Below are 57,671 nucleotides of genomic sequence, written 5' to 3' on the forward strand. Positions count from 1 at the left end.
CGAATCACCTCGACGAGCGGCGTCGTCCCCTTGACGATATTCTCGCGACGCCCTTCGAAGTCGATCCAGCCTTCGTTGAAGCCGTCGAGCATCTGCATGCGCGGCAGCGGGTGGCGCATGCCCTGACTCGTGAACAGCGCTTCCCACGTGTCGCGCAGCACGATCTCCACGCGTACCAGCTTGCCAAGCACCTCCGAGAACGCGGCGGCGATATCGACGGGACGCACGCGCGCCGGACCCTCCAGTTCCACCACGCGCACGCCTTGCCATTTCTCCTGCATGAGTTGCGCGGCGAGTCGCCCGATATCGTCGGTGGCGACCATCGGGATGGCGTGCTCGGCCGGTTGCAGGAACGAGCGCACGACGCCTTCGTCACGCGCCGAGGCCACGTCCCACGCGCAGTTCTCCATGAACCACGCCGGACGCAGGAACGTGACCGGAACCGGCTGCTGCCGCAGCGCCTCTTCCAGCAATGTGCGCTGGGTCAGCAGATTGGTCTGCGTGGCCTGCGCGCCGACGGTCGAGAGACACACGATCCGTCCCGGCCGGGCACGCGCCACGGCAGCGACGATCGTATCGATCACTTCACGCGCTTCCGGAAAACCCGGTTCCGGATCGAACTCCGAAGGCGGCAGCAGGAATACCGCTTCGGCACCCTCGAACGCGCGGGCGAGCGCGTCGGCGTCGGTCATCGTGGCGAGCGCGATCTCGCAACCGCGCGCCGCCCACGCCGCGCCCTTCTGTTCGTCGCGCACCACCGCGCGCACCGCCCTGCCCTGCTGCAACAAGGCGTGTCCGAGCGCGCCGCCGACTTGTCCGGTAATGCCTGTGATGACGTACATGGTGTGACTCCCTGGTTCGTTTGAGATCGATGAGTTGAATGTTAAGGAACGGGGACCCATGAATAAATGGCGTGGCAGTTATGAGATTGATGACGCGGCGGCATTAACCGGCACGCCAGCGCGCCGAACATGCCGGACGCGCTTATCATCGAGCTTCACTCGCCCCGGAGGTCCCATGCCGCCGCTACGCGCAATCCATCTGCTGCAAACGACGGAAGGCTCACGGCTGCACGGCACGGACCGCGAGTCATGGCGGCGCTGGGGCCCTTATCTGAGCGAGCGTCAATGGGGCACGGTGCGCGAGGACTACAGCGAATACGGCACCGCGTGGGACTTTTTCCCGCACGACCATGCGCGCAGCCGCATGTATCGCTGGGGCGAGGACGGCATCGCGGGCTTCGGCAACGACCCGCTCGACTGGTGCATCTCGCTCGCGCTATGGAACGGTCGCGATCCGATCCTCAAGGAACGGCTCTTCGGTCTGACGAACGAACAGGGCAATCACGGCGAAGACGTGAAGGAGCTGTACTTCTACGTGGACGGCACCCCCACGCATTCGTACATGAAGATGCTCTACAAGTATCCGCATGACGCGTTTCCCTATCAGGATCTGATCGACGAAAACCGGCGGCGCGGCGCCGATCAACCCGAGTACGAAGTGCTCGACACCGGCGTGTTCGACGCCGACCGTTACTTCGACGTCTGGGTCGAATATGCGAAGCACACCGCCGACGACATCGTCATGCGCGTGACCATCGAGAACCGCGCGAACGAGGCCGCCACGCTGCACGTGTTGCCCCAGTTCTGGGCGCGCAATCGCTGGGCGTGGTCGACGAGGCACGGGAAGCCGTCGCTGACCCTGCACGGCAACGCGGGCACGGACGAACATGTAGTCGCGCATCATCCGGCGCACGGCACCCTGCACGTGAGCGCCACCGCCGACGTGCCGCTCGAATGGCTCTTCTGCGAGAACGAGACGAACGTTCGGCGCATCTTCGGCATCGAGGGCGAGGGACCGTTCAAGGACGGCATCAACGACTATCTCGTCGATGGCGATACCACCGCCATCCGCCGCGACCACGGCACGCGCGCGGCCGCGCATGCGCGTCTCGAACTCGGCCCGCATCAGCGGGCGGTGATGACCCTGCGCTGGCGGCCCGCCGCGCAGGACGCGCCGCTCGATACGGATGCGCTGGTCGCGCGCCGTCAGGCGGAAGCCGACGAGTTCTACGCGACGCTGCAACACGACATCGACGACGCCGATGCGCGCCTCGTGCAACGTCAGGCGCTGGCTGGCATGTTGTGGACGAAGCAGTATTACCAGTTCGACGTCACGCGCTGGCACGACGGCGATCTCGGCCAGCCCGAGCCGCCGAAGCAGCGCCGGCACGGCCGCAATGCGGACTGGCGCCACATGTGCAACGGCGATGTCGTGTCGATGCCGGACAAGTGGGAATACCCGTGGTACGCGTCGTGGGACCTCGCGTTTCATGCGGTCGCGTTCGCGATGATCGACCCGGACTTCGCGAAGAAGCAGTTGCTGCTGCTCGTGAAGGAACGCTACATGCATCCGAACGGGCAATTGCCTGCGTATGAATGGGCGTTCGGCGACGCCAATCCGCCGGTGCATGCATGGGCCACGTGGCGCGTGTACGAACTCGACCGCGAGATGACCGGCATCGGCGATCACGCCTTTCTCGAAGTGATGTTCCACAAGCTGTTGCTCAACTTCGCGTGGTGGGTGAACCGCAAGGACGCCGATGACCGCAACATATTCCAGGGCGGATTTCTCGGGCTGGACAACATCGGCATCTTCGACCGCTCGCAGCCGCTGCCGACCGGCGGACGCATCGATCAGGCCGACGGCACCGCGTGGATGGCCTCGTATGCGCTCGACCTGATGCAGATCGGCCTCGAACTCGCGTTGAAGAACGACGCGTACGTGGAGATCGCCGTCAAGTTCTTCGAGCATTTCCTGTATATCGCGGAGGCGGTCAGTTGCGGCGACGGCTGCATCACCGGTTTGTGGGACGGAGAAGACGAGTTCTTCTACGACGTGCTGCATCTGCCCGACGGCACGCGCGTGCCGATGCGCATCCGTTCCATCGTCGGCTTGATTCCGTTGTTTGCGGTGCACGTGCTGGAGGAAAGCGTGTATGGCGAACTGCCCGGCCTGCGCGAACGGCTTGCCTGGTTTCTCGATCACCGGCCGAATCTCGCCAGGCTGGTCTCGCGCTGGATGGAACCCGGCAAGGCCAACACGACGCTGCTGTCGCTGCTGCGCGGACATCGGATGAAGGCGCTGCTGCGGCGCACGCTCGATCCCGAGGAATTCCTTTCCGATTACGGCGTGCGCGCGCTAAGCCGCGTGCATTGCGACAAGCCGTATTTGTTCGATCGCGATAACGTGCATCTGTGCGTGCGCTATCTTCCGGCGGAATCGGATTCGCGCGTGTTCGGCGGCAATTCGAACTGGCGCGGTCCGATCTGGATACCGGTCAACTATCTGCTGATCGAATCGCTATACGAGTTTCACCGCTATTACGGCGACGCGTTCCGCATCGAGGACCCGGCGCAACCCGGGCGCACGTGTTCGCTGAGCGAGATCGCCGATAACCTGTCGCGGCGCGTGACCACGCTGTTCCTGAAGAACGCCGAAGGCAAGCGGCCCGTCATGAGCGCCTATCCGCAGCTTCAGGCGGACCCGCGCTCACAGGATCTCGTGCTGTTCCACGAGTACTTCCATGGCGATACGGGCCGTGGCGTCGGCGCATCGCATCAGACGGGCTGGAGCGGGCTGGTGGCGCTGCTGTTGCAGCCGCGTCTGATGAAGCTGGCGCATGCGCGGCCGGAGGCGCCGGTCATGTCGGTGCGTCTGCATGAAGATCCAACGGCTGCGATGGCGCGCTAGTCCTTCAACGTTCCAGATTGCCGAAGCACACATACTTGGCTTCGAGATATTCCTCGATGCCCGATGACGCGCCCTCGCGTCCCATCCCCGATTCCTTGATGCCGCCGAACGGCGCGACCTCGTTGAACACCAGGCTGTCGTTCACGCCGACCACACCGCATTCCAGCGCCTCCATCACGCGGAATGCCCGGCTGATGTCGGCCGTGTAGAAGTAGGCCGCGAGGCCGGTGCGCGTGTCGTTGGCAAGCGTGATGACGTCGTCCTCGTCGCGAAACGGCAGCACGCTTGCCACCGGTCCGAGCACTTCGTCGCCGCACACGCGCATGTCGGGCCTGACGTCCGTGAGCACGGTCGGCCTGAAGAAGCCCGAATCGGGACGCACGCGCACGCCGCCCGCCGCGACCGTCGCGCCCATGCTCACGGCTTCACCGATCAACGCCTCGATGCGCGCAACCGCTTCCTCGCTGATGAGCGGACCGATCTGCACGCCTTCGTCGAGCCCGTCGCCCACCTTCAGCAGCGCGACCTTTGACACGAGCTTCGCCACGAAAGTCTCGTACACGTCCTCATGCACGAAGAAACGGTTCGCGCACATCGCGGCCTGGCCGGTATGACGGAAACGCGCGTCGAGCGCGCCCTTCACGGCGAGATCGATATCGGCGTCACTGAACACGATGAACGGGCAATTGGCGCCCAGTTCCAGCGACATCTTCTTGACCGTCAATGCACACTGCGACATCAACTGCTTGCCCGCTTCGATCGGTCCGGTGAACGACACCTTGCGCACGTCGGGATGCGCGAGCAGCGTGCTGCGGATCGGGTCGGCTGCGCCGGTCAGCACGGAAAGCACGCCGCGCGGCAAGCCGGCGTTCTCGCCGAGCGCGCACAGTGCAAGCGCCGAAAACGGCGTGCGGGGATCGGGATGAAGAATGACGGTGCAGCCCGCCGCAAGCGCCGCGCCGACGCGCCGCGCGACCATCGATGCCGGAAAGGTCCACGACGTGATGGCGCCGCAGATACCCACCGGCTGATGCAGCACGCGGATGCGTTGATTGCGCCGCGGTGCGGGAATGTTGTCGCCATAGATGCGGCGCGCTTCCTCGGCGAACCAGTCGAGATAATTGGCGGCCTGCGTGATCTCGGCGCGCGCCTCGTGCAGCGGTTTGCCCTGCTCGCTGCACAGGATGATGGCGAGGTCGTCGCGATGATGTTCGACCAGACGGCCCCACTCGCGCAGCACCGATGCACGCTCGCGGCTGCTCCAGTTGCGCCAGTCCTGCAAGGCCGCCTGCGCGCATTCGACAGCATGCGCCACCTGTTCCTCCGTCACCTGCGGCACCGAGCCGATGACGGTGCGCGTCGAAGGATTGGTGACCGGCACGCGCGGCAGCGCGGTCTCGTCTACCCATGCGCCGGCGATGTAGGCGGATTGCTCGAACAGACTTGGACACTGTAGTTCCATGGTGTGCTCCCATGCGTTGAGCGCTTCGTGCAAGCGTCACGAGCTTAACGCATTTTCCGGGCGCTTCTGCCCGCATCCGGCGATGGCCGGTATACGGGCGCGTGGAACTCAGTGAGACGCGCCCTCCACCGCACCGATGCCGGTTTCCGAGCGCACGGTCTGCGCGTCGAAGCCTGCCTGGTCGATGCGCGCGCGTGCCGACTTGTCCGTCACCGAGAACAGCCAGATGCCGGCAAAGCCGATGGCCATCGAGAACAGCGCCGGCGACGCATATGGAAACGGCGCGCTGGCGTAGTGAAAGACATCGACCCAGACGGCCTTGGAAAGCACCGTCAGCACGACCGCCGACAACAGCCCCATGAAGCCGCCCAGCGCCGCGCCGCGCGTCGTGCAGCCGCGCCACAGCACCGAGAGGAACAGCACCGGAAAATTGGCCGACGCCGCCACCGCGAATGCCAGCGACACCATGAACGCAATGTTCTGCTTCTCGAACACGATGCCCAGCACGACCGCGACGATGCCGAGCACGATGGTCGTCATGCGCGATACCTTGAGTTCGCTCTTGCTCGACGCCTGGCCCTTCTTGAAGACGGTCGCGTACAGATCGTGCGACACCGCCGACGCGCCCGCGAGCGTCAGCCCGGCCACCACGGCAAGGATGGTCGCGAACGCCACCGCCGAGATGAAGCCGAGAAACACGTTGCCGCCCACGGCGCTCGCCAGATGCACGGCCGCCATGTTGGTGCCGCCGAGGAGCTTGCCGCCTGCGTCCTTGAAGACCGGATTGGTGCTCACCAGCACGATCGCGCCGAAGCCGATGATGAACGTGAGAATGTAGAAATAGCCGATCCACGTCGTCGCCCAGAACACGGACTTGCGCGCTTCCTTGGCGTTGGGCACCGTGAAGAAGCGCATCAGGATGTGCGGCAGGCCCGCCGTGCCGAACATCAGCGCGATGCCGAAGGAGATCGCCGAGACAGGGTCCTTGATGAAGTTGCCCGGACCCATGATCGACGCCTTCATTGCGTGCACGTCCACGGCTTTCGCGAACAGCGCCTCCGGGCTGAAGTGGAACTGCCACAACACCATGAAGGCCATGAACGAAGCGCCCGCGAGCAGCAGGCAGGCCTTGATGATCTGCACCCAGGTGGTCGCCGTCATGCCGCCGAACAGCACGTAGACCATCATCAACGCCCCGACGATCACCACCGCAATCCAGTATTCGAGCCCGAACAGCAGCTTGATGAGCTGTCCCGCGCCGACCATCTGCGCAATCAGATAGAACGCGACGACGACGAGCGTGCCCGATGCGGCGAACGCGCGGATCGGCGTCTGTTTGAAGCGGTAGGCGGCGACGTCGGCGAAGGTGAAACGGCCCAGGTTGCGCAGCCGCTCGGCCATCAGGAAGGTGATGATCGGCCAGCCGACCAGGAAGCCGATCGAATAGATCAGGCCGTCATAGCCATTCGAATAGACCGCCGCCGAAATGCCCAGGAACGACGCCGCCGACATGAAGTCTCCGGCAATCGCAAGGCCATTCTGGAAGCCCGTGATGCCGCCGCCGGCCGTGTAGAACTCGGCGGCCGAGCGGGTTTTCTTCGCGGCCCATCTGGTGATGAAGAGCGTCGCGATCACGAACGCGATGAACATGCAGATCGCGGTCCAGTTGGTCGGCTGCTTCACGGCCTGGCCGAGATCGCCGCCGGCCGCGAACGAAACGGCGGAGGTCGCGAGGAGCAGGCCCGCGAGCATCAACGATGAAAGTCGTGACGGTGTCATGCAGCCTCCCGCTTGATCTGGTCAGTGAGTTCGTCGTAGGTGCGGTTGGCGTGGCGCACATACAGGCCCGTGATGACGACCGTGAAGACGATCACGAACAGGCCGATCGGCATGCCCCAGGTCATCACGCCCGCGCCCAACTTCGCGGACAGCAGCTCCTTGTTGAACGCGATCAGCAGCACGTAGCCGTAGTACACGATCAGCACGAACGCCGTCAGCGTCCAGCCGAGCCTCGAGCGCTTGCGCACCAGTTCGCCGTATGCAGCGCTCGCTTTGATTCTCTCGACAACCTTCAAATCCATCTGTGTCTCCTGTTCGCGCGCACGAACGCCTGCGTCCTGCGCGGCGCGCGGACGGGCGGCGATGCGATCGAGGCTGTTGCAACGGGAAAGCCCTGGTTCAGGGAGGGCAAGGGCCGCGCACGCGCATGCTTTTCAGGCGAGTGCTGCGTGAGTTGCGCTGGAGACTAAGGTAAAAGGATCCGCTTACCCGTTTCTTACGGCATGCGGAATATTCGGCCGGGGTTTACGCGAAGCGTTGCGCTTCGTCATGCCATGAAGGAGGGAGCACGACGCGGACCGTAGCCCGCGCCGTGAAGAATGCGTATCAGGCGGCCAGCGGTTCTGCGCGGCGTTCATAAACCAGCGCAGCGGCGGCCAGATCTTCGAGCGCGGTGCCCACCGCCTTGAACAGCGTGCGCTGCGTGTCGCCGGTGCGGCCCGGCGCTTCGCCGCGACACAGGCGTTCGAGCGTCGGCCAGTGTTCCGGGCCGCTGACGACACCCCGTTCGAGCGGCCCGAGCAGATCGCCGGACTTCTGGAACGCCTCAGCCGTATCGACGAACACGCGCGCGCCGGCGAAGCACGCGTCATCGGCTTCGCGCATGGCCGGCGTGAAGCTGCCGATCAGATCCAGATGCGAACCCGGCGCAAGCCATTCGCCTTGCACGACCGGCTGCGTCGCAAGCGTCGCGCAAGTCACGACATCGGCGCATGCCACGCTCGCGGGCAGGTCCTGCACCACGCGCGCGCCGAAGCCCAGTTCGGAAAGCCGCGCCACCAGACGCTCCGATGCCGCCGGATTCGCATCCCATACATCGACTTCGCTGATCGGCAGCACGCAGCGGTAAGCCTCCGGCACCAGACTGCCGACACGTCCCGCGCCGAGCAGCGTCATCCGCGTCGCATTCTTGCGCGCCAGGAAGCTCGCGCCCAGCGCCGAAGCGGCAGCCGTACGGCGCGACGTGATCTCGTTGCCGTCCATCTGCGCGAGCGGTGCGCCGGTGCGCGCGTCGTACAGCACATAGGTCGAATGCAGGCCCGGCAATCCAAGCGCCGCATTGCCGGGATACACGTTCACGGTCTTGATGCCGAGATAACGCCCTTCCTGCCACGCGGGCATGATGAGCACCGTGCCCGCATCGCTCTCCGTTTCGATTCGGTGGTTATGCCGCAGCGGCACCGTGCAGCCTTCGACGAACATCGCCCGCAAGGCCGCGATCAGCGCGGGGAACTCCAGTGCGCCGCCCGTCGTGGCGGCATCGAACATTTTCATGACATCACTCGCTTGTCGTTTCAACTGGACAGAGACTCAAAGACTCAGGGCATGACCGGCGCGTGATAGGTCAGCGTCGGCGCGAGCACCCACAGCATGAACACCACCAGCGGCGTATGGATCACCAGCTGCGTGAACGTGAAGCCCACCACGTCCTTCGCGCGCAGTCCGAGCACGCCGAGCAGCGGCAGCATCCAGAACGGATTGATCAGATTCGGCAGCGCCTCGGCCGCGTTATAGACCGTGACCGACCAGCCCAGATGCACCTGCAGCGCCTTGGCGGCCTCGATCACATACGGCGCCTCGATGATCCACTTGCCGCCGCCCGACGGCACGAAGAAGCCCAGCACCGCCGAGTACACGCCCATCACGGCGGGGAACGACGCCTGCGACGAAATCGCGACGAAGAAATGCGCGAGATGCTCCGAGAGCGGCAAGCCGCCCGGCGCGGCCGCCTTGGTCAGGATGAACGCGATGCCGCCATACAGCGGGAACTGGATCAGCACGCCGGCCGTCGAGGGCACCGACTTCGCCACCGCGTTCAGGAAGCGGCGCGGCCGCCAGTTGAGCAGCATGCCCAGCAGGATGAACACGAAGTTGTACGTGTTGAGGTTCGAGATCGCCAGCAGCGGGTTCCTGGTCGTGAACTCATGCCCGATCCACACGAGCCCGAGCGCCACCAGCAGCACGGTCACGACAGGGCTGTATTCGAGCCACTCACCGGGACGCGTGGGCTTCTCCATCTTGAGATCGATGTCGTCGAGCGAGACGCCCAGGTCCGCCGCCGTGCGCGCACGCTCGCCGACCGGCGCCGAGAAGCCCGCGATCAGCAGCGAGGCGATCATCAGCACCGCGACCATCAGCATCGATTGCGGCAGGAAGATGGTTTCCGAGAACGGGATCACGCCAGTGATCGCGAGGAGTGTCTTCGGCAGACTGTCCGGATTGGCCTGCAACTGCGCCGCCGCCGAACTCAGGCCGAGCGCCCAGGTCGCGCCCATGCCCAGATACGCCGCCGCGCCCGCCGCGCGGTAGTCCATGCGCATGTCGGTGCGGCGCGCGAGCGCGCGCACCAGCAGGCCGCTGAACACGAGGCTGATGGCCCAGTTGAACAGCGAGGTCGCGATGCTGATGAACGCGACGAACATCACCGCGCCGCGCGCCGTCTTCGGCAGGCGCGCGAGCGCCGCGATCATCTTCGAGGCCGGCGGCGACACCGCGACCACATAGCCGGAAATCGCAACGATGGCCATTTGCATCGTGAACGGAATCAGGCTCCAGAAGCCGTCACCGAACGCAATGCCCACGCGTTGCGCCGGCGCGCCGACGGCGAGCGCGCCGATCGCGACGACGATCACCGCGACGGCGGCGAAGATATAGGCATCCGGGAACCATGCTTCGGCCCAGCGCGTGACGTTGGCCGCCATGCGTTCCATCAGGTTGCCCGGCCCCCCTTCGGGCCGTAGCGCTTTTGTCCGTGTGACCTGTTCCATTTTTTCCCTCTCCCCTGTGCGCGCGTTGGCGTGTTTAAGCAAAATCAGTTGATGACGCCGTCATGCATCGACGACGAGGTCCGACAGCGGAATCGCCTGGCACGCGAAGCACATGTCGGGTTCGTCGGGCGCATGGCCCGACAGGTGATCGGTCGAACCGCGCGCGATCCGCACCGCGCAGCTTTCGCACTGGCCGACGCGGCAGCCGCTCGGCATCGCGACGCCCAGTCCCTCGGCGAAGGACAGCAGGCTGCCGTCCACCGGCGTCCATTGCGCGACCTTGCGCGAGCGCGTGAACTCGACAGTGAAGCGCTGCGCCGCGTCGACGCGCGGCGCGGACGGCGAGCGGAACGCTTCCTTGAAGATGTCGAACGCGGGCACGCCGCGCGCGATCAGGCCGTCGGTCAGCGCGGTCATCATCGGTTCTGGACCGCAGAAGTAGAAGCGCGCGCGGCGGCGGATCAGGTCGTCGCTCACGGCTGACGCGTCGAGATAACCCGCGCGGTCGTAGTCGCGGCCCGCCATGTCCACGCCCTCGCGCGGATGCGCATAGCAGTCGAACACATGCAGGCCGGGCCACGCCGCGCGCAACGCATCGATGCGCTCGCGGAACGCATGCGCCGCGCCGTGGCGGTTCGCATAGAAGAGCCACACCTCGGGCCGCCGGCTGACGGGTTCGAGCGCCGCCAGCGATTCGAGATACGAGACGAACGGCGTAATGCCGATGCCGCCCGCGAACATCACCACCGGCTGACGCGAGCGCAGCGGCAGCACGAAAGTGCCGCCGGGCGCGCGCAGATCGACGCGATGCCCGATCTCCAGCGCCTCGTGAATGTGCCCCGACATCGCGCCTTGCGGCTGCTGCCGCACCGAGATGGTGTAGGTGCGCCGCGCCGGTTCGCTGGCGGCGCCGACGAGCGAATAGGCGCGCGTCGTGCCGCGTGCGCCGAGCGTCGGCACGTGTACCGTCACGTGCTGGCCCGGCTGGTAGTCCGGCAGCGTGCTTTCGTCCTTCGACGTAAACGTGACCGTGCGCACGCCTTCGGCTTCGTCGTGCAGATTCGTCACGACGAATTCGCGCCAGCCTTGCCACGCGCGCCGCGTGCGGTCGAATGACGGATCGGGTTCGATGTCGCAGGCGAGCGCGCGCATCGGCATGGAGCCGCTCAGCGGATCGTGCCGCGCCGACGACACCAGATTGCTGAAGTTGCTGTTGATCTCGCCGAGCGCCGGAAAGCCCGGCATGCCGAGTTCGTCGCAGGCCTGCCACCAGCCGTATTCGGCGATCAGCACGTCGTCCGCGAGCGCTTCCTCCACACGCGCGACGAAGCGCGCCTTGCCCTGCGCCGTGCGCAGGATGACCCAGTCGTTCGACTCGACGCCCTTCTTCAGCGCCAGCGCGCGGCTCATCTCGACCACCGGATACGGCGCGCGCTTGCGCAGGCGCGTCACGCCGCGATGCTGGCTGTGACAGTAGTAGCCGTTCTTGGTCGAGGTCAGCACGTACGGATACGCGGCATCGCAAGCCGGAGCGGCCTGCGGCTCATGCACCGGCACGGGCGGATAGCCATGGCGCAGCAGCTTTTCCGAATACAGCTCGACCTTCAGCGTTTCCGTACGGAAGCCGCGCACGCCGTCGGGGGTGGTCTTCGCGTACTGCTGCTCGCGCTGTTCGAGCGGCGGGCGGATGCCTTCGGGATGCGCCCGCAGCGTGTCGACGTCGAGCCCGAGCGGCGCGAGCATGTGATTCCAGCCCGCCTCGATGCTGCCGCCAAAGAACGCGTCCTGCATACCGAGCCGCTTGGCAAGCTCGAACACGATGTCGTAATCGGCGCGGCTTTCGCCACGCGGCGCCACCATGCGCTGACGCAATTGCACGAGTTCCACCGCCCGCTCGTCGATCTCGAAGCCGATGCGCAAGCCCTCGCGTTCCCACGGCGTGTTCACCGGCAGGAAGATGTCGGCGTAGCGCGACGACGGCGTTTCATACAGATCACAATGCACATGGAAATCCAGCGCGCTCAGTGCTGCGTGTGCCCGCGCGGTGTCGGGCTGCGACACCAGCGGATTGGTGCCAAACGCGAACAGCGCGCGCACCTTGTACGGCTCGCCCTCGATCATCGCGCGATACATGTCGCGCGCCGTGACCCAGCCTTGCGCGGGCGGTCCGAGCGGGCGTTCGGCCAGGCCCAGCGCCTTCTCGCGCTGATGCGGCGACAGCAACGCATACGTGCTCACCGCATTGGCCGGCTGCTTGACGAATTCGCGGTTCGCGCCGCGCTTGTCAAAGGCGCCGGTGAGCGCGTAGAGCGTGGCGATCGCGCGTTCGGTCTGCGTCGCGTTGGCCTGCTGGCCGACGCCCGACCACGCGTGATAGGCAATCCGCCGGCCTGGCGCGAGCAGTGCGGCGGCGCGCTTCAGGTCCGCCACCGCGACGCCGGTGAGCGTTTCGACATGTTCCGGCGTGTAGGCATCGAGCGCGCGCACATAGCAGGCAAAGGCCGGTTCGCATTCGACCGATGCCGCCACATACCGTCCCGCCAAAGCGAAATCGTCGGGCGAGGTGGCGGCTTCTTCGCCCAGCGCCTCCGCACGGCCGCGCGTGCCGTTCCAGATCACATAGCGGTTCTGCTGAGCGTGCGGATCGAGATCGCGTTCGCGCAGGAACAGCCCGGTATCGCGCCGCACGAGCAGCGGCGCGTTGGTCCACGCGCGCACGAAACGCTCGTCGATGCCCTGCGTCGCGACCATCTCGCGCGCAATGCCCAGCGCCAGCGCCGCATCGGTGCCGGGACGCACGCGCAGCCAGACATCGGCTTCGCGGGCGAGCGCGGTCGGACGCGGATCGGCAACGATCAGCCGCGCACAGTTGCGGCGCGCCGCCGCGATCGCGTCCGCCTGCGCGAGCCACGTGTTCGCCGGGTTCGTGCCCCACAGCATGATGACTTCCGAGTTGCGGTAATCCGCCGTCGGCATTCCGCAGCCGAACGTGAAGATGTGCGCCACGTCCTTGTGCCAGTTGCAGATCTCCGTGGCGTAGCAGATGTTCGGGCTGCCGTACGACCAGATGAAACGCTCGACCCAGTCGATGCTGTCGCTCATCGGCGTGCCGCTCGGCGTCGTCACGCCGAACGCCACGGTTTCCGCGCCGTGCTCGCGGCGCAGCGCGTCGAGTTTCGTGGCGATCTCGTCGAGCGCCTCGTCCCAGCCGATGCGCACCCAGCCCGGATCGGCGGCGCCCTTCGGCGCGGTGCGGCGCATCGGATGCAGGACGCGGTGCGGGCTGTGGACGAGTTCAGGCGCGGACTTGCCCTTCAGGCACATGGCGTGGCCGGTCGGGTGATCGCGGTCGGGGCGCACTTCCGCGAGCATGCCGCCGCGCACGACGTTGACCGTGCCGCAACGCGAGCGGCACAGCGTGCAATAGCCCTTTTTTTCCTGAACTTCCATCTCGTCTCCGGATTTCATAGTCGCGATGCTATGAAATCAAAATGCAATGAAGAATTCATATTTCCGATTCAGCGATATAGAATTTTTAGATATTGCTCGCTTGTAAAACCCGGATCGCCCCTATGCCCCGTCAAGTCACCCTGCGCCAGATCGAATATTTCGTGTCCGTGGCCGACACCGGGCAGATCTCGCGTTCCGCGAATCTGTGCAGCGTGTCGCAGTCGTCCATGACGATCGCGTTGCAGAACCTGGAGGACACCGTGGGCGTGGCGCTGCTCGCGCGCCATGCCAAGGGCGTGCGGCTGACTGAAGCGGGCGTGCGCTTCCTGCGCCATGTGCAGCAGGCCCGGCAATCGGTGGACCACGCGGTGCTCGCCGCGCAGGAGGAACCGGGGCAGATATCGGGGATGGTGCGGATCGGCGTGACCGAGACCATTTCCGCCTACCTGTTGCCGTCGATGATGGCCACGCTCACGCGCCGGTTCCGCAATCTTCAGGTGGAGGTAATCGAGCGCGAGCGGGAAGTCGTGGAGCAGCAGTTGCTCGCCGGCGATCTCGACATGGCGTTGCTGCTCGTCTCCAACACCGCGCTGCACGACGATCTCAAGGGCGAGACCATCGTGCGCTCGCCGCGCCGCCTGTGGACGCCGCCGGATCATCCGTTGCTCGACGCACAGCGCGTCACGCTCGAAGACGTCGCGCGCGAGAACTACCTGCTGCTCGACATGGACGAGCACATCCAGACGGTTGCACGCTACTGGGGCAAGTTCGGCGTGGAGCCGCGCGTGCGCATGCAGAGCAAGTCGATCGAAGCGGTGCGCAGCCTCGTCGCGTTCGGCGAGGGCGTGACGATCCTGTCGGATCTCGTCTACCGGCCGTGGTCGCTGGAAGGCAACCGCATCAGCAAGCGCGACCTGAGCGTGCCCGTGCCGACCATGGATGTCGGCGCGGTCTGGCGTCGCAACGACCCGCCCGGACGGCAGGTGCGCACGCTGCTCGACGTCTTCAGGGCATGGAAGCGCGCGGACTGAGCGCGCCAAAGCCTGCAAATTCATGCGAACGCTATGGCGTTTTCAGCCGTCTTCGACTATTAGTAATTGGGTCACGCACACCGCGTCCGTTGATTGAATGGCGCGGGCATTCGAGGCATGACGCATCATGCGCCGCTCTCTTACAGGCATTCGACCGACAAGACCGGAGGCAGCCACGACCCATCACTTCCATCAGGCTCGCGCGCGCTGACGTTGCATGCTGGCCTGTCCAGCGCGTTCTCATCGCAAGGCGACACGGTCATGCACGCGCGCATGACCGCGAATGCGCTCGCCTCCGCCTGAAGCGGGCCGCCGTGGCGCATGTGTCGGATTGCGCCGCGCCGCTCAACTGTCGGCCGTCCCAGAAGGGGAGGCGCCTATGGCGTTCGTGTCGGAATGGATACTGGACTGCTGCCGGTTCGCCCCACGGTCGGGCACCGGGCAAGCCGTGCGGATGGCGTCGCTTGCCGCGTTCGTCCTGCTGGCGCTGGCCGCCTGCAAGAAGCCGCCTCCCGAAGCACAGAAGCCTCCGGTCGATGTGACCGTCGTCACGGTCGCCGCCCAGTCCACGCCTGTCGAGTTCGAGTTCACCGCGCAGACGCAGAGTTCGCGCGAGGTCGAGATCCGCGCGCGCGTGGACGGCTTTCTCGAGAAGCGCCTGTACACCGAAGGCGCGCTCGTCGCCGCCAACCAGATCATGTTCGTGATGGACAAGCGGCCGTTCGAGGCCGCGCTGCAAACCGCCAAGGGCGCGCTCGCGCAGCAGCAGGCGCGGCTCTACGTGACGCAGCAGAACCTGGCGCGCGTGAAACCGCTCGCCGCGATGAACGCACTGAGCAAGAAGGATCTCGACGACGCCCTCGGCAACGAAAAGCAGGCCGAGGCCGCCGTCATCTCGGCGAAAGGCGAAGTGCAGAGCGCCGAGCTCAACCTGAGCTACACGACCATCCGCTCGCCGCTCAAGGGCCTCTCCAGCTTCGCGCGCGTGCAGGAAGGGAGCTACGTGACGCCGACGCAATCCGGCCTGCTCACCTACGTCTATCAGCTGGATCCGATGTGGGTGAACTTCAGCATCTCAGAGAACGAGTTGCTGACGTATCGCGAGCAGATCCAGAAGGGCCTGCTGCGCTTTCCGCCCGAGAACAAGTTCGACGTGACGATCATCCAGGCAGACGGCTCCGTGTATCCGCAGACGGGCCGCATCGACTTCACGAATCCGGCCTTCAGCACCGACACCGGCACCTTCCTGGTTCGCGCGGTGTTCGCCAATCCGAAAGGCATTCTGCGACCCGGCCAGTTCGTCAAGGCGCGCGTGGCGGGCGCCGTGCGGCCGAATGCCATCCTGCTGCCGCAGCGCGCCGTGCTGCAGGGCGCGAAGAGTCATTTCGTCTGGGTGCTCGACGAGCAGTCGAAGCCGCGTCAGCGCGTGGTGGAAGTGGGCGAATGGCATGGCGACGACTGGTTCATCACGAGCGGCCTGCGCGCGGGCGAGCGCGTGATCGTGGATGGCGCGATCCGCGTGTCCGCCGATTCGCAACTGCACGTGACCGGCGCTGCAGCCGCTGCGGGCGCGTCCGCCGCCGGCGCAACGACCACCGCAGCCAGCGAGGCCGGCCAGTGATTTGATTGAAAGCTCGTTGCGCGGAAGAGGCCAATGAACATTTCCCATTACTGCATCGACCGCCCGATCTTCGCCTCGGTCATCTCGATCGTCATCACACTGGGCGGCGCGCTGTCCATGCTGGCGTTGCCGACCGCGCAGTATCCCGACATCACGCCGCCGCAGATCACCATCTCCGCGACCTATCCGGGCGCGAGCGCCGACGTGGTCGCGAACAACGTGGCCGCGCCGATCGAGCAGCAGGTCAACGGCGCGGACAACATGATCTACATGAGCTCGTCGAGCTCATCCACGGGCAACCTGACGATCAACGCGTACTTCCAGATCGGGACGAATCCGGAACTCGCGCAGGTGGACGTGCAGAACCGCGTGAACCTTGCGCTGCCGCAACTGCCGCAGTCGGTAACCTCGCAGGGCGTGCAGGTGCAGAAGAAGTCGCAGGCGTTCATGATGGTGATCGCGATCTATTCGCCCGACGAACGCTACGACGCCACCTACATTGCGAACTACGCGAACGTCTATGTGCTCGACGCGCTCAAGCGCATTCCCGGCGCGAACCAGTCGAGCATCTTCGGCACCCCCGACTACGCGATGCGCATCTGGCTCAAGCCCGACCGCATGGCGCAGCTCGGCATCACGGCCGCCGACGTGCAGCGCGCCGTCTCGAACCAGAACCAGCAATTCGCGGTCGGCCGGCTGGGACAGTCGCCGACCGGCGCGCCCGTCGAACAGTCGTTCGCCGTGACGACCTCCGGACGCCTCACCGAGCCTTCCGAGTTCGAGAACATCATCATCCGTGCGCAGTCGGGCGGCGCGGCCATCGTGCGGCTGCGCGACGTGGGCCGCGCCGAACTCGGGCAGAAGGACTACTCCATCCGCAGCCGCTTCCAGGGCAAGCCGGCGACGGTGCTCGCCGTGTACCAGCAGCCGGGCGCCAACGCGCTCGACGTGTCGAAGCTGGTGCGCGCGCAGCTCGCCGAGATGAAGAAGACCTTCCCGGAAGGCATCGACTACCAGATCGCGATGGACACCACGGAGTTCACGCGCGCGTCCATCACCGACGTGGTGCATACCTTCTTCGAGGCGGTCGTGCTGGTGGTGATCGTCGTGTTCGTGTTCCTGCAAAGCCTGCGCGCGACGCTCATTCCGGTGCTGGCGGTACCGGTGTCGATTGTCGGCACCTTCATGGGCATGGCGGCGCTGGGCTTCTCGATCAACATGCTCACCTTGTTCGGCATGGTGCTCGCCATCGGCATCGTGGTGGACGACGCGATCGTCGTGATCGAGAACGTCGAGCGCAACATGACGGTGTTCAAGCTCGATCCGAAGACCGCCGCCAAGAAGGCCATGGACGAAGTGGCGGGACCGGTGGTCGCCATCGTGCTCGTGCTGTGCGCGGTGTTCGTGCCGGTGGCTTTCCTCGCCGGCATCACCGGGCAGATGTACAAGCAGTTCGCCATCACCATCGCGATCTCGGTGGTGATCTCGGGGCTCGTGGCGCTGACCTTGTCGCCGGCGCTCGCCGCGCTGCTGCTCAAGCCCGGGCATCACGAGAAGAAAGGCTTCTTCCGCTGGTTCGACCGTCAGTTCGAACGCATGACGCACGGCTATACGCGCGCCGTGCAGCTCGTGATCCGGCGCTTCGTGATCGGGCTGTGCATCTTCGCGGGCGTGATCGCGCTTGCCGTCGTGATGATGCGCGACATTCCCACCGCCTTCCTGCCGCCCGAGGACCAGGGTTATCTGCTGGGCGCGGTCATCATGCCGGACGCGGCCTCGCTCGACCGCACCGGCGCGGTGTCCGAGCGCGTCACCGACTACTTCATGAAGCAGCCGGCGGTGGGCAGCATTACAACGGTCGATGGCTTCAGCATTCTCGACAGCCAGAACAAGAATAATTCGTCGACCTTCTTCGTCGGCCTCAAGAGCTTCGACGATCGCTATACATCGGCCAATATCCGCACCGAGAATGCACGCGCCGTGCTGATCGACGCTTACAAGCATCTCTCGCAGATTCGCGAGGGGATCGTCGTGCCGCTGAATCCGCCGTCGATACCTGGTCTCGGCACGACCGGCGGCACCGAAATGTGGATCCAGAGCAAGGGCGATGCGCCCATCGCGCAGTTCGCGGCGCTGGTGCAGGACTTCGTCGAGCGGGCGAAGCAGCGGCCCGAACTGACGGGCGTGACGTCCACGTTCAACGCATCGTCGCAGCAGTTGCTCGCGGACGTGGACCGCGACAAGGCCGAGACGCTCGGCGTGCCGGTGGAGGACGTCTACAGCGCGATGCAGACCATGTTCGGCTCGCTCTATGTGTCGCAGTTCAACCGTTCCAGCCGGCTGTGGCAGGTGATCCTGCAGGCGGAGCCGTCGTATCGCATCAAGCCCGACGATCTCACGCAGATCTTCGTGAAGAGCAAGAACGGCAACATGGTGCCGCTCAAGGCCGTGGTCAACACGCGCTATGTCACCGGCCCCGATCTCATCACGCGCTTCAACAACTTCCCGGCGGTGAAGATCACGGCGAACGCCGCGCCGGGTTATGCATCGGGTCAGGTGATCCAGGCGCTCGAAGCGGTCGCGGCGACGCTGCCCACGGATTACGGCATCGCATGGAGCGGCGAGGCGTATGAAGCGAAGCAGTCGGGCAGCAGTTCGGCGCTGGTGTTCGTGTTCGGTCTCGTGATGGTCTTCCTGATCCTCGCGGCGCAATACGAGAAGTGGAGTCTGCCGATCGGCGTGCTGATGGCGGTGCCGTTCGCGATCTTCGGCGCGCTGCTCGCGATCCTGCTGCGCGGCCTCAACAACGACGTGTACTTCCAGATCGGCCTGACGATGCTGGTTGCGCTCGCGGCGAAGAACGCCATTCTCATCTTCGAGTTCGCCGTGCTGAACCGCGAGGCGGGCGAGTCCGTGTTCGACGCCACCATGGTCGCCGCCGAAGAACGCCTGCGCCCGATCGTGATGACGTCGCTCGCGTTCATTCTCGGCTGCGTGCCGCTCGCCATCGCGACCGGCGCGTCGGCGAACAGCCGGCATTCCATCGGCACGGGCGTGATTGGCGGCATGCTCGGCGCCACGGTGATCGCCGTGTTCTTCATCCCGATGTTCTTCTTCGTGCTCGAAACGCTGTCGGAACGCTCGGAGAAGAAAAAGAAGAAGGACAGTGTGCCGCCCAAGGAACAGGGAGACTGACATGCGCCGGTTTCCCATCGCCCTGTCGGTTCTCGTCGTGACGCTGCTGCTCGGCGGCTGTCTGCTCGGGCCGGACTATTCGCGTCAGCCGGTGGAAACGCCCGCCAACTGGCGCTTCTCCTCGGGCGAAGCCGCCGACACCGCCAACACCGAATGGTGGAAGCAGTTCGAGGATCCCGTGCTCGATGAACTGATCGACACCGCGCTGGCGAACAACAAGGACGTGAAGATCGCGGCGGCGCGCATCGATCAGTTCATGGGCCAGTTCGTGACCACGCGCGCGGCATTGTTCCCGCAGGTCTCGGCGGGCGCGACGGCGGCGCGCCAGCGCGCTTCGCAGGCGGGTCCGCAGCCTCTGGCCGGCTTCGGGCCGGTCTACAACAGCTACGAGGTGTCGGTGTCCGCCGCCTGGGAACTCGACGTGTTCGGGCGCAACCGGCGGCTGACCGAGTCGGCGCGCGCGAACCTGCTGTCGAGCGTCGAAGGGCGGCGGGCAACGATCCTCTCGCTGGTGGCGTCGGTGGCTTCGTCGTATCTGAACCTGCGCAGCCTCGACAAGCAGCTTGAGATCGCCAAAGCCACGACCGACAGTCGCGCCGAATCCGTGCATGTCTTCACGCTGCGCTTCGAGGGCGGCGAAGTCTCGCAGATGGAACTCGCGCAAAGCCAGTCCGAATACGAAGCCTCGCTCGCGACGATTCCGCAGATCGAAACCTCCATCGCGCAGCAGGAGGACGCGTTGTCCGTTCTGCTCGGCGACAATCCCGGCCCGATCCTGCGCGGCCGCACGCTCGGCGAGATGCAGACGCCGGTGATTCCGGCCGGCCTGCCGTCCGATCTGCTGGAGCGCCGGCCCGATCTGCTTCAGGCCGAACAGGATCTGATCGCGGCCAATGCGCTGATCGGCGCGGCGCGCGCGCTCTACTTTCCGCAGATCTCGCTGACCGGCCTGCTCGGCACGGCGAGCGGGCAGTTCTCGTCGCTGTTCACGGGGCCGTCGCGGGTCTGGTCGTTCGCGGGGCAGATCACGCAGCCCATCTTCACGGCGGGCAACATCTCGGGACAGGTGCAATTGGCCGAAGCGCAGCAACGCGCCGCGCTGCTGACCTATCAGAAGGCGATCCAGGTTGCGTTCCAGGAAGTCGACGACGCGCTCATCGCCTCGACCAAGCTGCACGAGCAGCTTGAGATACAGGGCCGTCAGGTCACGGCGCTGTCCACCTATTCGCGTCTGGCGCGGGCGCGCTATGAAGGCGGCTACACGAGCTATATCGAAGTGCTCGATGCCGAACGCAGCCTCTTCAACGCCCAGCTCTCGCTGACGCAGACGCAGGCGGCCGCGCTCGTCTCATTCGTCACGCTGTACAAAGTGATGGGCGGCGGCTGGGTCGTCGCCGCCGACAAGCTCACGACGCAGCAAGGCGCCGCGCCGTCCGCGTCATCCACTCCGCAGACGGTGCAATGAACACGCCCGCTCCCGGCCGCGCGCTGATCGCCTGCCCCGAGTGCGATCTGCTCCAGCATGAACACGCGGTGCCGCGGGGCGGCACGCTGCGCTGCTGCCGCTGCCGCGCCGTGCTGTACCGCAGGCGCGCGCCGGGCTTCGAGCGCGCTCTCGCCTTCGCACTCGCGGCCTGCGTGCTGTGGCTCATCTCGAACGCATGTCCGATCGTGGGCCTGTCGGTGAACGGCGATCTCGTGGAGACGACGCTCTTCGGCGCCGTGCGCGTGCTCTATCGCGACGGCATGTGGCCGCTCGCCGCGCTGATCTTCTTCACGACGATCCTGATGCCCGCGTTGCAGGCCATCGGCATGGTGTGGCTGGTGTTGCCGCTGTTTCTCGGGCGCGTGCCATGGCACGCGGATACGGTGTTCCGCCTGCTGCGCGTCGCGCGCGAATGGGGCATGACCGAAGTGCTGATGCTCGGCCTGCTGGTCGCGCTGGTGAAGCTCGCCCATATCGCGTCGGTGGTGACGGGGCCCGCGCTGTGGTCGCTGGCGGCGCTGATGGCCTTGCTGGTCGCGGCGGCCTCGGCCTGTGACGAACGCGCCATGTGGATGCGCATCGACGGCGCGCCGCCCGGTCTGCCCGCCGGCACGCCGCTGCGTGGACCCATCGCGGCGGCGAGCGGCATCTGCGTCTGTCACGATTGCGGCCTCTCTACCGCTGGTACGCGCAGGCACGAAAGGCTCGTCTGCCCGCGCTGCGGCGCGCATCTGCATCTGCGCAAGCCCGGCAGCCTGTCGCGCACCTGGGCGTTCCTGAGCGCGGCGGCCCTGCTCTACATCCCCGCCAACCTGCTGCCGGTGATGAACACCAGCTCACTGTTCGGCGCGGAAAAAGACACGATCATGAGCGGCGTCGCGTATCTGTGGCAATCGGGCTCGTGGCCGCTTGCCATCGTCGTGTTCATCGCGAGCGTCGCGGTGCCGATGCTCAAGATCCTCGCCATCGGCTATCTCGCCGCCAGCGTCAATCTGCGTTCGACGCAGCGCAGCCCGCTGCGGGCGCGCATCTACCGGATCGTCGAGTTCGTCGGGCGCTGGTCGATGCTCGATATCTATGTGATCGCCGTGCTGGTCGCGCTCGTGCAGTTCAGCGCGCTCGCCACCATTGCGGCAGGGCCCGCCGCGATTGCGTTCGGCGCCGTGGTCGTGCTGACGATGTTCGCCGCCATGTCGTTCGATCCGCGCCTGATCTGGGACCCGCCGCCGGACGCGCACCCGGAGGCATCGCGATGAACACGCCGAACGACATGCCCGACGCCGAAGTCGTGCCAAGGAAGCGCTGGCGCATTCCATGGGTGTGGGTGGTGCCGGCGGTCGCGCTGTTGATCGGCGCGTGGCTGGCGGCGCAGGCCGTGCTCGAGAAAGGTCCGACCGTCACCATCACCTTCAAGAGCGGCGAAGGACTCGAAGCAGGCAAGACCAAGATCAAGTTCAAGGACGTGGACATCGGCCAGGTGAAGACCGTCACGCTCTCGAAGGACTACACGCACGTGGTCGCAACGGCCGATCTCACGCGCGACGCCGCCAACATGCTCGTCGACGACACGCGCTTCTGGGTCGTGCGGCCGCGCGTGGCGGGCGGCTCGGTATCGGGCATCGGCACCTTGCTGTCGGGTGCGTATATCGGCATGGATATTGGCAGGACCAAGCGCGACCGGCGTGATTACGTGGGACTGGAAACGCCGCCCGTGTTCGCGAGCGACGTACCGGGCCGTCAGTTCGTCCTGAAGGCCAGCGATCTCGGATCCGTGGATGTCGGCACGCCGGTGTTCTTCCGTCGTCTGCAAGTGGGACAGGTGACGTCGTTCGAACTCGACCGCGACGGCAGCGGCGTCACGCTGCATGTGTTCGTCAACGCGCCCTACGACCGCTATGTCAACGCCGATTCGCGCTTCTGGCAGGCGGGCGGCATCGACGTCACGCTCGGCACCGACGGCCTCAAGGTCAACACGCAGTCGCTCGTGTCGATCCTGATTGGCGGCCTCGCGTTCGAAACGCCAGCGGTCTCGCTCAGCTGGGCCGAAGCGCCCGCCGATACCGTCTTCCATCTCTTCGGCACGCGCGCCGATGCGCTGCGCGTGCAGGAACGCATCGTCGAAACGTATGTGTTCAACTTCCAGGGCTCGGTGCGCGGGCTGGCCGTGGGCGCGCCCGTGGAGTTTCGCGGCATTCAGATCGGCGAGGTGTCGGCCATCTATACGCGCTTCGACCCAGCGACGAAGCAGATCAGCATACCGGTCGAAGTGAAGCTGTATCCGGAACGCTTCACGTCGCGCTTCGCGAATGCGCCCCCGAAAAGCGGCCGCATGGTCAGCGACCCGAAGGCGCTCGCGGACTTTCTCGTCGAACGCGGGCTGCGCGGGCAGTTGCGCACGGGCAGTCTGCTGACGGGGCAGTTGTATGTAGCGATGGACTTCTTCCCCGCCGCGAAACAGGCGAGCGTCGACTGGAGCCGCACGCCGCCGGAACTGCCGACGACGCCGAGCGGCCTCGATTCATTGCAGGACTCGATCAACCGCATCATGACGCGCATCGACAAGCTGCCGATCGAGCAACTGACCGCGAGCGCACAGAAGACACTCAACGCGACGAGCCTGCTGATGCAGGGCCTCAATACCGATGTGCTGCCACAAGCCGCCGCGACGCTCAATGCCGCCCGCAGCGCGCTCGATGCCGCGCACGCGACGCTCAGCCCGGATTCCGGCTTGCAGCAGGACACGGCGGAAGCGGTCCGCGAACTGACACGCACGGCGGCATCGTTCCGCAATCTCGCCGATTATCTTCAGCAGCATCCTGAAGCGCTGCTGCGCGGCAAGCCGGAGGAGAAACCATGACGCCGCGTGTGATCGTGCTGCTGGTCGTCGCGACGATCTGCGCGGGCTGTGCTTCGCCACGCGCAAGCTTCTATCGATTGAGTCCGGATGCGGCTTCGGACACCGCAGGCGCAAGTGCGATCCAGCAGGCGGTGATTGTCGGGCCGGTGACGGTGCCCGAACTCGTCGACCGGCCGCAGATCGTCACGCGCAGCACGAACAACGAAATCTCGATCAACGAATATGCGCGCTGGGGCGAACCGCTGAAGAGCGGCATCGCGGATGCCATTGCCGGCAATCTCGGCCTGATGCTCGGCTCGGACCGTGTCGCGGTGGCGTCGCGCGCCCCGGCCGATGCGCGGGCGTGGCGCGTGCGCGTCGATATCCAGCAGTTCGAGTCCGTGCCTGGCGAGGCAGTCGTGATCGACGCGCGCTGGTCCGTGCGGCGCGACAACGACAGCGGCGCTGTCACCGACGCCAGTGGCCGGTCCTTCGTGCGCGAACCGGTGAACGGCGGCGACACCGACGCGCTGATCGCCGCGCATGACCGTGCGCTCGCCCGCGTGAGTCGCGACATTGCGACGGCCATCCGCAGCGGTCACTGAATGGTGTAGCCGCGTCCCTGCATGCACGCCGACCACGCGCGATAGTACGTCGACATCGCGCCCTGGCTTTGCGACTGGGCGTTCGCCTGCTCCGCGCGCTTCGCCTGCCGCGCACGCGCGCCGCCCGCCATCGTGCCCGCGACTGCGCCGGCGGCGGCGCCCTTGCCCGCATCGCCCGCGATGGCGCCAATGGCCGCGCCGCCCGCCGCCCCGCGCGCCGCACCGCCCAGACGCTGGCCGCCATGCCCGGCTTGCGCGCTCTGCGAGCTTTGCGCGCCAGTCGTGGCGGGATTGGCGGGATCCACGCCCGTGTTGCTCTTCGCCCAGCTATAGCAGGCGCCGTCGTCACTCTGCTGTTGCTGCGCGCTCTGCCCTTTGGCGGGATAGGCAATCGGCTTGCTTTGCGCGATGACATCGAGCGCGATCATGGCCAGCACGATCGCGCAGCACGTCCGTACGTTCCTTGCTCTCATGGCGACTCCTTGCGTGAGTGGCGGAGGCCCGATGGTCTGTCACGGTCGTGCGCGCCTGTGTGCTTGAAGTGATGTTGAACTGATAGTGCCGTGCGTCGCCCATGTCAATGGGCGACGCAGAAGGTCAGCGCGCCATGCCGCGCAGGATGTCCGCCGCCGCACGAGCGGCCACTTCGCAGCCCAGCACGAGATCCGCCTCGGACGTGTCTTCGATGAAATCGTGACTGACGCCGCCGATGCTCGGCACGAACATCATGCACGCTGGGAGATGCGGCGCGAGCACCTGCGCATCGTGCGATGCGCCGCTTGGCATGGCTTCCCAGCGCCCCGGCGCGAGCGCTTCGGCAGCCTCGGCGAGTTGCGCTTGCAGTGCTGCGTCCATCGTCACGGGATCTTCGGGCGGTTCGGTATCGAGAAACTCGACTTTTACTTTTTCCTTCGCGTTGAAGTCGCGTACCAGCGAGGCCAGCGCAGCTTTCATCGCGTGCAGACGAGCCAGGCTCGCGTCGCGGAATTGCAGAGACACGTCAGCGCTGCCCGGCACGATGCTGAACGATCCCGGATCGAGATCGATGCGGCCGACGGTCCACACGGTATCGGCATCGGCGAGCTGACGGAACGCTTCGTCCATGCGCCCGATGAACGCCACCAGCGCAGCGCCCGCATCGCGGCGGATTGACATTGGCGTGGTGCCCGCGTGATTGCGCTGTCCGGTGAAGCGCAGCCTGAGCTCGCGAATGCCGACGATGGTTGTCACCACGCCGATCGACTTGCCATGTGCCTCCAGCCGTCCGCCCTGCTCGATATGCGGCTCGAGATAGGCTCTGTGTCGCGTCTTGTCGAGCTGTACGCGCGGCCGGCCTGCGAGTCCCGCCTGAGCGATGGCATCGCGCAGCAGCAGGCCGTCGCGATTGCGCGCGTGGTCGAGTGCATCGTCCACGGATGCGCCCACGAAACTGCGGCTGCCCAGAAAGCCCGAGAAGCTGCCTTCCTCATCCATCCACGACGCGACATCCAGCGCGAGATGACGCGTGCTTTCGCACTCAGCCAGCGCCCGCGCGATCTCAAGGCCGTAGATCACGCCGAGCGCGCCGTCGAGCCAGCCGCCGGTGGGCTGCGTGTCCGTGTGCGAACCGATCAACAGCGCCGGACCCGGATGGCGCGACTGGCCGAAGACGTTGCCGACGCCGTCGATGGTCGCGGACAGCCCCGCTTCCTCCATGCGCTGCGCCAGCCAGCCCCGCGCGTCCATGTCGACTGGCGAGAACGCCAGCCGCACGACGCCCGTTCCCATCGCGCCGAAGCTGCGCAAGCGTTCGAGGTCTTGGATTAGCCGCTTGCCGTTAATCTTCGGCATCAGCTTTGCCATGCGGCGCCGTCCGGATAATGATGACGCGCGAGCGACTCCGCCTTCATCTCGATGCTGTAGCCCGCACGCTGCGGCGGCATGTAGCGGCCGTTGCGGATCACGACGGGATCGAGGAAGTGCTCGTGCAGATGATCGACATATTCGAGCACCCGGTTCTCCAGCGATCCCGACACGCAGATGTAGTCGAACAGCGAGATGTGCTGCACGTATTCGCACAGGCCCACGCCGCCCGCATGCGGGCAGACGGGCACGCCGAACTTCGCCGCCATCAGCAGCACGACGAGCACTTCGTTCAGTCCGCCGAGACGGCAGCTGTCCACCTGACAGAAGTCGATGGCCTGCGCCTGCAGCAACTGCTTGAACATCACGCGGTTCTGGCAGTGCTCGCCCGTCGCCACGCCGATCGAACCCAGCCGGCGACGTATCGATGCGTGGCCGAGGACGTCGTCGGGACTGGTCGGCTCTTCGATCCACCATGGGTCGAACTCCGCGAGACGGCGCATGTTCGCTACCGCCTCATCGACTTCCCAGACCTGGTTCGCGTCCATCATCAGCTTCGAACCGGGACCGATCTCCTCGCGCAGGATGCGCGCACGCCGCACGTCTTCTTCCAGATTGCCGCCGACCTTCTGCTTGAAATGCGTCCAGCCCTGCGCGACGCCTTCGCGCGCGAGGCGGCGAATCTTGTCGTCGTCATAGCCGAGCCAGCCCGCCGATGTGGTGTACGCGGGATAGCCCTGTTCGAGCATTTCCTTCTCGCGCTGGCCGCGCGTCTTTTCATGGCGGCGCAGCAGCGCAATGGCTTCGTATGGCGTGATGGCGTCCGTCACGTAGCGGAAGTCGAGGCAGCGCACGAGCTGTTCCGGCGTCATGTCCACCAGCAGCTTCCACACCGGCTTGCCTTCCGCCTTCGCCCACAGATCCCATGCGGCGTTCACGACGGCTGCGGTGGCGAGATGGATCGCGCCCTTGTCCGGGCCTATCCAGCGCAACTGACTGTCCGATGTGAATGCGCGCCAGAACGCACCCATGTCCGACGTGATCTCCTCCAGCGTCTTGCCGACGATCAACGGTGCAAGCGCCTGCACCGCCGCCACGCAGATCTCGTTGCCGCGTCCGATGGTGAACGTGAGACCGTGACCGGTCAGGCCTTGCGGTGCATCGGTGGCGAGCGTGACGTAGGTGGCGGAGTAGTCCGGCGCGGCGTTCATGGCGTCGGAGCCATCGAGTGAACGCGATGTGGGGAAGCGGATGTCCTGCACGGACAGGCCGGTGATCGTAGTCATCTGAATGCGCTCCTGAGCGAAGACCTGAACGAAGACGAAGCGGAAGAACCGGATTGCATCTGCGGGAAAACACCATGCGCCGTGCGCTAAAACACATGCTTTCCCAAACTGAGAGATACGCCATGACTTCGAGCATGCCTTAGCGGGTTTATACGCATTCGGCACGCGTTGACAAGGCTGCTCCGGCTTCCTAGCATGCTAGCATCTTCATCGCAAAGCAAGCATGCCGTGAGTACTTCCTCCGATACCGCGAGCGTCATCAGCAATCCCTACGATGCGTTGCACAAGATCAAGAGCGGCGACCGGGGCAGCCTCACCGACGCTGTCGAGGCCGCATTGCGCGAAGCCATCGTGACGCTGGCGCTGGAGCCCGGGCTCATGATCGACAAGCTCGCGGTCTGCGACCGCATGGGCGTGTCGCGCTTCCCGGTATCGGCCGCGCTGGCGCGTCTCGAACATGCGGGGCTCGTCGAAGTCCTGCCGCAGCGCGGCACGCGTGTGAAGCCCATCGCGCTGGAAGATATCCGTCAGCATCTGTTCATTCGCAGCGCGCTCGAAGTCGAGACCGTGCGCGGCGTTGCGAAGCTTCGTGACAGCGCAGTGCTCGATGCCCTCGCGCTCAATCTCGACCAGCAGCGCAGCACGATCGGCAAGGGCCAGCGTCTTGAGTTTCATGAACTGGATCTCGCCTTCCACGAGATCCTGCTCGACGCCATCAAGCTGCCGCGCGTGAAGGAGATTGTCGCGGTGTCGCGCAGTGCGCTGGATCGCGCGCGGCAGTTGCTGGCGAGTCCGGAGCGTGTCGCGCATACGTTCGCCGAACACGAACGCATCTTCGAAGCCATTCGCAGCGGCAAGGCCGAAGCCGCGGGACGGGCCATGCATGACCATCTGGATCAGGTGGTGGCCGAGCTGCGGCGCTCGGCGGCGGAACGGCCGGACCTGTTCGCGCCGTGAGCCTGCGTAAGCGCCATCATCGACGATGCCAACCGGAACAGGACTCGAAGCCCCTCCATGACACCCCCGCTCATATCGGTCAGCAAGCTCTGCAAGCGCTTTCCCGGCGTGCGCGCGCTGCATGAGATCCAGTTCGATCTCAAGCCAGGCGAAGTCCATGCGTTGATGGGCGAGAACGGCGCAGGCAAGTCGACGCTCATGAAGATTCTCGCTGGCGTCTACACGCGCGATTCGGGCGACATGCTGCTCGACGGCCAGCCCGTGGAGTTCACGAGTCCACGCGAGGCGCAGGCGCTGGGCATCGGCATCATTCATCAGGAACTGCAACTGATGAACCACCTGAGCGTCGCGCAGAACATCTTCATCGGGCGTGAGCCGCGCAAGTGTCTGGGCTTGCTGCTCGACGAAGACAAGCTCAACGCCGCCGCGCGCGAGATCCTCGCGCGCATGCATGTGAAGCTCGATCCGCGCACCATCGTGGGCACGCTGACCGTCGCGAGTCAGCAGATGGTGGAGATTGCGAAGGCGTTGTCGTTCGATTCGCGCGTGCTCATCATGGACGAGCCGACCTCCGCGCTCAACGATGCCGAAATCGCCGAACTGTTCCGCATCATTCGTGAACTGAAGGCGCATGGCGTGGGCATCGTCTATATCTCGCACAAGATGGACGAGCTCAAGCAGATCTCCGACCGTGTCACCGTGATGCGCGACGGCGAATATGTTGCGACGGTTCACACGGCTGAGACGAGTGTGGACACGATCATCGGCATGATGGTCGGACGGACCCTCACGGATTTGACCTCGTTCCTCGGCGGCTCGGATCAGGGCGAGATTGCGCTGGAAGTGAAGCATCTGAACGCGGGGCCGCTGGTGCGCGACGTGAGCTTCACGCTGCGGCGCGGCGAGATACTCGGCTTCGCGGGGCTGATGGGCGCGGGCCGCACCGAGGTGGCGCGGGCGGTCTTCGGCGCGGATCCGGTGCAGTCCGGCGAGATTGTCGTGAAGGGCGTGCCGGCGAGCATCAAGAAGCCGAGCGATGCAGTGCGGCGCGGCATCGGCTATCTCTCGGAAGACCGCAAGCGCTTTGGCCTCGCGACGGGCATGGACGTGGAATCGAACATCGTCATGTCCAATCTCGGCAAGTTTTTAAGCGGCCGTGTGTTCCTGCGGCGCTCGAAGATCCGCAAGACCGCCGCACACTTCATTCGCCTGCTCGCGATCCGCACGCCCTCGCCCACGCAACCGGTGCGGCTGCTTTCGGGCGGCAACCAGCAGAAGATCGTCATTGCGAAGTGGCTGGAACGCGATTGCGATGTGCTGTTCTTCGACGAGCCGACACGCGGTATCGACGTCGGTGCGAAGAGCGAAATCTACAAGCTGCTGCGGTCGCTGGCGCAACAGGGCAAGGCGATCGTGATGATCTCGTCGGAACTGCCGGAAATATTGCGCATGAGCGACCGCATCGTCGTGATGTGCGAGGGGCGCATCACCGGCGAGCTGTCTTCGGGCGACGCGACGCAAGAGCGGATCATGGAGCTCGCGACGCGGCGTGAATCTTTGCAAGCGGCTTGAGCCGCAAAGGTCGATCACATGACACAACCCACGGAAACCGCCGCGCTCGCCAGCGAGGGACGCGCAAGCGGCCTGCGTGCACGGCTCTTCACGCCGACGGCGCTGCAAAAGCTGCTGGCGTTCGCCAGCCTGATCCTGCTGCTGGTGTTCTTCAGCTTCGCATCGCCCGCCTTCATGCAGATGGACAACATCCTCGGCATTCTCCAGGCCACGGCGGTGAATGGTGTGCTGGCGATTGCGGCCACGTTTGTCATCATCACGGGCGGCATCGATCTGTCCGTGGGCACGCTGATGACCTTCACCGCGGTGATCTGCGGCGTGTTCCTCACTTACTGGCACATGCCGATGACCATCGGCGTGATTGCCGCCATCATCACGGGCGCGATCTGCGGCACCGTGTCCGGCACGCTGACCGCGAAGATGAAGATTCCGCCGTTCATCGCGACGCTCGGCATGATGATGCTGTTGAAGGGGCTCTCGCTGGTGGTGTCGTCGGACAAGCCGATCTACTTCACCGACACCGAGAACTTCTACATGATCTCGCAGGATTCGCTGATCGGTTACTTTCTGCCGAGCGTACCGATTCCCAATGCGGTGTTGATCCTGTTCTTTCTTGCCATCGTCAGTTCGATCACGTTGAATCGCACCGCGCTCGGACGCTATACGTTCGCGCTCGGCAGTAATGAGGAAGCCGTGCGGCTGTCCGGGGTGAATGTGGATCGCTGGAAGATCGCTATCTATGGGCTGGGCGGTGCGATATGCGGCATCGCCGGGCTGCTGATTGCGTCGCGGCTGAATTCAGCGCAGCCGGCGTTGGGGCAAGGTTATGAACTCGATGCCATTGCGGCGGTTGTGATCGGAGGGACCTCGCTTTCCGGGGGATCGGGGACGATTCTCGGGACCATCATCGGTGCGTTCATCATGAGCGTGCTGACCAATGGATTGCGCATCATGTCCGTCGCGCAGGAATGGCAGATCGTCGTGACGGGACTCATCATCATTCTCGCGGTGTATGCGGATATCTTGCGGCGCAGGAAAAGCAGTTGAACGTTATGTGCCTGTCAGACCAACAAAGGGAAACATCGAAACCAAGGAGGAGACGCATCATGCTGAAAAGAACCATCTTCGGAGTGCTGGCGGGCGTGTTTGCCATGGCCGGAACGGTTGGCGTCGCGCAGGCGGACGAGCCGTATATTCCGCTTATTTCCAAAGGCTTCCAGCATCAGTTCTGGCAAGCCGTGAAGGCAGGGGCGGAGCAGTCGGCCAAGGAACAGAAGGTCAGGATCACCTTTGAAGGACCGGAAACCGAGGCTATGGTCGACAAGCAGATCGATATGCTCTCGGCTGCGCTGGCGAAGAAGCCGCAGGCTATCGGGATCGCGGCGCTGGATAGCAAGGCGGCTATTCCCTTGCTGAAGCGGGCGCAGAACAACAAGATTCCAATCATTGCGTTCGACTCGGGCGTGGATAGCGATATTCCTTTGACTACCTGCTCCACCGATAACCTGGCGGCTGCGGCGCTTGCTGCTGACAAGATGGCTGAGGCGATCGGGAATTCAGGGGAAGTCGGGGTGATCGTGCACGATCAGACCAGCCGTACGGGGATTGATCGGCGGGATGGGTTCTTGAATCAGATGAAGGCCAAGCATCCTGGGATCAAGATCGTTTCCGTGCAGTATGGCGGAGGCGATCACTTGAAATCCGCCGAAATCGCTAAAGCGATGCTTCAGGCTAATCCGAACATCAAAGGCTTGTTCGGGGCGAATGAAGGGTCGGCTGAGGGTGCGGCTATTGGCGTGAAGGAGTCGGGGAAGAAGCTCGTGCTGATCGGGTATGACTCGGGCAAAGAGCAGAAAGACGACATCATGTCCGGGTTGATGTATGGGGCGATTACGCAGAATCCAATCGGGATCGGGAAGTGTGTCGTCGATTCGGCTGTGAAGGCGATGAAGGGCGAGAAGCTGCCGAAGAAGATCGATACCGGGTTTTATTGGTACGACAAGGGGAATATGAGTGATCCGAAGATCAAGGCGGTTTTGTATGATTGAAGCTTGACGGTAGCAATCGAGCACGCGAAGCAAGCCCCTTTTACGAGGGGCTTCATCTTAGGTCGCAGCCTGCGTTTGATACGTTCCGATCTGCCCGCTGCGTGGGTCCCGCCCAAAGCCTAAGTTCTCCGCCCCGACAATGAGCGTGTTTCCTGTCAGCTCACCAGCGCCACGATGACTGTCCCCCACAGCGCCAACAGTACATTCCCCACCGCATAGGCCACGCCATAGCCCAAGGTCGGTACCGCGCTTTTCGCTGCCTCCTGCACCGCTGCCAAAGCCGGCGTGGCAGTCGAAGCGCCTGCGCACACCCCGAGCATGACACCCGGATGCATCTTCATGATCTTGTGCCCGACGAATACGCCGACCAGCATGGGAATACTCGAGGTCAATACGCCTGCAAGCAGCAGCGAAAGTCCGCTCGATTGCAGTCCTTTGACGAAGTCGGGCCCGGCGTTCAAGCCTACGATGGCGACGAAGCCCGTCAATCCAATCGATTCGAACACCCACAACGTCGGCCCGGGAATACGCCCGAAGAGGCGCGGCTGCACCGAACGCAGCCAGCCACACACCAATCCGCCCAGTAGCACGCCCACGCTGAGCGACAGGCCGATCTCCACCCCGCCGACAACCAGCGCCGGGACGCCTATCAGCGCGCCGGCCACGATACCGAGCGACACCAGAACCATGTCCGTCGCATTGCTCGCGCGGTCGGCCACGCCGAGTTTGCCGACGATCGCTTCCACGCGGGACATGCTGCCCACGAGCGTGAGCACATCACCACGGTTGAGCACGGTCTCCGGCGAGATCAGCATCGGCGTGCCCGCGCGCGTGAGGCGTGATACGAATACGCCGCGTGCGGCCTGCTCCCGCGCCAACTCGCCAAGTCGGCGGCCGTCGATCGTCCTGGATGTGACCACCACATCGAGCGCTTCGGCCTCCACGTCCAGTAACTCGCGGTCGTCGATCTCACGCACGCCCGAAGCCTGCCCTGGCATGTGTTCGACCAACAAGGTGCGCCGTCCGGCGGCACTGATGATGTCGCCTGCGCGGAGCACAGTGTCGGGGGCGGCGTTCATGACTTGGCCGTCACGTCGCATCCGGTCTATGAAGAGACGCTGATCGCCCATGTTGGCTTCCGTGTCCGATATCGACGCACCCGCCAGCGGCGAACCTTCCTCAATGAAATAGGCGCGCAGCTCGAACTCCCGTCTCACGGGAATACCTTGCGCGCTGCCGCCTTGCATCTTGTCTTCGAGCTCGCGGCAGGCCGCAGGCAAGTTCACCCCGATGAGCTTGGGAGCCAGTTGGCTCAGGATCCACGCCGTACCGATCACACCTATCAGATAGGTAACAGCAAAGGCGACTGGAATCTGATTGGTCAGCATCTGCCGATCGGCGTCGGACAGGTTCAGCCGTGTAATGGCGTCGGTGGCAGTACCGATGGTGGCGGACTCGGTGAGCGACCCGGCTACCACGCCCGCCGCGGTGCCGGCCTGATAACCCAGGAACTTGCTCACGATGAACGCCACCGCAAGGCCGGTCGTGGCCACGATCGCAGCCAGGAACGCTTGCTGCAGGCCGTCGCGACGCAGGCCGCGAAAGAACTGGGGGCCGGTGCGAAATCCGATGGAAAACAGAAAGAGCAGAAAGAAACATTGCTTCACTTCGCCGGAGATCCTGAACTCCAATTGGCCCACGAGCACCCCCGCCAGTAACGTGCCGGTGACCGCGCCTAACGTGAAGCTGCCGATCTTCAGTTTGCCGAGCGCATAACCGAAGCCCAGGACCAGGAAGAAAGTGACTTCGGGATGGATTCGAAGCACGTGCTGAAACCAATTGAACGCGACGCTCATCGATAGCTCCCTGACATGGCTCCGAGCCGGTTTGCAAAGCACGCAACCAGACAGTCCCGCAATTTCCAGGGGCGGCCCTCTTGCGTAGCGGCCTGTCGCACACGCGACGGGCGTCCATGCGTTTCACGAAGCGTCGTCACGGCGCGATCGACTGCAAGAGCCGTGTGAGATCGCGCGGCTCCACGCGGATGATCCCGCCCTTCGGGCTGTCGATGTCCGCGATGAGCGCAAGAGAAAGCGCGACGGTCGCGGGAAGAATGGTGATGAGCAATCCCTTTCGCAGACTGCCTTTCGCGCCGTAACCCTGAACGACACATCCGAGCAGTGCGATGATGATCATCAGATACCACGCTCCCAGCGGGATATGATTGATTCGCGCGGCCTCCGAGTAATCCTGTGAATTCAGAACATCGTTCATGCCTGCGACGACAAGCGCCCCGATTGGCGTCGGCTGCGCTTTCGCGACCTGGGTCGTGAGCGCCCAAAGTTCCGTCTCGGTATTCGCCATGTCGCGGTTGATCTTCGCCAGTTCCACCGGATCCCGCATACGGTAACTCGCGAGTCTCAGCCTCGTATAGTGAACCAAGGCGGTCTTGATCTTTCCACCGACCGCCGCATCGGCGAGATCCGCACGCGAATACTCGGTGCCGATGGCATTCGCTTCGCTTTCTTCCAGCGTCTTGCGAAGGTCGTAGCGGTTCACCGCCATCGACAGGCTGAAGCCGACCAGGAGCGCAAGCAACGTCAACGTGGATGTCTGAATGATGTTGAAGTCCTCCCGGTCCTCGGCAGGCAGCACGGCCATGCGACGCAACACGTAGGCGCCGAACGCCACCGCGCCGATGAGCATCAGGAGAAGCGCCACGAACAGGAGAGCGGGATGATCGACGAATGCGGTCATTTCATGCCCCTCTCGCGCAGGGTGCGGTCGCGGATTCGAGTGAAGAGAAGGAATCGAGGTTCACCATGGTTCACCTTGCCTGGCCCCGTGACGACGCGCCGGCGCGACCTCCGTCGCAGCCGGCGCCGGTTTCACCTCACGGCCGTGGCGTCACGATCGGGAAGAGCGGATGGAAGGTGTCGGTCAAGGACAGCTACTCCGATATCTGCTGCGGATCACCCGGCTTTTGCCTCATGTCAATGGGCGATCGTGCCGCGCAAGCAATGCGGCCAGCACAAAGCATGCGCCCGCGAAAACATCAGAAATCTTCATCGAGCTTGAAGCATCGACCTCGGTTCACGCTCCGTTGCATGCCAGATTACCTCCAGCAGTCGATCGTTCATCGTCGCGAGTCAGTTGGGAAAATCCAGGTATCGTTCCCCGTGTGAAGCGAACGTGACCTTGATGACCGATATCGCTAACCCGCTCGATTGGCAAGGAGTTTCTATCGGAAAGCAGATAGGCAGCTGACCTTCGGGCTATTCGATAGAACCGCGCCAGTGGCGCCACGGCGCCCTCATCCCGGCAGGCTCGCCGGCTGAGCCTGCTGATGCCGCCAGATGATGATGCCGGCAGTTTGTGTGAAGGCGGCAGCGAGTTCCATATCGATCTGGTCGGGTTCACGCGGGTCCTCGAAGTACATTGCAAGCGAACCAACCAGATTGCCTTCCGATGTCTCGTCCGGAAACGACCAGCCGCCGCGATAATTGAACTGTCTCGCAAGCCAGGTCCAGGGTTGCCAGCGCGGCTCGTCGATACGTAGGGAAAAGACCTTTCTGAGCAGGCAGCGGCCTTCGCCACTGCTCACCAGCGCTTCCCGCGCCTCGCTTTCGCAAAGCACATCTTGAATGTCGTTGATGAGTTGCGCGTCGCGAAACGCTGGCACGAAGTCCGTGATGCGCCGGCCGGCATCGCCCGCCTTGAGCGAGAACATGGCCTGCATCGAAGGCGTGAACCAGCGAAGCTTCAAGTCCCGGTCCAGAAACAGTGTCATCACCGCGCCGGATTGCAGCACACGGCTTTGCATCGCCATCTGCGTGACGTTCTCCTGCAGATGGAGATTCGCATTGTTGAGATCCGCATTACTTTCATTCAGCTGCTCGTTGGACGCTTTCAGTTCCTCGTTCAATGCCAGCAACTCTTCACGCGATGCCTCGAGTTCTTCACGCGAGACACGCGCCTCGTTCTCCCAATCCGTACTGATAGCAAGCTCCGGATGCTGAACTGTTGCCTGGCGCTCGCACGTGACGGACTTGAGATGGGGATCCTCGTTGCGAATGAAGGAGACCGGAATCCGGTCCCACTCGTCGCCGAATGCGTGCTGCAATGACGTAACCCGCACGCATTGAAGGGACGGAAAAGCACCCTGCGCATTGGCGATCGAGACCCTTGAGCATGTCACCTTCGACGAGCGAGTTACGCGCGAGGATCGGGAACAGCAAGCCAGGCTGGCTGACCCGATCAAGGATACTCGTGCGTCGGACAAGCGTGGGCGGAGTGTGAGCGGATGACATGACGTTCGTTCAGCAATGTCTGTATCGTTCCGCAGTTCAGATAAACCGCTTCCCCGCCTGCGCCAAGCTCGCCCCAAGTGTTGCCCGCCTCACGCTCGCCCCGGCAATTCTTCCGTATAGTTCAATAAAAAAAAGGAAGTTATTACGGTACAAGAGGGGACGCCATGCACACGCACAATCCAGCCGACAACATCGGACAACTTGCCAGACCCACGCATAACAACGATATCCGCCCTTTGACAGGCCTTCGCGGCGTCGCCGCCTTATGGGTGGTCGTGCATCACATGTTATTGCTTGCGCCGCTTCCGGCTTCGCTCGACACCCTCGTGCATCACGGTTATCTGGCGGTCGATATCTTCTTCATGCTCAGCGGCTTCGTCATGTCGTTGACGTATGAGCGCATGTTCAGAACCCGCTTGCTCGGCAGAGGCTATGCAATCTTCCTGCTCAGACGCCTGGCGCGCGTGTACCCGCTATACGTCGTCACGCTATTGGCCGTCGCCGCACTCAATCTCGCCGGCTTCAGCCATTCCTGGTCAGGCGGATTTGCAAACTTCGTCTTCAACGTGCTGATGATTCACGGATGGGGATTCTATGACTCCATCAATTCGCCGGCATGGTCTATCAGCACGGAATTCGCCGCCTATCTCCTCTTTCCCGCGTTCACGCTTCTCGTATTGCGACAGCGGTGGCTGCGCATCGCCTCCGTGACGCTGTTCATCGCGGGCATCGCATTGATGTCATGCGTATCGCTGCATCAAGGCGCCCAGAACGGCCCGCTCGATATCGCCAACGAAGCGACCATTTTTCCGCTGCTTCGTTGCCTGTGCGAATTCGGTATCGGCATGGCGGTCTATGTCGCGGCGAGAGATCCGCGCATTGCCAAGGCGTGCTCGGGCAAGCTGGTATCGGCGTTCATCGTGATCGCGTTGCTTGCCTGCCTGCTGACGCCAGGAAGCGATCTGGTCGTGGTTCTCGCGACGCCTTTCGTCATCGTCATTGCGGCGACTTCAAGAAAGGCACCCGTCAGCAGATTCCTGGGCTCTGCTCCCGTCTTCTTTCTCGGCGAGATCTCGTACGCGATGTATCTGCTCCACTCGCAGTTCTTGCGGATCTACCGGCTCGGACCGCTGATTCTCGAACGACACCACATGCCGCATCCGCTCGCGCTGCTGATCACCGTCGCCGCGTTGTTCGGCAGCCTGATTACCGCGAGCTATCTGGCCTTTCGTTATCTGGAAGTACCGGCGCGCAATGCAATTCGCAGGCTCGAAGGCAGATTGCAGCCGCGCGTTGCGAACGCGGTTGCGGTCCAGTCCTGAAGAAAGAAGCACCTGAGGAGGATCAGGTCACCGGCGCCGGATTGAAAAGCACCAAGGCGTTATGCAGCTTGAGCGCCTCGGCCTTGGTCTGCTTCTTCCCGCTGGCGACATCGAGCATCAGCCGGAACAGTTCCCAGCCCACATCCGCAATGGTGGCCTCACCGGTAGCGATGGTGCCCGCATTGACGTCCATCAGATCATGCCAGCGGCGCGCCAGGTCCGAGCGCGTCGCGACCTTCAGCACCGGCACTTCCGCAAGGCTATAAGGCGTCCCGCGCCCCGTCGTGAAGACATGCAGGTTGATGCCCGATGCCAGCTGCAACGTCCCGCAAATAAAATCGCTGGCGGGCGTCGCGGCATAGATGAGCCCCTTCTGCTTCACCTTCTCCCCGGGCGACAACACACCGGAGATCGTCGAACTCCCTGACTTCACGATGGACCCCATCGCCTTCTCGACGATGTTCGACAAGCCGCCCTTCTTGTTCCCCGGCGTCGTGTTCGCGCTCCGGTCCGCCCCACCGCGCTTCAGATAATCGTCGTACCACTGCATCTCGCGGATGATCGCCTGCGCCACTTCGCCGTTCGCCGCACGCGCCGTCAACTGTGCCACGCCGTCGCGCACTTCGGTCACTTCCGAGAACATCACGGTTGCGCCCGCGCGCACCAGCAGATCGGTCGCGAAGCCCACCGCCGGATTCGCCGTCAGCCCGGAAAACGCATCGCTCCCGCCGCACTGCACGCCAACGACGAGATCCGCCGCCGGACACGTCTCACGACGCCGGTTGTCCAGCCGCTTCAGATGCGTCTCCGCCATGCGCATGATCGAATCGATCATCGACTGGAAGCCCACATGTTCCTCGTCCTGCAACACGACCGTGCCGCCGTTGCCGTCGTGCGTGTTGTCGCCGATATCGGCCACGTCTTCCGTCTGCGCCGAAGCCGCGGCGATGGGAATCGTGCCCGCCGGCATCAGCCGCTCCGGCTGCAGCTTCTCGCAGCCCAGGCTCACCATCATCACTTCGCCGCCGAAGTTCGGATTCAGCGCGATGTTGCGCACCGTGCGGATCGGCACCATGGCGTCCGGCGCGTCGATGGCCACGCCACACCCATAGGTGTGACCGAGGCTCACGACATCGTCGACGTTCGGGTACTTCGGCAGCAGTTCCGCCTTGATGCGCGTCACGGCGTGCTGCACGACGTCCGCCACGCACTGCACGGTGGTGGTAATGGCGAGGATGTTGCGCGTCCCGACCGACCCGTCCGCGTTGCGATAACCCTCGAAGGTGAAGCCTTCGAGCGGCGATTCGTCCGGCGCCTTGATGGTGGCGATGGGCAAGTCGTGCAGTTCGGGCGGCGTCGGCATGCGCGTGACGTGCTCGTTCACCCAGCTTCCCTTCGGCAGGAACCGCGTCGCATAGCCGATCACCACGTTGTAGCGGATCACGGCATCGCCTTCCGCGAGGTCTTTCAGGGACAGCTTGTGGCCCTGCGGCACGCGTTCGCGCAGCACGAGGCCATCGGCAAACGTGGCGCCTTCGCCCAGGCCGCCGTCGTTCACGACGATCGCGACGTTGTCGTCCGGATGCACACGTATATACAGCGGGGACTGATTCATTCTGACGTTCCTTCGGCACGCAACGGGCCGCTTAGAGTTATGTCATCCTACAACATAGCCGCGTTGTACGGATAAGTATTTACCCTATCCATTGATTCCATTGCAATAAATCCGTTGTCGACCGCCAACCTATGTTGTACGATGACTTATAAGCTCGGCAACCGCCGGTCGCTGCTCAACGGACATTCTCATGACGACTCCGCAAGAACTGAAGCACATCGTTTCCGAAGGCCTGCTCTCCTTCCCCGTCACCGACTTTGACAGCCAGGGCAACTTCCGCGCCGACACCTACGCGCAGCGCCTCGAATGGCTGGCTCCGTACGGTGCGTCCGCGCTGTTCGTCGCGGGCGGCACGGGCGAGTTCTTCTCGCTGACGCAACCCGAATACTCGCAGATCGTGAAGACGGCCACCGAAGTGTGCCGCGGCAAGGTGCCCATCCTGGCGGGCGCGGGCGGTCCGACGCGCACGGCCATCGCCTTCGCGCAGGAAGCCGAGAAGCAAGGCGCGCAGGGCATCCTGCTGATGCCGCACTATCTGACGGAAGCCTCGCAGGACGGCATCCGCGCGCACGCCGAGGAAGTGTGCCGCGCCGTGCCGAACATGGGCGTCATCATCTACAACCGCGCCAATTCGAAGCTCAACGCGGACATGCTGGAGCAACTGGCGGAACGCTGCCCGAACCTGATCGGCTTCAAGGACGGCGTCGGCGAAATCGAGAACATGGTCACCATCCGCCGCCGTCTGGGCGAGCGCTTCTCGTACCTCGGCGGCCTGCCGACGGCTGAAGTCTACGCAGCCGCATACAAGGCGCTGGGCGTGCCGGTGTACTCGTCGGCGGTGTTCAACTTCATTCCGAAGACGGCGATGGAGTTCTACCGTGCCATCGCCGCCGACGACCACGCGACCACCGGCCGCCTGATCGACGAATTCTTCCTGCCGTACCTGAAGATCCGCAATCGCAAGGCGGGTTATGCGGTGTCGATCGTCAAGGCCGGCGCGAAGCTGGTCGGCCACGACGCGGGCCCGGTGCGCGCGCCGCTGACGGATCTGACGGGCGAGGAAATGGAGCAACTGGACGCGCTCATCAAGAAGCTCGGCGCGCAGTAACTCCACGCTGCAGCGGAAGTACAAGCAGACAGGCGAAGCGCGGCATGGCCGGACGCTTCGCCGACGAGGGCCGCGCGAGCGGCCCTCCGTGTATCGGCACGCCTGAATCCGTGCAGTGCCCAATCGAAGCAAGGGGACGTTCATGTCGATGAGCCGCGCCGCGAATCCCGCGGACCTCATGAAGCGCAGCAAGACGCGCTATCTCATTCTGTTGCTGATCTTCGTGATCACGACCTTCAACTACGCCGACCGCGCGACCCTCTCGGTCACCGGCTCGGCGATGCGTGCCGAATTCGGCTTCGACGCGATCCGCATGGGCTATATCTTCTCGGCCTTCAGCTGGGCGTATGTGTTGTCGCAGTTGCCGGCCGGCTGGTTGCTCGACCGCTTCGGCGCGCGGCGCGTGTATGCGGCGAGCATTTTTCTGTGGTCGCTCTTCACGCTGCTGCAAAGCTCCATCGGCTTGCTGGGCAGCGCGGCGACCGCCGTCACGGCGCTGTTCACGCTGCGCTTCATGATGGGCGCGGCTGAAGCGCCCGCCTTCCCGGCCAACGCAAAAGTGGTCGCCAGCTGGTTCCCGACGAAGGAGCGCGGCACGGCATCGGCGATTTTCAACTCGGCGCAGTATTTCGCGGCCGTCGTGTTCACGCCGTTGATGGCCTGGCTCACGCACGCATTCGGCTGGCATCACGTCTATATCGTGATGGGCATCGCCGGCTTGCTGCTCGCGCTGACGTGGCTCTCCGTGATGAAGAATCCGGCGGATCATCCGCGCGTGAACCGGCAGGAACTGGAATATATCGAGGAAGGCGGCGGGCTGGTGCACGGTCACCGGCGCGGCTCGGCGGGCGGCGCGGCGCGGTCCGGGCAGATCGGCTGGCCGGTCGTCAGGCAACTGCTGACCAACCGGATGCTGCTCGGCGTCTATCTCGCGCAGTACTGCATCAACGTGCTGACGTACTTCTTCCTGACGTGGTTCCCGATCTACCTCGTCCAGGCGCGCCACATGACGATCCTGAAGGCGGGCTTCGTTGCGTCGCTGCCGGCCATCTGCGGCTTCGCGGGCGGCGTGCTCGGCGGCGTCATCTCGGATGCGCTGCTGCGCCGCGGCACGTCGCTGACGGTGGCGCGCAAGCTGCCGATCGTTGGCGGCATGCTGCTGTCGTCGTGCATCATCGGCTGCAACTACGTGAACACAGACTGGCTCGTGGTGGCGCTGATGTCGCTGGCGTTCTTCGGCAAGGGCATCGGCGCGCTGGGCTGGGCCGTGGTGGCGGATACGTCGCCGAAGGAAGCCATCGGGCTGTCGGGATCGATCTTCAACATGTTCGGCAACGTCGCCGGGATCGTGACGCCGATCGTGATCGGCTATCTCGTCGCCGAGACCGGCTCGTTCAACGGCGCGCTGGCGTTCGTCGGCATCAACGCGCTGGTGACCGTGTTCAGCTATCTCGTGATCGTGAAGGACATCAGGCGCGTGGAACTGAAGATTTAAGTCTCTTCAGGCGTCAAGCCCGTTCTGTTTGCGACAGAACGGGCTTTTTTTTTTCAGGCCGCGTGAATCACGTCGATGCGCAACGCCTCGCCGCCTTCGACGATCGCCAGCAGACGGTCCACATTTGGATGCGCACCGGGACGGCTGCGCGCGTCCGCGGTGTGTTCGGCGAACACGGCGAGCGCGTGTTCGGCGGCACGGGCGTCGAGCGTGCCGAACGCCTGCTGCAAGTAGTGATACACCGCGAGCGAGCCCTGCTTGCCCGGCTTGTTCTCGATGCTCGCCACCACGTTGCCCGCGCCGTCCACGAGATCGATGCGCTCGATGCCATCGATGGCGGGCAGTTGGGCGAGGTTGTCCTTGAATACGTTGCTCGGTTGGATCACGGGTTGAATCACGGGTTGAATCACGAAAGGCACTCCACGTTAGAAGTCAAAAGCCGGGGCGCCGTATCTTAGCCGATCGTCGGGCGAGCGCGCGGCATCCTGACCAGCGCGGCAATCGCGAAGCCCGCAGCGAGCGCGACGTAAGTCATCGCCAGCGAGCGTTTCGAGAGATGCACTTCGAAGCCCGGCGTCACGCGCTTCGGCACGACGTGATAGTCGACGACATACGCTATCAGCGCGCTGGCCCCGGCAGCGGCAACAATGCCCACAGGGCCGGCGCGGCGTGGACAGAGCGCCTCAAACAGCACGCCCCAGAACACTGCACTGCCCATGTGAATGCCCGCGCCGAGCGCCGTGTACTTGATGCTAAACGTCTGTTGCCGCTGTGCGTCGCGCCACAAGCAATGCGTGACGGCATTGAGCGCCGCGCTCGCGCCGTGACCCGCGCGCACCGCGCCGGTCGAAGCCGCACTCGCCGACGCAAGTCCGGCGGCCGAGCCCGAGCACAGGGCGCGGACAAGCAGTTGATCGGCGGAAACTTTCATGATTCGCTCCTCAGGTGACGAGAGGACTTGAGCATCGCGTGTTCCAAGCCATGCCGCGGACCCGGGTCCGCCCTTTGCTCGATACCGGAACCCCTCAATAACCGGAGATCACCATGTCCCGAGATACCCAGATGAGTTCGAGCACGAGCGCATCGGCCAAGCCGGCGCGCAGCATCGACGCGACCAAGTTGCTCACCGAAGATCACCGCGCCGTGCAGAAATTGTTCGATGCATTCGAGAAGGCAGGCGACAACGATCTGGACGCAAAGGGCACGCTGGTCCGCCGCGCGTGCGAAGAATTGACGGTGCACGCCATGATCGAGGAAGAACTGCTCTATCCGGCCGCTCAAAAGGCGTTGCCGGAAGACGAAAGGCCGGACGTGGAAGAAGCTTATGTGGAGCACTTCCTGGTCAAGGTGCTGATCGAGAAGTTCGCCACGCTGAAGCCCGGCGATACAGGTTTCGACGCGACCTTCAAGGTGCTGAGCGAGATGGTGAATCACCACATCGAAGAAGAAGAGTCGGAGTTGTTTCCGAATCTGCGCAAGTCAGGAGCCGACCTCGAAGAACTCGGCGGCAAGATGATGAAGCGCAAGGAGGAACTCGAAGCAAAGATTCCGAAGGACGCGGGCGACAACACCATGCGCCTGCATTGATTCCGCGCTGCGCGCCGGTCCCCGTACGAGAGGACCGGCGTTGCCGTTATTTCCCCGCTGGAGAAACAGCGGCGCCTTCCGACGCCACCGCAGGCGTTACCACTGTCCCCTGCGCATCTTCCTCTTCCAGCGACGTCTTGGCCTGCTCCCAAAACTCCTCCGCACGGCCATCGGGACTTCCTTCACGCTCCCAGATTTCATAGGCGCGACGTCGAATCCGGTCCTGCTCTTTCTGATCTTCCATGACAGTCTCCCAGTGACACGATGACGAGTCCGCCTGGCGCTTGCCCGGGCGTTCCAGATGCTCACTCGCATTAGCAACCGCCGTGCCCTCGCCAGCACGATTGCGCAGGCGAATCCGGCATGACGCTTGCGCCATGACAAGCCCTATCGTCTGTTTGAACAGGAGGCGTCATGAGCATTTTCTCTTCGATCATGGGAAAGATTTTTGGGCACCACGACGGCGCAACCGCCGCGCAACCCGGCTCGGCCACGCCGCCGTCCAGCACTACTGCAGGCGCTCCTGCTGCACCTGCCACGGCGGCGCCGGCCCCGGCGCAGGCCACGCCGCCGCAGCAACCGGTCGACGTTGAAGCCGTGCTCACCCAAATGCAGTCGAGCCATGGCGAGCAACTCAACTGGCGCACGTCGATCGTGGATCTGATGAAACTGCTGGGCCTGGACAGCAGCCTTTCCGCGCGCAAGGAACTGGCCGCTGAACTGCACTACAGCGGCAACACAGAGGATTCGGCTGCCATGAACATGTGGCTGCACAAACAGGTAATGCAGAAGCTGGCCGAAAACGGCGGCAAGGTGCCCGACGACCTGAAATAAGTATTGGAGCAAGGGCGGCGCGCGTCGCCGCCCTGCTGTTCGTCCGATGAGTGGAACGCTCATTGCTGTTGACTGCATCACCCGTTCCACGCTTCGGATTCCACCATGAAACCCGCCGACAAACCTTCCAGCTATCCTTTCGCCTCCGGTGGATGGGGCTCGCTCAAGGCCGTGACCCAGATCGTCACGCAGGAGAAAGTAGCCCTGAAGGACGGCCCCATTCTGCTCAAGCAGAACAAACCCGAAGGTTTCGCCTGCGTCAGTTGTTCCTGGGCCAAGCCGGCCCATCCTCACACCTTCGAATTCTGCGAGAGCGGCGCGAAAGCCACGGCCTGGGACACGACCAAAAAGCGCATCACGCCCGACTTCTTCGCGCAGCACACGGTGACCGAACTGCTCGACTGGCACGACCACGATCTCGAGGAAGCCGGCCGGCTCACCGCGCCGATGAAGTACGACCACGCCACCGACAAGTACATCGAGATTAGTTGGGAACAGGCGTTCGACGAGATCGGCCGGGAAATGTGCATGCTCGATCCGCACAGCGTCGTGTTCTACACGTCGGGCCGGGCATCGCTTGAAACGGCTTACATGTTCCAGTTGTTCGCGCGCATGTACGGCTGCAACAACCTGCCCGACAGTTCGAACATGTGTCACGAAAGCACCAGCGTGGGATTGACGGAAGCAATTGGCGTGGGCGTCGGCACCATCGTGCTGGACGACTTCGAGAAGACCGACCTGATGTTCTTCTTCGGCCAGAACGTCGGCACCAACAGTCCGCGCATGCTGCATCAGCTACAGGACGCCCGCAAGCGCGGCGTGCCGATCATCACGTTCAATCCGCTGCGCGAGCCGGGGCTCGTGTCCTTCGCGAATCCGCAGTCGCCCTTGCAGATGCTGACGCCTGCCGAGACGCGCATCAGCACCCAATACCATCAACTGAAAACCGGCGGCGACACGGCTGCGATCCTGGGTATTTGCAAGGCCGTCATCGAAGCCGACGATCGCGCCCAGGCCGAAGGCCGGCCGCGCAAGATCGATGTCGAATTCATCGAGCAGCACACGACCGGTTTCGACGATTTCGCCGCCCATGCCCGCAGCACGGAATGGCGCGATATCGAACGTGTAAGCGGCCTGCCGCGCGTCGCGCTGCTTGAGGCCGCCGACGAATACATGCACGCGCAAGCCGTGCTCGCGCACTTCGGCATGGGACTGACGCAACACCGGCTCGGCGTGCAGAACGTGCGCATGGTGTGCAACCTGCTGCTCCTGCGCGGCAATATCGGCAAGCCGGGCGCCGGTCCTTCGCCGATTCGCGGACATTCGAACGTGCAGGGACAGCGCACCGTCGGCGTGACGGAGAAGCCGGAACTCGCGCCGCTGGATCAACTGGCGAAGCAGTTCTCCTTCGAGCCGCCGCGCGACAAAGGCATGAACACGGTCGAGGCGTTCGAAGCCATGCTCGAGGGCAAGGTCAGCGCGGTGCTGAATCTGGGCGGCAATCTCGTGCGCTCCGTGCCCGACCGCGACCGCACCGAACCGGCATGGCGCTCGCTGCAACTCACGGTGAACGTGGCGACCAAGCTCAACCGCAGTCACCTCGTCAATGGTAAGAACGCGTACCTGCTGCCGTGCCTGAGCCGCATCGAAATCGATCGTCAGGCCAGCGGCGAACAAGCCGTGTCGATGGAAGACAGCACCGGCTGCATGCATGGCTCGCGCGGCGTGACCGAACCCGGCAGCGACGACACGCGCTCGGAGCCGTTCATCGTGGCGGGCATCGCGAAGGCGGCGCTCGGCGCGCGTTCGACGGTGGACTGGGATGCATGGCGCGACGATTACGCCATCGTGCGCGACGAAATCGCCACGACCTATCCCGACATCTTCCATGACTTCAATGCGCGCATGTGGCAGCCGGGCGGCTTTCATCGTCCGTTGCCGGCGCGTGAACGCGTCTGGAAGACGAAGTCCGGCAAAGCCGGTTTCCTCGTACCTGAATCGCTGGGCGAGGATCCGGACATGCCCGAGACCACCCCCGATGCGCTGCGCCTGATGACCCTGCGCAGCGACAGCCAGTTCAATACGACCATCTACAGTCTCGACGACCGCTTCAGGGGCGTGAAGGATACGCGCATGGTGATCCTGATGAGTCAGGCCGACATGGCGAAGCGCCAGTTGCAGGAGGGTCAGGAAATCACCTTGCAGACGCTCTCGAATGACGGTTTCGACCGCAGGCTCGGCGGGCTCCACGTCAAGGCGTATGACATTCCCGAGGGCTGCATCGGCGGATATTTTCCAGAGTGCAATGTGCTGCTGCCGCTGTGGCATTACGCCAAGGAAAGCAAGGTGCCGGGCGCGAAGTCGATTCCGGTGCGCGTCATCTGACAGTTCGAGCACGCGTGAAAACGAAGGCCAGGCGGCGGATAGGCCGCTTCGACGCGCTGCGCATGTGCGTGCAGTCCCTCATCGCGAGCGGGCTGGCCTACGGCTGCATGCAGTTCGTCGCATCATCGAACCTGACGTGGGGCGTCTTTGCGAGCCTCTTCACGCTGCAAGTCAATTTCGACCGCAGCCTGAAACATGGCGTTGGCCAGATGATCGGCGCGGCAGTGGGAACGGCGGTCGGCCTCGCGGCGCTGCACTTCTTTCCCGGCGCCGATGCAACCCTGCCGCGCCTCGCGCTCGCCACGCTCGTCACCTGCCTCGGCGCAACGCTCTTTCCGACCACCAATTACAGCATCGTCGTGGCGGCGGCGCTGGCGCTGGAACCGTCGATGAGCATCGACGGCGCCTTCTCGCGCGCCGAAGCCATTGTGCTCGGGTCGGCTATCGGCATTGCGGTGTCGGTGAGCGTGTGGCCGCAACTGGCCCGCTCGCGCGCGTTCGACATCATGGCCGAACTGCTCGACGACTGCCGCGCGCTGCTCGCCACGCTGCCGATCCTGCATCCTGCCGAAGACCGGCAGACCGTGGACGCGCTGCATGAACGCTTCCTGCGTCATCTGGTCGACGCCCGCGCGGTCTGCTCGGAGACGCGTGTGCGCGCCCGTTTCGCGACCGGCCCCACGCTCAACGCCGCGCTCAATGCCTTCGAGACGTTGTGGCATGGACTGGTGCTGCTCGATCGCGCCGGACAGGTGCAGGAGGGACTGTCGGCGTCCGAGCGGGAGGCGTCGGCCGGGCACATCCGCACCGTCAGCGATTGCGCCGGCGCCTATCTCGAAGCCCTCGCCGGATGGCTGCGCGACACTGACTCGCAACCGCCGACCGAACGCTTTCTGACGCCGCTCCACGACGCCTCCGCGGCAATCAAGGCGAGCTTCTCGCACATCATTGCGTCATGCCCGCCTGACTCGCCGCGCGTTCAGCGACTCTCCACACTGACGTTCGCGCTGGAGCAGATCGAGTCGAATCTGGCGAACATCGGGCAAGTGCTCGAAACGCGCTTTCACGCTTAGCGTGCGACGGCATGCAACATGCTCGCGTGCCTATCGACACCGAACGGAGGACTCATGTTACGCGCCGCCATCTTCGATATAGACGGAACGCTGGTCGATTCCGTGGACCTGCACGCCCTCGCATGGCATGAAGCATTCAAGCACTTCGGACACGATGTCAGCGTCGACGCGGCGCGCAGCCAGATCGGCAAGGGCGGCGACAAGCTGTTGCCCGTGTTTCTTTCCGAGGATCAGATCCGCGATCATGGCGAGGCACTCGAAGCGTGGCGTGGCAAGCACTTCAAGGCTCATTACCTGTCGCTCGTACGACCGTTCTCGGCGGTGCCCGCGCTGTTGCAGCGACTGAGCGACCAGGGCACGAAACTCGCCGTGGGTTCGTCGGCGAAGAAGGATGAGCTTCAGGTGTATCTCGACATCGCCGGCGTGGCGGACCGGTTCGAAGTCACCGTGTCGTCGGAGGACGTGGAAAGTTCGAAGCCCGATCCCGATGTGTTCCAGACCGCGTTGCACAAACTCGGCGTGCAGGCCGGCGAAGCCATTGCCATCGGCGACTCGCCCTACGATGCCCAGGCTGCCGGGCGAACGGGCGTGCGCACGATCGGCGTGCTGGCGGGCGGCTTTTCGGAGGCGTCGCTGAGAGAGGCTGGCTGCATCGACGTCTACACGGGCCCCGCAGGCTTGCTGGCCAAATTCGACACCTCGCCGCTCAAAGCCATGGACTAGTTCATTGTCCGATTCTTGGCCCTTCTGACTGAGACATCGAGCCGGTATCGTGTAAATCATGCAATGTGGAGAACACGCATGAACACGACAATCGATTTCCGGCATCTCGATTCACCCGACGAATGGGCCCGCGCTTTTCCGGTCATGAAGGAACTGCGCCCGCATTTGCCGGACGCCGCTGCGTTCGTCACGCGCATGCAGGCTCAACGCGAAGAGCGCTACCGCCTGCTGGCTGCCTGCGAAGCGAATGGCGCTATCCTCGGTCTCGCCGGCTATCGCTTGCAGACGAACACGCTGTATGGACCCTTCCTCTATGTTGACGACCTCGTCGTCACCGCGCGGCTGCAACGCGGCGGCGTCGGCGCGCAGTTGATCGACCAGGTGCGCGACATTGCGCGCCGTTCGGAGTGCGCGCATCTTGTACTCGATACCGGCCTGCACATGGCGCTCGCACAGCGCTTCTATTTCCGCAACGGTCTGCTCGCGCGAGGCATGCATTTCGTCGAGCCATTGCACTCCACCCACGAGGAGGCCGCGCAATGAAAGTGCTGTTCATCAACGCGAGCCCGCACCGCGCGGCGAGCCATGGCTACCGGCTGGCGCTCGACATGATCGGCAAGCTGGGCAGGCGTGCGCGCGTGCAGATTGTCGAGCGCGACCTCGCCGCGCAGCCGCTGCCGCCGGTCACCGTCGACTACGCGCGCGCCATCACGTCGCGCGAACCGGACACGCGCCACTTCGACGTCTCCGAAGCACTGATAAGCGAGATCGAAACGACGGACGTGCTCATCATCAACACGCCGATGCACAACTTCACGGTCCCCGCCGCACTCAAGCTGTGGATCGATTACGTGCTGCGCATTCATCGCACGTTCGCGTCCACGCCGCAAGGCAAGGTGGGACTGATGCGCGACCGGCCGGCTTTCGTGATCGTCGGGTCGGGCGGTCATCATAGCGGCGAGCTTGCGTTGCAACAGGACTTCCTGACGCCTTACCTGCGCTATGCGCTGGGTTGCATCGGCGTGACGAGCGTGCATTTCCTGCTGCTGCAAGGTCTCGTGCGCGGCAGCGATGCCGTGACGGAAGAACTCAACGCGGCACGCGACGAATTCGAACAACACGCCCTCTTCACGTCCGACCACGCCATCACCCACTAGCCTCAGCCGTCGTACGCGCGCCGCAGCAGGCGCGCGAGCCGTGCCGCTTCGGCTTCGTCGGCGACATTCGCGAAGCCCAGCACCACGCCGCGCAACGTGCGCTTCGTGCGCGCGCCGATATGCCACGACGACAGCGCGCTCACCCCCAGTCCCGCTTCCTGTGCGCGAGCGACAATGGCGACATCATCGACGGGACCGGTGCGGCCGCTGTTGAACAGCATCGCGAGATGCATGCCGCCCGCAGGCCGCTCGATGCGCGCCTTGTCGCCGAACGCTTTCTCCAGCGCCAGCGCGCAGACTTCGCGGCGCTCCGCATAGAGCGCGCGCATGCGCTTCAGGTGCCGCGCGAAATGCCCCTGCGCGATGAAGTCCGCGACCGCCGCCTGCAACAGATAGGGCGGCCCGGCGTTCATGCTCGTCGTGAGCTGCGCGAAGCACGCAATGGCCCGTTCGGGCGCCACCACGTAGGACAGCCGCAGACCGGGAAACAACACCTTGCTGAAGGTGCCGCAATAGATCACGCGGTCGTCGACGTCGAGGCTCTTCAGCGCCGGCAACGGCCGCCCGGCATAGCGGAACTCGCTGTCGTAGTCGTCCTCGATGATCCAGCTGCCCGCCCGTCCCGCCCATTCGAGCAGCTTCATCCGCCGCGCCAGCGAGAGCGTGGCGCCGAGCGGACTCTGATGCGAAGGCGTCACGATGGCAAAGCGCGCGTGCGGAGCGAGCGCCTGCCCGGCATCGACATCGAGCCCGTCGCGATCCACCGGCACCGGCGCAAGCTTCAACCCCGCCTGATCGAGGAAATCGCGCGCCAGAAAATAGCCGGGTTCCTCGAACCACGCTCTGTCGTCCGGCTTGGCGAGACTGCGCAGGATGAGCTCGAGCGACGCGCGATAGCCACTGGTCACGAACACCTGTTCCGGCGCGCACTCCACGCCGCGCGACAGTCCCAGATACGTCGCGATGCGCTCACGCAGCGGCCCGAAGCCCGCTGGATCGGGGTACGTGAGCGAAGCGAGATCCACGCTGCGCGCCCGGTGCGCGATGATGCGGCTCCACACCTTGCGCGGAAATGCATCGAGCGCGGGCAGTCCGGGACGCAGCGGCCGCGCTTCGTGACCGGGCCCGGCTGCGGGCGCCGGTTTCGCGTGCGGCACGCCGCTGCGTTCGCGTCCCCGGCGCGCAGCCGGCTTCAGCACCGAAGCCGGCAACGACGACGACACGAAGGTGCCCGCCGCCCCGCGCATCTGCAGATAGCCTTCGTCGACGAGAATGTCGTAGGCCATTTCCACCGTGCCGCGCGCGGTGTTCAGCTGCGTCGCGAGACCGCGCAGCGCGGGCACGCGGTCGCCCGGCTTCAGGTGTCCCGCTGCAATCGCAGCCTTGAAGCGCTCGCAGATCTGCAAGTAGACCGGCAGCGCATGGTGCCGGTCGATGTCGATCTTCAGCGCTTGTTCCGGGTTCGGCATGACAGGATCCTTGGACTAGTCCAATTGATGATTCTTGTCCCTTCTGGCTAAGACATGATTGTCACACAATGACTTCACTTTCACGAACCAAACGAGGTGTGTCATGAAGATCGTCGTCATTGGCGGGACCGGGCTGATCGGTGCGAAGGCCGTGGCCTTGCTGCGCGAGAAGGGGCATGAAGCCGTCGCCGCATCGCCGAGCACGGGCGTCAACGCCATCACCGGCGCGGGCCTCGACGACGCGCTGCGCGGCGCGCAAGTCGTGATCGACGTGACCAATCCGCCGACGCACGACCGCGAAGCCGTCATGCCCTTCTTCCGCGACACCACGCGCAATCTTCTTCAGGCCGGGCGCGAAGCAGGCGTGCGGCATCATGTCGTGCTGTCGATCGTGGGTGTGGACCGGATGGAGGGCAACGCGTATTACGCGGCGAAGTGCGTGCAGGAACAGCTGATCGCTGAATCGGGCGTGCCGTATTCAATCGTGCGCGCGACCCAGTTCTTCGAGTTCCTCGGCACCATCGCCGACCTGAGCACCGTCGACGGCACGGCGCGGCTCTCGCCGCATCAGTTCCAGCCCATCGCCGCCGACGACGTCACGGCCATCATCGCGGAGATCGCGCTGGGCGCGCCGCTGAACGGCATCGTGGATATCGCCGGTCCCGAGCAGGGTGCGATGCATGCGTTCATCGGCACTTACCTGCGAGCCATGCGCGATGCCCGCCGCGTTATTGCCGACGACAAGGCCACCTACTTCGGCGGCGTGATGAAGGAACGTTCGCTGGTGCCGACGGGCGCGGCGCGGCACGGCCGCACGAGTCTCGGCGACTGGCTCGACCGCGCCCGCATGAAGCCGCTCGCCACGGCCTGACGCGTCTAGAAGATGTGCATCATGCCGACATACGCGCCGGTCTGCGACTCGCCCGCGAGCGGACTGGTGGGGCTGGACGCGTCGCGCGGCGTCGCGAACACGGAGAACGTGCCGTTCGCGCTGTTGCGCACGTAGGCCACCGTGCCGTACAGGAAGGTGCGCTTGGTGAAGTTGTAGGTGGTGCCGAGCGCATAGAGCGTGGCGTGGCTCGCGGGATCGTGCGCCGCGTCGCCGCTGCCCGCGCCGACGTGGATATAAAAGCCCGCCGCCGTGACCGCCCATGCGGGCGTTGCCTGATACGTGGCGCCGAGCCAGTAGTGATCGGCGCTGTCGGCCACGCCTGCCGGCGAGTCGGGCGCGGCGTAGTGCGTGTAGGCCGCCTGCACCTTCCACTTGTCCACTTTCAGATTCGCGCCGACGAAGTACTCGCGCGAGGCCTGGAAGATGTTGTCGAGCTTGCCGTCCTGGCTGCGGAGTTCGTCGTAGATGCCGCGCAGGTCGAGCAGCGTCGAGTGATAGCTCAGCATGATGCCTTCGGAGCGGCCGAACTCGCCCGGCGCGCCGCGATTGAACGCGCCCGGCTGATTGCCGAACGCATACTGCCCCTGCACGTCGATGCCATGGAACACCGGGCTGTGGTACTCGACGTTATTGCTGGACTGCTGCCAGTTGCGGCCCCGCACCAGGGAGGCCGACGACACCGCTTCCTGGACGAACGGGTCGAATTCCCAGACGCCGTCGCTGTCGATGAAGAGATTGCGGCCCGCCTGGATTTGCCCCCAGGTCGTCGAGTTCAGGCCCGCGTAGGCGCGGCGTGACCACAGGCGCCCGCCGCCGGTCGTGCCATTCATGATTTGTATGGCCGTTTCGAGATCGAAGACCGCGCTCAGGCCGCCGCCCAGATCCTCGGTGCCTTTCAAGCCCCACATGCTGGTGCCCCAGTCGCCGCCTTCCGCGCTCCAGCGCGAGGCGCTGCCGTTGGCGCCGTTTGCAATGTGGTTCAGGTATTCGATGCCGCCGTCGATGCGGCCGTACATCGTGACGGTGGACTGGGCAAAGGTAGTGGAGGCGAACAGGAGGAGCGGCGTGGTGATCCAGACGTACGGTTTCATGAGCGAAGCGTCTCCGTTCGGATTCTGTCCTTGGGCGCGACAAGGGGACGGTTCACGGGAACATAGCACTATCCGGGGGAGAGGGGTGTGTTTGGTGCAGCGCTTCGGGAAACCAGGGGCAACCGGGGTTCGTCAGGCGGCGCGGTGACGTCCGTGTTGCGTCAAAAGCCGCCCTCTCCGGCGGCATTCTTCTCCGCTCATGACGATGCGAAAGCCCAGATGCCGGTCTGACGTCGAGTGCGATAACCATTCGCCTGCAGACCGGCATTGGGCCGATCACTATCCTCGGACATCAACCTGACGCGTCCCGCAATCCGTACTGAACGTGCGTATCACGCGCCCGGCCTGCGTCAGCGTGATGCTGACCTTGCAGGCATCGCCCTTGACGGACGTGACCTTCAGCGTCGACACCGCATGGCTCTCGCCGTCGTGCTGCCCGTGAGCGCGCGCTTCGTCGCGAGCGGCCTCACCTTGGTCAGCGGAGCCGGCGTCGGCGGGCTGAGCAGCGTGACGAGCGCACGCGCTTCGTTTCCGGATGCGGAGCCATGCGCGCTCACGGGGGAGTCCGCGTCCAGCGCATCCTGCGCATGAACCCTGACGCTCAGCACACTGCCGATCAGCACGGCAATGAGCGCAATCCTGAGGGACGCGTGCCTGTGCCGCCTGGAGCATCGCATTGCATCGACAGCGTATTGCATGAGCGTCTCCCCGTGTGTGTCTGGTTCTTGTTTTGGTCTGTGAGCTTTCTCACGTTGGGGCATCAACGACGTCCATGGTTCAAATGAACACCTCGGGCCAGTCGATGGATGACTTGCGTCCCGTGTCACGGCAAAACGTTACGGTGTCGGAGCGAGTGCGATACCAGAACGCTCGCCCAAGAACCAAAAAGCAGCGTTTCATGGAAAACGCCAATGAGAGAACCGCAGAGGGGAATGGAAATGCTGGAAGTTTTCGGGGATTTGCAGGTCGGCGACGAAGGTCTGGCGATCGCGCAGGAAAGTCTGGCATCCACCGCCCACAGAGATTGCCGCGCTGGATGACACCATCCAGTGCGACGCCGCCGCGCTGATCGAATACTTGCTCAACGAAGAGACGACGGTCATCGCAGTCGATGCCGAACCGAACGTCAGGTGCCAGATGTCGAACGCCGCGTCGCTTCTGACGGAAGGCGCAGGGCTGTCGATTCTCGATGGGCGGCTCACGCATGAGGACGCGGGCGTGGGTTCGCAAAGGCGCTCGTTCCCGGCATGCCCTGTTCAATCGTGCTGCCGGGAACGTGGGGAGCTTGCGGCTATCGCAAGCGGAGGCGCGCGTACTGTCCGAGCTGATCTGCGGCCACAGCGTGATCGAATGCGCCGCGATTCTCGATCTCTCGGTGGCCACCGTACGCAAGCACCTCGCCGCGACGCTCAAGAAAACCTGCTGCTCGCGTCAGTCGGAACTGATGCGGCTCGCGAGCATCGTGATGTGAGTGAACGGCCGGGTTCCGCTCGCTCCATCAAAGCTTCGATCCCCCATCCACGCGCAAGGTATCGCCGGTGATCCAGCGGGCCTCGTCGGAGGCGAGAAACGCGACCGCCGCGCCGATTTCGCCAGGGTCGGCCATGCGCTTCAGCGCCTGGATGCCGAGCGCGAAATCCCGCCCTGCGTCCGTCTTTGCGAAGCTGGACATATCGGTCGGCACGATGCCGGGGGCCACCGCGTTGACGCGGATGCCGCGCTCGCCCAGCGTCGCGGCGAAGTGCTTCACCAGCGTGTCGATCGCGCCTTTGGTCGCGGCATAGGCCGCCAGCGTACCGAGCGCCGCGTGCGCCGCCAGCGATGAAAGCAGCACGATGCTGCTGCCCTCGCACAGCACCGGCAGCAACTGCTGGACGATGAAGAACGGCGCACGTACGTTGACCGCGAACAGATCGTCGAACTGCTGGACGGTGGTCTCTTCGATCGTCGCCGAGCCGGCAATGCCGGCATTGGCCACGAGGATGTCGAGACGGCCCCCGACGATCGCACGCGTGCGCTGTGCCAGCAGATGCGGGCCGTCGGCGGCGCGCAGATCCGCGGCGATCTTCTCCGAGGTGCCGCCTGCCCGGCGGATCTCGTCGACCACCGTATCGGCTTCCTGCTCGGCGCGGCCATAGTGCACCAGCACCTGCGCGCCCGCTCGCGCCAGCGCCAGCGCACTGGCCCGGCCGATGCCGCGTGATGCGCCCGTCACCAGCGCGGTCTTGCCATTAAGCGTATCCATGTCTGCTCCCTGAATGATCAGCCTGCGGTCTTGCCGCCATCGACCGTGACGATCTGCCCGGTCACGAATGCAGCGCCTTCGGACGCCAGATAGAGCACTGCCGCGGCGATGTCCTCCGGTGCGCCGATCCGTGCAAGCGGCACACGGCCCGCGAGGGCTGCCTTGCGCTCGGCGGTGCCGGTGAAGCGGTCGAGCATGCCCGTGTCCGTCGGTCCGGGCGCGACGGCATTGACGCGCACGCCGGTGCTGGCCAGTTCGAGCGCGGCCGATTTCGTGATCCCTTCCACCGCGTGCTTGCTGCCCGCATAGATCGCCGCATAGGCCGCGCCTTCGTGGCCATAGGTCGACGAAATGTTGATCACGCTGCCCGACCGTTGTCCCGCCATGATTCGCAATTCGTGCTTGAGGCTCAACAGCACGCCCAGCACATTGGTGTCGAAGGTCTCCGCATAGCTCTCCGGCGAGACATCGGTGATCGGGCCCGGCGTGCCTTCCGTGCCGGCGTTGTTGACGGCCACATCCAGCCGGCCGAAACGGGCGAGCGTCTGATCGAAGAGATGGCGGACTTCGTCGTCATGGCGCACGTCGGCCTGGACGAACAAGGCCTCGGCGCCGAGTTCGCGCAGTTCGGCTTCGAGCGCGGCGCCTTCGGCCGGACGACGGCCGGACACGACAAGCCGCGCGCCGGAGCAGGCGAAGGCAATGGCGGTGGCGCGACCGATGCCGGTCAACGCGCCGGTGATGAGAACGACGGGCTGGCTCATGGTGAAACTCCTGTAAGGTATCGCTGCGATGCATGGCTCATGAGTCATGTACGCGGCTGGAATGAGTTGCGACAGGAGTCAATGTAGGCGTCCGTCGCACCGATGAGAAAGACTTTCGAGGCGGGTGGGCATGCTTCGCAGGCATGGAGAAAGAGCGATGGAACTACGGCATTTGCGCTACTTCATTGCGGTCGCCGAAACCGGCAGCCTGACCGAGGCAGCCGCCAGCCGCCTGCACACGTCACAGCCGTCGCTGAGCCGGCAGATTCGCGATCTCGAGGATCGGGTCGGCACCGCGCTGTTGCAGCGGAGTGCGCGCGGCGTCGAGCTGACCGACGCGGGTCGCGCGTTCCTCGACCATGCGCGGCTCGCGATGGCCCAGGTGGATGCCGCCGTCGAAGCCGCGCGACGCGCCGCGCAGCCCGCCAAGGCGCGCCTGGCGCTGGGCTTCCTGACCGGTCAGGAGATGACCTGGCTGACCGAGGCGATGCATCTGTTGTGCGACGAGTTGCCGAACCTCCAGGTCACGGTCACGAGCGACTACTCCACGGAACTGGCCAGCGCACTGGCGCACGGCAAGCTCGACGTCGCGTTCATGCGCGCCGAACCCGGCTATGGTCTCGAGTACCGGGTCATCGGCGAGGAACCGCTCGTCGTGCTGATGCCGAGCGATCATCCGTTGGCCACGCGCAAAGCCGTGCGGCCCGAGGACCTTCGGCAGCAGCCGTTCATAGCAATGGCGGACAAGGCGAAGGTGCTGGGTCAGGTCATCGACGGCTATCTGGCGAAAACGGGCGTGGAAGTGGATGTCACGCAACGGGTCGACAACCCGGCCATGGTGATGTCGTTGATCGCATCGACGCGGGCCGTCACGTTGATACCCGCGTATGTGCAGAACCTGATGCCGTGGTCCGTGGTCAGCCGGCCATTGCAAGGCGAAGCGCCGACCATCGATCTGGTGGTCGGCTACAGTCCGGGCAACGCGGCGCCCATCGTCAAGCTGTTCTTGTCGCGACTTGAAGAGTTGAAGGCGAATACCACGCCGCGTAAGGAGTGAAACTGGCGTGACGACGAGCCCGTCGCAGCGTCATTCGGGCACGAAGGCATCCGGAATCGCACGTTGCAGAAGCGTCGCCTGCCTGTACACGGACTGCATGAACACGCTGGCATTGCGCGACGGCGGCGCGAATCGTGAATACACGAAGTGCGCGGTCAACCCGATGGCTTCACGCAGCGGCCGAATGACCAGCGCGCTTCCCGTGGTCGCGAAATTGTCGACGATCGTCACGCCCAGCCCGCCTTCCACGAGGGCGAGCGCCTGATCCGCGCGCATCACATCGATGGTCGATCTGAGTTCGACGCCGGCTTGCTGACAGGCCTGTGCGATCACCGTGCCGAAAGGAATGTCGCGCTTGAACAGCACGACGGGCTCGTTGGCCAGATCCGCGAGCGACACCTCTTGCCGATGCGCCAGCCTGTGTCCCGCCGGCATCGCGCAGACCATGTTTCCCACCATGAACGGAACGTTTTCCAGGTGCTCGTGCAGAACCGGCATCGCGGCGATGGCGACCTCCGCTTCCTTGCTCAGCAGTTCCATCGGCATGTCGGCCATCAGCGTGGTTTGCCAGCTC

The 57,671-nt window shown here is 64.4% G+C and carries 49 protein-coding genes (2 of these 49 cut by a window edge); 26 read left to right on the forward strand and 23 right to left on the reverse strand.

Features of this window, described 5'->3' with window-relative positions:
* Positions 1-842: the 5' portion of an NmrA family NAD(P)-binding protein gene (locus tag QCE62_RS25860; protein ID WP_309924757.1), read on the reverse strand. 19 nt of this gene lie to the left of the window's left edge; 842 of the gene's 861 nt are visible here — the first part of the coding sequence; its start codon is at positions 840-842; its stop codon lies off the left edge, out of view.
* A gap of 175 nt (positions 843-1,017) precedes the next feature.
* Here QCE62_RS25860 and QCE62_RS25865 point away from each other — a divergent pair, with 175 nt between their 5' ends.
* Positions 1,018-3,753 (forward strand): MGH1-like glycoside hydrolase domain-containing protein, encoded by a 2,736-nt coding sequence (locus QCE62_RS25865; protein ID WP_309924761.1) that lies wholly within the window; start codon positions 1,018-1,020, stop codon positions 3,751-3,753.
* A 4-nt stretch (positions 3,754-3,757) separates the two neighbouring features.
* On the opposite strand, the gene QCE62_RS25870 is transcribed toward QCE62_RS25865, so the two are convergent.
* The 6 genes from QCE62_RS25870 to QCE62_RS25895 form a co-directional block, all read right to left on the reverse strand.
* Positions 3,758-5,215: an NAD-dependent succinate-semialdehyde dehydrogenase gene (locus QCE62_RS25870; protein WP_309924767.1), complete on the reverse strand. Its 1,458-nt coding sequence runs from the start codon at positions 5,213-5,215 to the stop codon at positions 3,758-3,760.
* 108 nt (positions 5,216-5,323) lie between these two features.
* Complete coding sequence (locus QCE62_RS25875) at positions 5,324-6,967, reverse strand: cation acetate symporter (protein ID WP_309925308.1); 1,644 nt, start codon at positions 6,965-6,967, stop codon at positions 5,324-5,326.
* Positions 6,968-6,990: 23 nt separating this feature from the next.
* Positions 6,991-7,296, reverse strand: a complete 306-nt coding sequence (locus tag QCE62_RS25880; protein ID WP_309924770.1) for a DUF485 domain-containing protein — start codon at positions 7,294-7,296, stop codon at positions 6,991-6,993.
* A gap of 304 nt (positions 7,297-7,600) precedes the next feature.
* Positions 7,601-8,548: an ornithine cyclodeaminase family protein gene (locus QCE62_RS25885; protein WP_309924774.1), complete on the reverse strand. Its 948-nt coding sequence runs from the start codon at positions 8,546-8,548 to the stop codon at positions 7,601-7,603.
* A 44-nt stretch (positions 8,549-8,592) separates the two neighbouring features.
* Positions 8,593-10,041: a TIGR00366 family protein gene (locus QCE62_RS25890; protein WP_309924778.1), complete on the reverse strand. Its 1,449-nt coding sequence runs from the start codon at positions 10,039-10,041 to the stop codon at positions 8,593-8,595.
* Between the two features lie 60 nt (positions 10,042-10,101).
* Entirely contained in the window at positions 10,102-13,491 is a 3,390-nt protein-coding gene (locus QCE62_RS25895; RefSeq protein WP_309924786.1) for a molybdopterin-dependent oxidoreductase, read from the reverse strand.
* A 122-nt stretch (positions 13,492-13,613) separates the two neighbouring features.
* Here QCE62_RS25895 and QCE62_RS25900 point away from each other — a divergent pair, with 122 nt between their 5' ends.
* From QCE62_RS25900 to QCE62_RS25930, 7 genes are all read left to right on the forward strand, one after another.
* The gene (locus tag QCE62_RS25900; RefSeq protein WP_309924792.1) at positions 13,614-14,522 is read left to right on the forward strand and encodes a LysR family transcriptional regulator; all 909 of its coding nucleotides are present in this window, start codon (positions 13,614-13,616) and stop codon (positions 14,520-14,522) included.
* Positions 14,523-14,901: 379 nt separating this feature from the next.
* Entirely contained in the window at positions 14,902-16,143 is a 1,242-nt protein-coding gene (locus tag QCE62_RS25905; RefSeq protein WP_309924795.1) for an efflux RND transporter periplasmic adaptor subunit, read from the forward strand.
* A 33-nt stretch (positions 16,144-16,176) separates the two neighbouring features.
* Complete coding sequence (locus tag QCE62_RS25910) at positions 16,177-19,338, forward strand: multidrug efflux RND transporter permease subunit (protein WP_309924796.1); 3,162 nt, start codon at positions 16,177-16,179, stop codon at positions 19,336-19,338.
* Between the two features lies 1 nt (position 19,339).
* Entirely contained in the window at positions 19,340-20,803 is a 1,464-nt protein-coding gene (locus QCE62_RS25915; RefSeq protein ID WP_309924797.1) for an efflux transporter outer membrane subunit, read from the forward strand.
* Positions 20,800-22,080: a paraquat-inducible protein A gene (locus QCE62_RS25920; protein WP_309924798.1), complete on the forward strand. Its 1,281-nt coding sequence runs from the start codon at positions 20,800-20,802 to the stop codon at positions 22,078-22,080. Before QCE62_RS25915 ends, QCE62_RS25920 begins: the two co-directional genes overlap by 4 nt.
* Positions 22,077-23,681 carry an MlaD family protein gene (locus QCE62_RS25925; RefSeq protein WP_309924799.1) on the forward strand — a complete coding sequence of 535 codons (1,605 nt, stop codon included), beginning with the start codon at positions 22,077-22,079 and terminating at the stop codon, positions 23,679-23,681. Before QCE62_RS25920 ends, QCE62_RS25925 begins: the two co-directional genes overlap by 4 nt.
* Complete coding sequence (locus tag QCE62_RS25930; RefSeq protein ID WP_309924800.1) at positions 23,678-24,265, forward strand: PqiC family protein; 588 nt, start codon at positions 23,678-23,680, stop codon at positions 24,263-24,265. The genes QCE62_RS25925 and QCE62_RS25930 overlap by 4 nt, the downstream gene beginning before the upstream one ends.
* Here the strand turns inward: QCE62_RS25930 and QCE62_RS25935 are convergent.
* The 3 genes from QCE62_RS25935 to QCE62_RS25945 form a co-directional block, all read right to left on the reverse strand.
* Complete coding sequence (locus tag QCE62_RS25935) at positions 24,259-24,738, reverse strand: hypothetical protein (RefSeq protein ID WP_309817462.1); 480 nt, start codon at positions 24,736-24,738, stop codon at positions 24,259-24,261. The two genes, QCE62_RS25930 and QCE62_RS25935, sit on opposite strands and share 7 nt — an antisense overlap.
* 124 nt (positions 24,739-24,862) lie before the next feature.
* Positions 24,863-26,095: a Zn-dependent hydrolase gene (locus tag QCE62_RS25940; RefSeq protein WP_309925310.1), complete on the reverse strand. Its 1,233-nt coding sequence runs from the start codon at positions 26,093-26,095 to the stop codon at positions 24,863-24,865.
* Positions 26,095-27,393: an L-fuconate dehydratase gene (locus QCE62_RS25945; RefSeq protein WP_309924801.1), complete on the reverse strand. Its 1,299-nt coding sequence runs from the start codon at positions 27,391-27,393 to the stop codon at positions 26,095-26,097. Before QCE62_RS25945 ends, QCE62_RS25940 begins: the two co-directional genes overlap by 1 nt.
* Before the next feature lie 195 nt (positions 27,394-27,588).
* On the opposite strand from QCE62_RS25945, the gene QCE62_RS25950 reads away from it, so the two are divergent.
* Genes QCE62_RS25950 through QCE62_RS25965 form a run of 4 tightly spaced genes read left to right on the forward strand, consistent with a single transcriptional unit; the run spans position 27,589 to position 31,970 of the window.
* On the forward strand, positions 27,589-28,350 hold the full coding sequence (locus QCE62_RS25950; protein ID WP_309924802.1) for a GntR family transcriptional regulator: 762 nt from the start codon (positions 27,589-27,591) through the stop codon (positions 28,348-28,350).
* 57 nt (positions 28,351-28,407) lie between these two features.
* Positions 28,408-29,922: a sugar ABC transporter ATP-binding protein gene (locus QCE62_RS25955; protein WP_309924805.1), complete on the forward strand. Its 1,515-nt coding sequence runs from the start codon at positions 28,408-28,410 to the stop codon at positions 29,920-29,922.
* Positions 29,923-29,940: 18 nt separating this feature from the next.
* Complete coding sequence (locus QCE62_RS25960; RefSeq protein ID WP_309924808.1) at positions 29,941-30,969, forward strand: ABC transporter permease; 1,029 nt, start codon at positions 29,941-29,943, stop codon at positions 30,967-30,969.
* A 59-nt stretch (positions 30,970-31,028) separates the two neighbouring features.
* Positions 31,029-31,970, forward strand: coding sequence for an ABC transporter substrate-binding protein (locus QCE62_RS25965; protein WP_309924809.1), 942 nt, complete (start codon positions 31,029-31,031; stop codon positions 31,968-31,970).
* 155 nt (positions 31,971-32,125) lie between these two features.
* Here the strand turns inward: QCE62_RS25965 and aspT are convergent, their stop codons facing one another.
* From aspT to QCE62_RS25980, 3 genes are all read right to left on the reverse strand, one after another.
* Positions 32,126-33,826, reverse strand: coding sequence for an aspartate-alanine antiporter (gene aspT / locus QCE62_RS25970; protein WP_309924810.1), 1,701 nt, complete (start codon positions 33,824-33,826; stop codon positions 32,126-32,128).
* Between the two features lie 136 nt (positions 33,827-33,962).
* Entirely contained in the window at positions 33,963-34,727 is a 765-nt protein-coding gene (locus QCE62_RS25975) for a hypothetical protein (RefSeq protein WP_309924811.1), read from the reverse strand.
* 556 nt (positions 34,728-35,283) lie between these two features.
* A complete protein-coding gene (locus QCE62_RS25980) occupies positions 35,284-36,093 on the reverse strand; it encodes a PAS domain-containing protein (protein WP_309924812.1) in 810 nt (269 codons plus the stop codon).
* 351 nt (positions 36,094-36,444) lie between these two features.
* On the opposite strand from QCE62_RS25980, the gene QCE62_RS25985 reads away from it, so the two are divergent.
* On the forward strand, positions 36,445-37,602 hold the full coding sequence (locus tag QCE62_RS25985) for an acyltransferase (protein WP_309924813.1): 1,158 nt from the start codon (positions 36,445-36,447) through the stop codon (positions 37,600-37,602).
* A gap of 22 nt (positions 37,603-37,624) precedes the next feature.
* Here QCE62_RS25985 and garD read toward each other — a convergent pair whose 3' ends face one another.
* Positions 37,625-39,217 carry a galactarate dehydratase gene (garD, locus tag QCE62_RS25990; protein ID WP_309924814.1) on the reverse strand — a complete coding sequence of 531 codons (1,593 nt, stop codon included), beginning with the start codon at positions 39,215-39,217 and terminating at the stop codon, positions 37,625-37,627.
* Between the two features lie 190 nt (positions 39,218-39,407).
* Between garD and kdgD the strand changes: the two genes are divergently transcribed.
* Together kdgD and QCE62_RS26000 are read left to right on the forward strand one after the other, a co-directional pair.
* Entirely contained in the window at positions 39,408-40,325 is a 918-nt protein-coding gene (kdgD, locus tag QCE62_RS25995) for a 5-dehydro-4-deoxyglucarate dehydratase (protein WP_309924816.1), read from the forward strand.
* Positions 40,326-40,467: 142 nt separating this feature from the next.
* Positions 40,468-41,820 (forward strand): MFS transporter, encoded by a 1,353-nt coding sequence (locus tag QCE62_RS26000; RefSeq protein WP_309924817.1) that lies wholly within the window; start codon positions 40,468-40,470, stop codon positions 41,818-41,820.
* Between the two features lie 53 nt (positions 41,821-41,873).
* On the opposite strand, the gene QCE62_RS26005 is transcribed toward QCE62_RS26000, so the two are convergent.
* Both QCE62_RS26005 and QCE62_RS26010 read right to left on the reverse strand, forming a co-directional pair.
* Positions 41,874-42,206, reverse strand: a complete 333-nt coding sequence (locus tag QCE62_RS26005) for a DUF2322 family protein (RefSeq protein WP_309925312.1) — start codon at positions 42,204-42,206, stop codon at positions 41,874-41,876.
* 68 nt (positions 42,207-42,274) lie between these two features.
* Positions 42,275-42,751 (reverse strand): hypothetical protein, encoded by a 477-nt coding sequence (locus tag QCE62_RS26010; protein ID WP_309924819.1) that lies wholly within the window; start codon positions 42,749-42,751, stop codon positions 42,275-42,277.
* Between the two features lie 131 nt (positions 42,752-42,882).
* Between QCE62_RS26010 and QCE62_RS26015 the strand changes: the two genes are divergently transcribed.
* Complete coding sequence (locus QCE62_RS26015; protein ID WP_404987470.1) at positions 42,883-43,407, forward strand: hemerythrin domain-containing protein; 525 nt, start codon at positions 42,883-42,885, stop codon at positions 43,405-43,407.
* A gap of 46 nt (positions 43,408-43,453) precedes the next feature.
* Here QCE62_RS26015 and QCE62_RS26020 read toward each other — a convergent pair whose 3' ends face one another.
* Positions 43,454-43,651 carry a DUF2934 domain-containing protein gene (locus QCE62_RS26020; protein WP_309924821.1) on the reverse strand — a complete coding sequence of 66 codons (198 nt, stop codon included), beginning with the start codon at positions 43,649-43,651 and terminating at the stop codon, positions 43,454-43,456.
* A 170-nt stretch (positions 43,652-43,821) separates the two neighbouring features.
* Between QCE62_RS26020 and QCE62_RS26025 the strand changes: the two genes are divergently transcribed.
* The 6 genes from QCE62_RS26025 (at position 43,822) to QCE62_RS26050 (ending at position 49,579) form a co-directional block, all read left to right on the forward strand.
* Positions 43,822-44,241, forward strand: a complete 420-nt coding sequence (locus tag QCE62_RS26025; protein ID WP_309924822.1) for a DUF3597 domain-containing protein — start codon at positions 43,822-43,824, stop codon at positions 44,239-44,241.
* Positions 44,242-44,346: 105 nt separating this feature from the next.
* Complete coding sequence (locus QCE62_RS26030; protein ID WP_309924823.1) at positions 44,347-46,626, forward strand: FdhF/YdeP family oxidoreductase; 2,280 nt, start codon at positions 44,347-44,349, stop codon at positions 46,624-46,626.
* A 14-nt stretch (positions 46,627-46,640) separates the two neighbouring features.
* A complete protein-coding gene (locus QCE62_RS26035) occupies positions 46,641-47,699 on the forward strand; it encodes an FUSC family protein (RefSeq protein WP_309924826.1) in 1,059 nt (352 codons plus the stop codon).
* 54 nt (positions 47,700-47,753) lie between these two features.
* Positions 47,754-48,422 (forward strand): HAD family hydrolase, encoded by a 669-nt coding sequence (locus QCE62_RS26040; RefSeq protein WP_309924827.1) that lies wholly within the window; start codon positions 47,754-47,756, stop codon positions 48,420-48,422.
* A gap of 78 nt (positions 48,423-48,500) precedes the next feature.
* Positions 48,501-48,965 carry a GNAT family N-acetyltransferase gene (locus tag QCE62_RS26045; RefSeq protein WP_309924832.1) on the forward strand — a complete coding sequence of 155 codons (465 nt, stop codon included), beginning with the start codon at positions 48,501-48,503 and terminating at the stop codon, positions 48,963-48,965.
* Positions 48,962-49,579 (forward strand): NAD(P)H-dependent oxidoreductase, encoded by a 618-nt coding sequence (locus QCE62_RS26050; protein WP_309924837.1) that lies wholly within the window; start codon positions 48,962-48,964, stop codon positions 49,577-49,579. Before QCE62_RS26045 ends, QCE62_RS26050 begins: the two co-directional genes overlap by 4 nt.
* A 2-nt stretch (positions 49,580-49,581) precedes the next feature.
* Here QCE62_RS26050 and QCE62_RS26055 read toward each other — a convergent pair whose 3' ends face one another.
* A complete protein-coding gene (locus tag QCE62_RS26055; protein ID WP_309924840.1) occupies positions 49,582-51,048 on the reverse strand; it encodes a PLP-dependent aminotransferase family protein in 1,467 nt (488 codons plus the stop codon).
* 103 nt (positions 51,049-51,151) lie between these two features.
* Between QCE62_RS26055 and QCE62_RS26060 the strand changes: the two genes are divergently transcribed.
* On the forward strand, positions 51,152-51,919 hold the full coding sequence (locus QCE62_RS26060) for an NAD(P)H-binding protein (protein WP_309924842.1): 768 nt from the start codon (positions 51,152-51,154) through the stop codon (positions 51,917-51,919).
* 5 nt (positions 51,920-51,924) lie between these two features.
* On the opposite strand, the gene QCE62_RS26065 is transcribed toward QCE62_RS26060, so the two are convergent.
* A complete protein-coding gene (locus QCE62_RS26065) occupies positions 51,925-53,031 on the reverse strand; it encodes a porin (protein WP_309924845.1) in 1,107 nt (368 codons plus the stop codon).
* A 414-nt stretch (positions 53,032-53,445) separates the two neighbouring features.
* Here QCE62_RS26065 and QCE62_RS26070 point away from each other — a divergent pair, with 414 nt between their 5' ends.
* On the forward strand, positions 53,446-53,622 hold the full coding sequence (locus QCE62_RS26070; protein WP_309924846.1) for a hypothetical protein: 177 nt from the start codon (positions 53,446-53,448) through the stop codon (positions 53,620-53,622).
* 305 nt (positions 53,623-53,927) lie between these two features.
* Here the strand turns inward: QCE62_RS26070 and QCE62_RS26075 are convergent, their stop codons facing one another.
* On the reverse strand, positions 53,928-54,233 hold the full coding sequence (locus QCE62_RS26075; protein ID WP_309924848.1) for a hypothetical protein: 306 nt from the start codon (positions 54,231-54,233) through the stop codon (positions 53,928-53,930).
* A gap of 83 nt (positions 54,234-54,316) precedes the next feature.
* Between QCE62_RS26075 and QCE62_RS26080 the strand changes: the two genes are divergently transcribed.
* Positions 54,317-54,502 (forward strand): LuxR C-terminal-related transcriptional regulator, encoded by a 186-nt coding sequence (locus tag QCE62_RS26080; RefSeq protein WP_309924852.1) that lies wholly within the window; start codon positions 54,317-54,319, stop codon positions 54,500-54,502.
* Between the two features lie 27 nt (positions 54,503-54,529).
* Here the strand turns inward: QCE62_RS26080 and QCE62_RS26085 are convergent, their stop codons facing one another.
* Together QCE62_RS26085 and QCE62_RS26090 are read right to left on the reverse strand one after the other, a co-directional pair.
* Complete coding sequence (locus QCE62_RS26085) at positions 54,530-55,276, reverse strand: SDR family oxidoreductase (protein ID WP_309924856.1); 747 nt, start codon at positions 55,274-55,276, stop codon at positions 54,530-54,532.
* A gap of 17 nt (positions 55,277-55,293) precedes the next feature.
* Positions 55,294-56,040 (reverse strand): glucose 1-dehydrogenase, encoded by a 747-nt coding sequence (locus QCE62_RS26090; RefSeq protein ID WP_309924857.1) that lies wholly within the window; start codon positions 56,038-56,040, stop codon positions 55,294-55,296.
* Positions 56,041-56,197: 157 nt separating this feature from the next.
* On the opposite strand from QCE62_RS26090, the gene QCE62_RS26095 reads away from it, so the two are divergent.
* The gene (locus QCE62_RS26095; RefSeq protein WP_309924860.1) at positions 56,198-57,097 is read left to right on the forward strand and encodes a LysR family transcriptional regulator; all 900 of its coding nucleotides are present in this window, start codon (positions 56,198-56,200) and stop codon (positions 57,095-57,097) included.
* 30 nt (positions 57,098-57,127) lie between these two features.
* Here the strand turns inward: QCE62_RS26095 and QCE62_RS26100 are convergent, their stop codons facing one another.
* Positions 57,128-57,671, reverse strand: the 3' portion of a protein-coding gene (locus QCE62_RS26100; protein WP_309924863.1) for a LysR substrate-binding domain-containing protein. Its footprint extends 371 nt past the window's final position; 544 of the gene's 915 nt are visible here — the last part of the coding sequence; its start codon lies beyond the right edge, outside the window; it ends in the stop codon at positions 57,128-57,130.

This window comes from Caballeronia sp. LZ033, assembly GCF_031451265.1.
Taxonomy (GTDB): Bacteria; Pseudomonadota; Gammaproteobacteria; order Burkholderiales; family Burkholderiaceae; genus Caballeronia.

What these genes read in the sequence shown, in the direction of transcription:
- QCE62_RS26050 (WP_309924837.1), top strand. Translation starts at nt 48,962, where the DNA reads ATGAAAGTGCTGTTCATCAACGCGAGCCCGCACCGCGCGGCGAGCCAT.
- QCE62_RS26095 (WP_309924860.1), top strand. Translation starts at nt 56,198, where the DNA reads ATGGAACTACGGCATTTGCGCTACTTCATTGCGGTCGCCGAAACCGGC.
- QCE62_RS25940 (WP_309925310.1), bottom strand. Translation starts at nt 26,095, where the DNA reads ATGCCGAAGATTAACGGCAAGCGGCTAATCCAAGACCTCGAACGCTTG.
- QCE62_RS25920 (WP_309924798.1), top strand. Translation starts at nt 20,800, where the DNA reads ATGAACACGCCCGCTCCCGGCCGCGCGCTGATCGCCTGCCCCGAGTGC.
- QCE62_RS25890 (WP_309924778.1), bottom strand. Translation starts at nt 10,041, where the DNA reads ATGGAACAGGTCACACGGACAAAAGCGCTACGGCCCGAAGGGGGGCCG.
- QCE62_RS26030 (WP_309924823.1), top strand. Translation starts at nt 44,347, where the DNA reads ATGAAACCCGCCGACAAACCTTCCAGCTATCCTTTCGCCTCCGGTGGA.
- kdgD (WP_309924816.1), top strand. Translation starts at nt 39,408, where the DNA reads ATGACGACTCCGCAAGAACTGAAGCACATCGTTTCCGAAGGCCTGCTC.
- QCE62_RS25885 (WP_309924774.1), bottom strand. Translation starts at nt 8,548, where the DNA reads ATGAAAATGTTCGATGCCGCCACGACGGGCGGCGCACTGGAGTTCCCC.
- QCE62_RS25875 (WP_309925308.1), bottom strand. Translation starts at nt 6,967, where the DNA reads ATGCTCGCGGGCCTGCTCCTCGCGACCTCCGCCGTTTCGTTCGCGGCC.
- QCE62_RS25865 (WP_309924761.1), top strand. Translation starts at nt 1,018, where the DNA reads ATGCCGCCGCTACGCGCAATCCATCTGCTGCAAACGACGGAAGGCTCA.
- QCE62_RS25900 (WP_309924792.1), top strand. Translation starts at nt 13,614, where the DNA reads ATGCCCCGTCAAGTCACCCTGCGCCAGATCGAATATTTCGTGTCCGTG.
- QCE62_RS25925 (WP_309924799.1), top strand. Translation starts at nt 22,077, where the DNA reads ATGAACACGCCGAACGACATGCCCGACGCCGAAGTCGTGCCAAGGAAG.
- QCE62_RS26010 (WP_309924819.1), bottom strand. Translation starts at nt 42,751, where the DNA reads ATGAAAGTTTCCGCCGATCAACTGCTTGTCCGCGCCCTGTGCTCGGGC.
- QCE62_RS26020 (WP_309924821.1), bottom strand. Translation starts at nt 43,651, where the DNA reads ATGGAAGATCAGAAAGAGCAGGACCGGATTCGACGTCGCGCCTATGAA.
- QCE62_RS25930 (WP_309924800.1), top strand. Translation starts at nt 23,678, where the DNA reads ATGACGCCGCGTGTGATCGTGCTGCTGGTCGTCGCGACGATCTGCGCG.
- QCE62_RS25905 (WP_309924795.1), top strand. Translation starts at nt 14,902, where the DNA reads ATGGCGTTCGTGTCGGAATGGATACTGGACTGCTGCCGGTTCGCCCCA.
- QCE62_RS26055 (WP_309924840.1), bottom strand. Translation starts at nt 51,048, where the DNA reads ATGCCGAACCCGGAACAAGCGCTGAAGATCGACATCGACCGGCACCAT.
- QCE62_RS25945 (WP_309924801.1), bottom strand. Translation starts at nt 27,393, where the DNA reads ATGACTACGATCACCGGCCTGTCCGTGCAGGACATCCGCTTCCCCACA.
- QCE62_RS25880 (WP_309924770.1), bottom strand. Translation starts at nt 7,296, where the DNA reads ATGGATTTGAAGGTTGTCGAGAGAATCAAAGCGAGCGCTGCATACGGC.
- QCE62_RS26070 (WP_309924846.1), top strand. Translation starts at nt 53,446, where the DNA reads ATGGCTCTCGCCGTCGTGCTGCCCGTGAGCGCGCGCTTCGTCGCGAGC.
- QCE62_RS26085 (WP_309924856.1), bottom strand. Translation starts at nt 55,276, where the DNA reads ATGGATACGCTTAATGGCAAGACCGCGCTGGTGACGGGCGCATCACGC.
- QCE62_RS25870 (WP_309924767.1), bottom strand. Translation starts at nt 5,215, where the DNA reads ATGGAACTACAGTGTCCAAGTCTGTTCGAGCAATCCGCCTACATCGCC.
- QCE62_RS26060 (WP_309924842.1), top strand. Translation starts at nt 51,152, where the DNA reads ATGAAGATCGTCGTCATTGGCGGGACCGGGCTGATCGGTGCGAAGGCC.
- garD (WP_309924814.1), bottom strand. Translation starts at nt 39,217, where the DNA reads ATGAATCAGTCCCCGCTGTATATACGTGTGCATCCGGACGACAACGTC.
- QCE62_RS26025 (WP_309924822.1), top strand. Translation starts at nt 43,822, where the DNA reads ATGAGCATTTTCTCTTCGATCATGGGAAAGATTTTTGGGCACCACGAC.
- QCE62_RS26000 (WP_309924817.1), top strand. Translation starts at nt 40,468, where the DNA reads ATGTCGATGAGCCGCGCCGCGAATCCCGCGGACCTCATGAAGCGCAGC.
- QCE62_RS25960 (WP_309924808.1), top strand. Translation starts at nt 29,941, where the DNA reads ATGACACAACCCACGGAAACCGCCGCGCTCGCCAGCGAGGGACGCGCA.
- QCE62_RS25955 (WP_309924805.1), top strand. Translation starts at nt 28,408, where the DNA reads ATGACACCCCCGCTCATATCGGTCAGCAAGCTCTGCAAGCGCTTTCCC.
- QCE62_RS25895 (WP_309924786.1), bottom strand. Translation starts at nt 13,491, where the DNA reads ATGGAAGTTCAGGAAAAAAAGGGCTATTGCACGCTGTGCCGCTCGCGT.
- QCE62_RS25910 (WP_309924796.1), top strand. Translation starts at nt 16,177, where the DNA reads ATGAACATTTCCCATTACTGCATCGACCGCCCGATCTTCGCCTCGGTC.
- QCE62_RS26045 (WP_309924832.1), top strand. Translation starts at nt 48,501, where the DNA reads ATGAACACGACAATCGATTTCCGGCATCTCGATTCACCCGACGAATGG.
- QCE62_RS25965 (WP_309924809.1), top strand. Translation starts at nt 31,029, where the DNA reads ATGCTGAAAAGAACCATCTTCGGAGTGCTGGCGGGCGTGTTTGCCATG.
- QCE62_RS25915 (WP_309924797.1), top strand. Translation starts at nt 19,340, where the DNA reads ATGCGCCGGTTTCCCATCGCCCTGTCGGTTCTCGTCGTGACGCTGCTG.
- QCE62_RS26065 (WP_309924845.1), bottom strand. Translation starts at nt 53,031, where the DNA reads ATGAAACCGTACGTCTGGATCACCACGCCGCTCCTCCTGTTCGCCTCC.
- QCE62_RS25935 (WP_309817462.1), bottom strand. Translation starts at nt 24,738, where the DNA reads ATGAGAGCAAGGAACGTACGGACGTGCTGCGCGATCGTGCTGGCCATG.
- QCE62_RS25950 (WP_309924802.1), top strand. Translation starts at nt 27,589, where the DNA reads ATGCTAGCATCTTCATCGCAAAGCAAGCATGCCGTGAGTACTTCCTCC.
- QCE62_RS26040 (WP_309924827.1), top strand. Translation starts at nt 47,754, where the DNA reads ATGTTACGCGCCGCCATCTTCGATATAGACGGAACGCTGGTCGATTCC.
- QCE62_RS25985 (WP_309924813.1), top strand. Translation starts at nt 36,445, where the DNA reads ATGCACACGCACAATCCAGCCGACAACATCGGACAACTTGCCAGACCC.
- QCE62_RS26090 (WP_309924857.1), bottom strand. Translation starts at nt 56,040, where the DNA reads ATGAGCCAGCCCGTCGTTCTCATCACCGGCGCGTTGACCGGCATCGGT.
- QCE62_RS25975 (WP_309924811.1), bottom strand. Translation starts at nt 34,727, where the DNA reads ATGACCGCATTCGTCGATCATCCCGCTCTCCTGTTCGTGGCGCTTCTC.
- QCE62_RS26015 (WP_404987470.1), top strand. Translation starts at nt 42,883, where the DNA reads ATGAGTTCGAGCACGAGCGCATCGGCCAAGCCGGCGCGCAGCATCGAC.
- aspT (WP_309924810.1), bottom strand. Translation starts at nt 33,826, where the DNA reads ATGAGCGTCGCGTTCAATTGGTTTCAGCACGTGCTTCGAATCCATCCC.